The organism is Larkinella punicea (assembly GCF_003334855.1).
GTDB lineage: Bacteria > Bacteroidota > Bacteroidia > Cytophagales > Spirosomataceae > Larkinella > Larkinella punicea.
The window spans coordinates 1-57,671 of sequence record NZ_QOWE01000005.1 but is presented as its reverse complement, the minus strand read 5'-3'; the positions used below and the strand labels follow the sequence as shown (position 1 = coordinate 57,671).

Below are 57,671 nucleotides of genomic sequence, written 5' to 3'. Positions count from 1 at the left end.
ACGGTAAACTGCAGACCGGCCCCTAATACACCTACGACGGATGTATACGTAGCAAAGTCATCGGTTGGCGTTGATGTAACCGCATTTCCACTATTCGTGAGCGCGTGTAAACCAAGCCCGTGTACACCCGTCCAGGGTAACCCAAGTGATTGAAAGCCGGTAACAATGGCCCCATTGTATTTGCCCGTACCGGCGTTGTTCAGAAGCGTTTCACAATTCGTGCAGGTTGTGGCCTCCACAAAAGCCCCATAGAGCCGGATTGCACCGACGTTGGCCGTCGCCAGCGAGTTGATGCGGATACGAACCTCGTTGAAATCCAGGGTTGTTGTAAAGCCCAGCTTTTGTTTCGGAATCGTATTGCTCCCTGCCAGAAGCGACAAGCCCACCACATTCGTTGGGTCGCCGGGTGATTTGGCTTCCTGGAGGGTTCCAAACAAATAGGTTTCAATGGTAATGGTGCTCAGGGCATTCAACGCCAGCAAGGCATTGACCTGATTTTTGGCAATGACGAAACCAGCCCGATCACCGGCCTTGTATTTCTTTTTCGTGTCGATAACGCTGACCGAAATTTCGGAGGCAACACCAGCCGTGGGGGTCAGAACGGCATAATTGGCATTGTTTCCATCGATTAGATTGGCCCGGTCGGTCAGCGAACAGGCGGCACAGGTTACCGAGCCGTAGTAAGTAGCATCCGTGCCCAGACCGCTGATGTAGTCGTTGCAGGCGGTGGTAGACACCGGCGTTGAGCAACTGGTCGGGAAGGCCACTGCGGCAAAAATCCGCAGGTTGCTGAACACTTCAGCACTCAGCAAACTGGTGTTCAGGCGAACTTCGTCAAATTCCTGGTTCGTTGTGAACGTCGCATACATTTTCTCCACACTGCCCAGCGCGGAGCCGGATACCAGCGCATTGAGCGGTTGTGCTGCCGAGACGGGATTGCCGTTCAGGTAGGTTCGGATGGTCACGCTGCTCTGAACCGACACATCGACCAGCGCACTACGCGACAGGATAAAACCGACCACATTTTCGCCGGTATAGGTACCATTGGTTCTTTTCACCGAAATTCCCTGGGCAATCTGAGCCGCAATGGTTGTGTTGATATTGGCAAAGGTTTCGAGGCTGTTATCGGTTATTTTTTGCAATTCGTTGTAGGTGCCCGTTCCCAGGCAAAGCGGACCTGCGCAAACCGTTGCACTGATCACCCCGCCCACCTGCACCGCCGTTCCGGAAATGGGGGCATAGCACGACTGCGCATACGCGGGAGGTATACTGACTAGCATACCCATTACGGCCAGCAAGCTCATCAGACGGTGCCGCTGTCGGGAAAGCTGGTTTTTAATTCGCCCAATTAAACAGTAATGTGGAGTCATAGCGAACTGGTTTTAAATGGATGGACTGTTGTTTAAATTTTAAGAAAATGCGCGCCGTCTACCGCTAGCTTTATAAAAGTTGCGGCCTGGTTATGTTACTTATTACACATACCTTTCCCCGGCAGAAATTCGTGTTTTTGAATTTCATAAAAGAAGGTCCTGTAAGAAGTACGCGTTACATAAAATTATGAGCACAGCTTCCTGCCTGATTGATCCTGGAGGAAATCAATTCTGGTTATCATACTGAAAACCGGATCAGAATAGCGCATGGAGCCTGGAGGTAGCCCGCGCTTGTATTCTTGACAGTAGGGTGATTGAAGATTAAATGCGAGTTACAGAATTAAGCATGCGAAAGTAATGGTCGCTTAATCCGGCCGTTTCCAACTCTGACATTTAAGTGGGTAACTCTTTTTTTTTTGCAATCACAACAGCATTTGGAGGTAAATGCTTGATAGATTGATTGTTAATTGGCTACACCTGGAGGGGGTAGAGCAAATTAACAATCGGGAATACCTGGCTATGGAGGTTTGGGCCAGGATTAGTTGCTCGTCTTAATTGAATTGTCTTTTTTCATAGGTTGCTTCACTAAAAGGCAAGACAGAGAATTTGTGTGCGCAACTTTAAGCTGTTTTTTTACGAATCACAAATTTTAAATACCGTTTTTGTTGTCTATTTATTATACGGCATATTGTAAAATATTTAAATTAAAATAGATTCAAAAGTTTAAATAAATGAACAGATAATTGTATTGAATGAATAGCAAAAATTTTGCCATGACATTTATCCGTAGAATTATTTTGTCTGATAATTAATTTAAAAAATTCGGTTTATCAAGATAGGTTACTGGCTCATTCACGTCATTAGCGTACTTGTAAATAATGCCTGCTAAATTAAATTCCGGAGCCCTTTGCGGATAAATTGTATTTTCTGAATTTGGCACGTTATGAATAGCCGCACTACGGGCTTATTCCACCCGTTGGCCTTCAATCCGTAGCCTAAAAGATAGCTTGAACCGGGCCTTTTTTGGGGAAACCCAGATGTAGTAGTAGATAGAACTATTTTGAGATCTAATTTGGGCTTTTTTACGATAGCCAATCTGGAAAATAGATTGTGAACCGCTCGATTTGAAGTGCTGACCCTGACCACATCCCAGCCCTCACGAGGGAACCCGAGCCGAAAAAAACTTTTTTTCGGCTCGGGTCGCAAAAAATGGCATGGGTTTATCGGGCCGGTTTTTGATTAAGAAAATGGTCGGGAAGGCGCTAACGTTTGGGGTGTACGTAAAAAGGGTTACTTTCTAACTCAGGGCTTGTTGAAAATCGTCGTCGGGAAGTCATCCAGTCTTTTTTATATAGGCGCCAATCCCAATTCCTTCAAAAACGCATTGTGCTTGTCGGTATTGATTTTGATACTGTCGTTTATGTCAGTCAATCTTTTGTTGACCGCTTTCAAGTCAATTTGGATCTCGTCATCTGAGGTACTGACATACCTGGAAATGTTCAGGTTGTAGCCGTTCCGCTCAATTTCGTCCATTGACACTTTGCGGGAATAGCGATCCCGGTCACGACGGTACTGATACGTCTCGACAATTTGGTGAATGTCGTTGGGTTCTCCGTCTTCCCCTTCCCGGAGTGTGTTTTGCCGTTTGCCTTTTTCATACTGCGTACTGGCGTTGATGAACAACACATCATCCTGTTTTTTGCATTTTTTTAGAACCAGAATGCAAACGGGAATACCGGTGGAATAGAACAAGTTGGAAGGCAGACCAATAACGGTGTCGATGTGATTGTCTTTCAAAAGCTTGGTCCGGATTCGTTCTTCCGCTCCGCCCCGGAACAGAACGCCGTGGGGCAGGATAATCGCCATCGTTCCTTCCTTTCCCAAAAAGTGAAAACCGTGTAACAAAAAGGCAAAGTCGGCGGCCGATTTGGGCGCCAGACCGTAACTCTTGAAACGAAAATCATCGCCCAACGTCTCATTGGGTTCCCAGCGCAAACTAAACGGCGGATTGGCGACAATGGCATCAAATTCGATCTTTTTGGAGGGATTCATTTCGTTGAGCAACTCCCACTGATTGAGCAACGTATCGCCGTGAAAAATCTCAAACTCCGTGTCTTTCATGCCGTGCAGCAGCATGTTCATCCGGGCGAGGTTGTAGGTGGTGATGTTCTTTTCCTGCCCGTAGATTTTACCGATACTACCGCCATTGTCCTTAATGCGCTTCCGCACATTGAGCAGCAGCGAGCCCGAACCACAGGCGAAATCCAACACCTTGTCCAGCTTTTTCTTTTTGCCCGTTGTGGGGTCCTGACTGTCGAGGGTTACGATTTCTGAGAGAATGGTCGAGATTTGTTGGGGCGTATAAAATTCACCGGCTTTTTTGCCCGAACCGGCAGCAAACTGACCGATCAGATACTCGTACGCATCGCCCAGCGTGTCGGCGTCGGCGGAGAAATCCGCAATGCCCTCCGCAATTTTTTGAATAATGGCGCAGAGCTTTTTATTTCTCTCCGTGCTGGTTTTTCCGAGCTTTTCCGAATTCAGATTGATTTCGGAAAACAAACCCTGAAAGGCGCTGGCAAACGATTCGTTTTCAATGTACCGAAATCCCGCTTCCAGTGTAACCAGCAATTCATCATTTTGCGTACGTGCCAGCTCTATAATGTTACTCCACAAGTGTTGCGGTTGAATGACATAATGCACTTTTCGGCGCATTTGCTTTTCAAATTCCGGTACATCATCTTCATTGGCTTCGTACCAAACCGACAAAGGCGTACGCTTGTCCTTGTCATCCAATTGCGGATAATCCGAGCCTAATTCTTTTTTTGCCGATTCTTCGTAGTTGTAGGACAAATACCGCAGAAAAAGAAACGAAAGCATGTAATCCCGGAAATCATCCGCGTTCATGGCTCCCCGTAATTGGTCCGCTATATCCCAAAGGGTTTTACCCAGTTGTTGCTGTTGTTTTTGTGTCATTGGTGTTCGGATGGGATGCCCCCACCGTTAGGATAGTACGCCCTTTCAGGGCTACGTTTGTATTAGTCGGATGGGATGACCCATCGCTAGAATATGACGCCCTTTCAGGGCTATCGGGTTGATGCCCCCCCGAAGGGGCATGATCACCAAACACAGGGTAATCGCCCTGTGTTACCCGTAAGCAATGGCTCTCACAAGCCCTGACAGGGCGTAATAACGAATCACACTGATAATCGTATTCTGTGTCATACTTTGTGGTTAAGCAAATATTTCCGGTAATTGAAAGTTGTGTTTCTCTAAAAACGCGTTCAATATCCTTTTGAATAATTCTTTGTTATCCAAATTCATTTCAACAGGCTGATAGACGGAGTATTTTCCGTGACTAAGTAAATTTAACGCCCGAGAAAAAAGCACTTCGTCCTCAACACCGTAGATACACTTTGAAAATTCATCATAACCAAAAAAAGTTGACGTCTTTTCTAACACGCTACGTAACATATTAAAATGATAGGTATTGATCTTTTCCGTTTCCGATGCTTTTTTTAGATCGCTCAACAAAGCAACGTGATGAAAAAAAGGCGTATCATCGGTTGCTCTCAGGACGTAACCGTCTAAACCATTTTTGTGCAAAAAGTGGCTTTTGTGAGCCATGTTCCTGAGTTCGTTATACATCACGTTGAAAAATAGGGCATGGTGCGAAGAAATGACAACGCTCACTTTGTCCTTTCCTTTTTTTAGCAATTGCGCCAAATCACTGGCCACCGCAATGGCATTGTTGTCATCGAGTGAAGAAATTGGATCATCGATATAAATGTGTTTGACCCAACTATACGACTCGTCACCATCGATGGCTAATTCACAAATAGCCAGGAAAATGCACCATATAAAAATATTTTCTTCTCCTCTGGATATCTTGATGTTTTCCTGAATTACATACGCTGGTTCTTCGGCATCGGGTCTGAATCGTGGATTTTTAACCTGCTTCCTAAAAACAATATTCCAATCATCATAATTGATTGTAAAATTGAAATCGGCATAGCGTTCGAGAAAACCGAAAATCTTTTCTTCTAATGCCAACTCCCTAAACCCCTCAAAAAATCTGGAATTTTTATTGATGATTAAATGGCGTTCCGTGTCATTTTCCAGGTCATTATTCCAGTGAAAAAGGTCTTCGGTGTAGGCATTGTAATAGAGGGTATCTGTTACCGGTTCTTTCCTGCGCTTCTTGCTGAGGTCTTTAAATTCCATTGAAAGGCGCGTCTTTCCGGTTCCGTTATAAGCATAGAGCAGGACAAAGTGATGATCATTTAAATCATCTCTTAACCGGACCGCCACATTTTTTAGGGTCTTGTACTTATATAATTTCGTTTGACCACTCATAGGCTAGTCAGTTGCTTTTGGAAATAACCGCTGCATCAAACCCTTTTTATGCAACTTCAATTGCTCTATTTTCTCTGCTTGCACTATGATTAATTCATCTAACGAAGAAAGGAAATTGGCTATTTTTTGTTGCTCATTAGGTTTAGGAATTAGGGCTTTAATTTTATAAATATTCGTTTTTGATAAACTAGGAATGCCCCCTGCTTCATTATGATTTAGCCAGTTTGTGTTTTGAAAAACATAATAAATATATTTCGGTAAACAGTCTTTAAATGAATGTGTGTAGAAAAGAGTGTCAACAGTCCAAAATTTTCCGGATAAAAACATTGGCTTGTCTATTGTTCCTTTTCTTCCAATGCATACGCTTTCCCCATCATACAAGTAATCATTCACTGAAAGCATATACCCACCAGAACCATATACCGGTATTTTACCTTTATCCAGATGTTTATAGTCTCTCCCATTGCCTATTTCAAATAACTCCTCAAAACTTTTTTCCTCCCACTCCCCATCCTCCAAAAACTCCGGAAACCGCCATTTCGGAACTGTTTCCCCTTCCTGCGGGAAAAGGTTTTGCATCAAGCCTTTTTTATGTTCTTTGAGGGCTTCTAATTGTTGGCTGTGGGCGGTAATTACTTCATCTAAGGATGTAAGGCAGTCGGCGATTTTTTGCTGTTCGATTTTTCCTTGAGGAAAGAAAATCGTCATATTTTTCAAATCGGAGTTATACAATCTACTTATAATACCCCCATCTGATGTTTGCCATTTCAATGATGAGTAACAATAAAATAAGAAACTGTTTAGCACAATTTCTTCATTATTTCCTAGCCAGACTATATTTGAATCTTGAAAAAAAGCGGGTGAACCATCATAAATCACTAGCCTACCAATTGTGCCAGATGCAGAAATTAAGATGTCGCCAATCTTGGGAAATGAATATTTACTTTTATACTCTTCGTAAAGTTCTTGGGAGATATACGAGTCCGGCTCCTGACCAAATGTGCCTATTTTGTAAAATGGAATTCCATTCTTAGGATTTGATGTAGTTTGTTCTTTAAAAATGCGCTTACACATTAAGGGTTCACCGATTGCTTCCAACTTCTTCTTCCGCCACTCCCCCTCATTCTCAAACTCAGGAAACCGCAACTCCGGTAGTATTTTATTCGTTTCGTTATTCATGGTTTTGTTGAGTGGCCTTTAATTCGTTCAGGACCAGGGTTTGCAAGGCGGCTTTGGGCAGCAAAAGCTGATACTCCACTACACCGATGGGTTTGTTGATGTCTTGCAGGGCTATTTCTACATCCAGGTGGTCTTTATCGGCGCAGAGAATGATGCCAATGGACGGGTTTTCGTCTGCAAAAAACAAAAACTGCGACAGCTTGTAGCAGTTTTCTATCTTATTGATAATAAGTAATTTATGGCAATACTTATATAGTGAATTGCAAAAAAAATACATTTGTAAATTCGATTTTTTAGAGTCGGTAGATAAACTAACCGCTACAACACGACCAATCAGACATCACTCATACGCGATCAATCCACTTATCTCCCGTCCTTCAGCGATTTTTTTCAATTGGGGCACCAAATCTTCCATCAAGGCCAGTTCTTTCACCCGCCGTGCTTTCCAGCTTAGTTCCAACGGTTCCAGCAGGTCGGTGAGTTTTTCGCCGTCAAAAATCATCCGGCTCAGGATCGTATCGACAAAGCTTTTCAGGTCTGCCGTTTGCAATCCGTGTTTGTGGGCAATGTCCGCCAGTTCTTTGTCGGTTTTTTCTATTTTAAAGGTTTCATAGCCCTTTTGCAAGCTGTAAACATCCTGTCCGCTGTTCCAGTCCAGGTTAGTAATGTAGTCCGTTAAGTCCTCCTGCTCGTCCATCAGATTGGCCGTGGAACTCAGCAAACTAATCACCTGGGCTTTGGTCATTTTCTGCTTGGCCGGTTTTTTCTGCGTGCTATCGGCAATCAGCTTCATAATGTAGTCGTAGTCGATAATGTCCGAAGCAAAAAGTACGAATTCAAAATCCAGTTGCAGAATTTCGGGCGGCACCTGATCATCTGCTTTTTGTTGTATTTCCCGCAACTGTTTGGCGGTTTCCAGGTACGAGCTTCTAAATTCCTGCAAGGTTTCCTTCGGCAAAATGGCTTCAACTTTGGTTTGCTGATCCAGGTCCAGGTCGGTGTATTGGTCTAACTGGGTTTTCAGGCGTTGGACTTCCTTAAAGTTTTTCACAAACGCTACGCGGGCGGCATCCCCTTTCAGGTTATAGACTTCCTGCGGTTCTTGCACCAAATGGTGTTCCTGCATAAACGCGCCGAGGGCTTCCACCGCTTTCTGGTATTTTTCAATCACGACGGGGGCCGGGTCCACCATCCATATTTCTCTCGCTTGCCCGCTATCCTCACCGGAAAAAAGCGCGATGGCGTGGTTTACGGCGTCCTGCTGCGAACGGAAATCCAGAATATTCCCATACGGTTTGGTGTCATTCAGCACGCGGTTGGTCCGGGAAAAGGCTTGGATCAACCCGTGGTATTTCAGGTTTTTGTCTACATACAGCGTGTTCAGGTATTTGGAATCAAACCCCGTCAGCAGCATATCCACCACGATGGTGATGTCGATTTTGTTTTTGTGCGGATAGTCTTTGTTGCTGTACTTCTGGTCTTTGATGCGCCGTTGCACGTCCTGATAATACAAATCAAATTCGTTGATGCTGTGATTGGTGCCGTACTGCCGGTTGTAGTCGGCAATGATCTCAATAAGTGCTTTTTTCTTTTCTTCGGGATTGGTTTGGTTATCCAGTTTTTCCTGTAGCAAATCATCCTGCAACTGTTTGACATCAGCCGCGTTCCGTTGACTTTGCTGGTCGCCGTCTTTGGCAATCAATTGGGCCGGCGGAGAAAACACACAGGCGATATTCAACGGCACATAGTCCGGGTTTTCTGCTAACTTCCTCTTTTGATTTTCTTTGAACAGCTTATAATAGTCAATGGCGTTGTTGATGGAAGCCGTTGCCAATACCGCATTGAAACGCCTGGAATTGGTTGCGGCATCGTGCTTGCTGAGGATGGCTTCCGCTACAGCAAGCTGGGCAACCGGTTCGCCCGGTTTGGGGGCTTGAGTCCCTCTTCCTCTGAAATAGTCGATGTGAAATCTCAGCACATTCCGGTCTTCGATGGCGTGGGTGATGGTGTACGCGTGCAGCCGTTTTTGAAATATGAACTCGGTCGTTTTGTAGGAAGCCGTTTCTCCTTCAATGACGCTGTAACTGGCGTTTTCATCAAAAATAGGTGTTCCCGTAAAGCCAAATAATTGCGCATTCGGAAAAAACTGCGTAATCGCCTTATGATTTTCGCCAAACTGCGAGCGGTGACACTCGTCAAAGATGAAAACCATCCGCTTTTGGCTCAAGGGCTGTAAGCGGTCTTTGTAGTTTTTAGTATTTGTACCATCCAGCGCCAGTCCTAATTTTTGAATGGTCGTAACGATCACCTTGTCGGCATAATCGGTCGATAATAAGCGCCTTACCAGGGTTTCGGTGTTGGTGTTTTCTTCCACACTGCCTTCCTGGAATTTGTTGAATTCTTCCCGGGTTTGTCGGTCAAGGTCCTTGCGGTCGACCACAAAAAGGCATTTTTCAATATCCGGATTGTCTTTCAGCAGGGTTGAAGCTTTGAAAGACGTCAGGGTTTTACCACTTCCCGTCGTGTGCCAGATATACCCGTTGCCCCGGTTTTGGTGAATGCAGTCTACAATGGCTTTAACCGCATAAATCTGGTACGGTCGCATGACGAGCAATTTCTGTTCGCTCTCCACCAGCACCATATACTTACTGATCATCTCGCCCAGCGTACACTTGGCCAAAAACTTTTCAGTGAAGGGTTCCAGGTGCGTTATTTTACGGTTGTCCTCATCGGCAAGCTGGTAAATGGGCAAAAACTGTTCATCGGCATTGAAAGCAAAATGCTGGTTTTTGTTATTGGCAAAATAGTAGGTGTTAGACCGGTTGCTGACGATAAACAACTGCATAAAACACAGCAGAGAATTACCGTAACCATTGCCGGGTTCGGTTTTGTAGTCCACGATTTGCTGCATGGCTTTTCGTGGCGAAATGTCGAGTTTCTTCAATTCGATCTGCACCATCGGCAAGCCATTGAGCAGCAAAATGACGTCGAACCGCTGATGGCTGTTTTCCGTATTGATGCGCAACTGACGAATCACTTCAAAATCATTTTTGCACCAGTCTTTGTTATTGACCAGCGTGTAATGAAGGGGCGTTCCGTCCTCCCGTTGAAAATATTGCCGTTCCCGGAGCAGTTTCGAAGCCGCAAATACATCCGTCGTGATGATTTCTTCCCGCAGGCGCAAGAATTCGTTCTCAGTCAGCTTGACCCGATTGAGTGCTTCAAATTTGTTTTTGAAATTCAGTTCAAGCGTTTTCCGATCAACGATGTCAGACCGATAGACGTATTTGAGTTCCGTCAGTTGCTTGATCAGATTCTCTTCTAGTTGGTTTTCCGTACGCATTCAAATTTCGATCACGAATTCCGTCAAATTTACGCTTTTATGGTGGTTAGTCAGGTAGGACGTCGACTAAATAAGGCTCTTCGTCTTTTGTCTGGATGCGGTTACTTCCCAATACAAAACTTACTGAAAATCGTCGCCAGCAAGTCATCTGTCGTGATCTCACCCGTCAACTCACCGAGGTGGTGGAGGGCGTCGCGGAGTTCGATAGCGATCCAGTCCTGGGTCGTTCCGGCATCCAGGCCGTCGAGGACGCGGATCAGGGCTGCGTCGGTTTGGGTCAGGTGTTCGTAGTGGCGCAGATTCGTGACAACGGTGCTGCCGGGAATGGCGTTGGTTTTCACAAAACCGACCAATCGCTGGGCCATTTCGCCCAGATTTTTGCCGGTATTGGCCTGAATCGGCACCAGTTCCGGCCCGAACGAATCCCGCCACTGGCTGATTTCAGTGTCCGCCAACTTATCCATCTTGTTGGCGACGAGCAGATACGGCACCGTCCGGTTTTTCAACTCCGCTTCAATTTCGGCAATTTCGGACAGCGTGGTTTCGGCCGCGTCGAAGAGGTAAATGATGATGGCGGCTTTGTCCAACTGCTGCCGGGTGCGTTCCACGCCAATGGCCTCGATGGTGTCGGTGGCTTCGCGGAGTCCGGCGGTGTCGATCAGCCGGAAGCGAATGCCGTCGAGAAATAACTCATCCTCGATTACATCCCGTGTGGTGCCGGGAATGTCGGAAACGATGGCTTTTTCCTCGTTCAGCAGCGCATTCAGCAGGGTCGATTTGCCGGCATTCGGCTTGCCGGCAATCACCGTCGCCACGCCGTTTTTGATGGCATTACCGACCGAAAACGAGTCGATCAGTGGCTTCAGCACGCGCTGAATGGCATACACGAGCTTCCGCAGGTCGTCGCGTTGGGCAAATTCTACATCTTCTTCGCCAAAATCCAGTTCCAACTCGATCAGGGCCGCAAATTCAATCAATTGCTGGCGAAGTGCCTTGAGTTGTTTCGAAAAACCGCCCCGGAGTTGGGTCAGGGCGGCCCGGTGGGTGGCTTCGGAGTCGGCGGCAATGAGGTCGGCGACGGCTTCGGCCTGCACCAGATCAAACTGACCGTTCAGAAAAGCCCGCTGCGTAAATTCGCCCGGCTGAGCCATCCGAACGCCTTCTTTCAGCAACAGCCGCAGAATTTGCCGGATCACATACTCCGAACCGTGGCATGAAATTTCGACCACATCTTCCTTCGTAAACGAGGACGGACTGCGAAAAATAGTGACCAGCACCTCGTCGATGATCGCATTTTGCTGATCCCGGATGGTGCCGAAATGAACGGTATGGGAAGGTTGCTGGTTGAGATCTTTGCCGCGAAAAATCCGGCTGGTCAGCGCAATGGCGTTGTCGCCCGATACCCGAATAACGGCAATGGCACCTATGCCCGGCGCCGTCGCCAGAGCCGCAATCGGTTCCTGTTGTAAAATAGTCATTTATAATCTCTGATAACCTCTGATGTTCTCTGATAATCTCTGATTAACAATGAGTTATTTCTCAGAGGAAATCAGGATTTATCAGAGACTGGAATTCAATAATTTGGGAAAAATGGGCAGTGATGTCGCCAGCCCGACCAGCCGTTTCTCCAGCGGCACCGCCGGAAGATTCAGCAAATCGGCCAGTTCGTCGCCGAGGAAGAAACGCATTTGGGCTGCCGGGAGGTTCCGCAGGGCGGTGGGCGCCAGATTTTCGAGGGCCTGAAGCAGCGACCGCGTCAGGCCGGTTCCCTGCTCCGAATTCCGAAATTGCCGCCGGGCAATCGTACGTTCGAGGTGAAAGGCTTCGCGCAGGTTCCGGGGTAACAGCTCGTCCGCAACGCCCAGCAGCGAACCGGCCACATTGATCTGGTGCAGGTAGGCGTCTTCTTCTTCGGGCGTCATCGGAATACCGGCTTTTCGCAATCCCCGAATCACAATGTACGAAAACGCCAGATTGGTAGCCGCCATGTCTTCCTGATTGATCGGGTAGCCCCAGGCGAGGTCCCACTGCCCACTGTGCAGCGTAAACCAGCGGATCGACGCGTGCAGCAGACGGATTTTCAGGGTTCGGCGAAGGGCCTTCCCTATCTCCCAGTCGCGCGGCTTCATGATTCCGAACACCCATTCGCCGGTTTCTTCCAGCCGCTTCCGGGTGTCGTTGTGAATCCGCTGCGAGAGCCATAGCACCCGCGCGCCGTCGGCTCCGGCATAGCAATAGGGCAGGGAATAACACCCCAGGGTCAAACCCACGGCGACTTCGTTTTTTTTGAAAAACCGCATGGCAACGTCCATCTTCCGGCGGTCGGCCCAGTCGGGGAGGTGGGCCTGGGTCGTCATAAAGCCCTGAACAGCCGGGGGCTGGTCAAGGCCGTCGAAGTCGGCGGTATTACTGAGCCAGCGCATCAGCAAACCGACGCTTTCGCGGCCCTGTTGAGCTGCCACCGAACTGATAACGGCATCGGCATCCGGATCACCCTGTTGCCGGTATTGATCCAGTAATGCGTCCGGAAAAATGCGTTGAAGACTGACGGTTTTTAGCATAAGTACCCACGGAATTTAGTCCGTGTTTTCCCTGGAACAACAAACAAAACACGGACTAAGGTCCATCGGTACTACAAAGTATCCCTGCCTAACGTATCGACCGGTGCGGGCAGCGATTGTGGTGCGGGTGGTGTTGACGGAGCCGGTTGATTCGGATACGCCGGTTGGCCCGGCACGCCGTATCGGTATTGCGATTCCACGATTTCAACGCCGGTTACAAAGTATTTGGTTTCGCCGTTCCAGGGAAGTTTGACCAGCTTTTCTTCATAATGCAACGTCACGCGCTGACCGGTTTTGACGGCCTGGTTGATTTGCTGGGCCACGGAATCGTCTTTCACCGAAAAATCGAAGTATTGTGGAGTCAGCGAACCGGTTTCACCCGAAAAACCGCCGACGTTCAAAACGCCTTCCCAGGTCTTGAAAACATACCCCCGGCGGCTGTATTTGGAAATGGTTCCGGCCCGTTCGCCGTCGCTGTAACTCCAGGCGGTCAGGTAATAAAATACACCGAATATAAGCAGAAGAAAAACCAGGGGAATCAGAATGCGTCTCATTGAATAATGCTTAGGTTTGGTACGTTATGCATACAAATGAATAGTTTTTGGGCGGCAATTGCAATCCGGTTATTTGGATCGAATGGCAATGACGGGGTCCATCCGGGCGGCCACCAGGGCCGGCAAAATACCGGAAAGCGTACCAATGATGCTCGATACGCCCAGCCCCAGCATGATGTTGGCCGGCGACAGGATAATCACCAGACTGCCCAGCTTCATAAATGACAACAAATAAACGAGCAAAATGCCGACGCTGCCGCCAATTAAACTTAAAAAAACGGCTTCAAACATGAATTGAAACAAAATAAAGTAGTTTTTAGCCCCCAGCGATTTCTGGATGCCGATGAGATTGGTGCGTTCTTTGACCGACACGAACATGATGTTGGCGATGCCGAACCCACCCACCAGGATCGAAAAACTGCCGATGACCCACCCGGCCACCGTCAGAACGGCAAACAGACTGGAAATGGCTTTGGCGGCTGCGTCGGGTCGGTTGAGCGAAAAGTTATCTTCCTGCAACGGTTTCAGTCCGCGCCGGGCGCGCATCAGACCCCGGATTTCGCTTTCCAGTTCGAGGAGTCCTTCGTCCTGATCGAACCCTTTCACGGCAATGTCAATGCTCGGATTGATGGAATGGTACATCTTGGCAAACGCGCCAATCGGAATGATGCACTTGTTGTCGGGATTGCCGCCAAAGTTGACCAGGCTTTCACCTTTCCGTTCCTGAACGCCAATGACGACATATTTCAATCCGTTCAATTTGAATTCTTTCCCGACGGGAATTTGATTCGGAAACAGGGTTTCGGCAACGTCGGCACCCACAATGGCCACGTTGCGGGCGGCATCGATTTCCTGCTGGGAAAAATACCGTCCCTGCTCAACCGGCACCTCCGAAATCTTGTTGTAATCCATCGTTGTTCCCTGAATCAGCGCCTGGATGCTGTTGTTGCCGTTTTTAACCGTCACCTGGCCTTTGAAGTCCATCGCCACCACGGCCTGGGCGTTTTCCAGCCGGTCGGACAGAAATTTGAATTCGTTGATCGATGGCTCGGGGCGTTGGAAATACTTCCACCACTGAAAATTGCCGTCGAAGACCCAGGGCCATTTCTGAACGTATAGCACCTTGTCGCCAATGCCCGACAGGCTATCCTTGATGTTCCGTTCGAGCGAATCAACAATGGTGAAAACCGCAATGATGGCGAAAATGCCGATGGTCACGCCCAGCAGCGAGAGCGTGGTCCTGAGGAGGTTCGAGCGCAGGGCCTGCCACGCGAACCGGAAGCTTTCGTACGTCTGACGGATGAATTTCAAGGGATTGACGGTTTATAGAAGATTAAAGGTATCAGACCATTCGGACTCTACCAAACGATTTGAATGCGAAGGTCGTTTCGGCGGATGTTTGGTTAGTTTTTGTAGTTTAGTGGTTTACGAATTCCCGAATTATGAAAAATAAAATTCTATCTATCAATAATACCATAATTCTGGCTTTGGTTGTTCTGGGCGCCTGCCGAACGGGTTCAAAGACGCCGGGCGTTCGTCAGAGTTCCGGTGTATATCAGTACGATAACGAAAAAAAAACAACCGTTCAGCGTAAATCAGGACCGTATTATTCGGACCGACAGGCGGTTACCGGCAGGAATGGAATGGTCGCATCGGCACACCCGGTAGCCTCGCGGGTGGGTGTCGACATCCTGAAAGCGGGTGGCAATGCGGTCGACGCGGCTGTCGCGGTCCAGTTTGCGCTGGCGGTTGTTTATCCCGGAGCGGGCAACATTGGCGGGGGCGGTTTTATGGTTTTTCGGGATAAAGCTGGTCAGGCTTACACGCTTGATTTTCGTGAAAAAGGCCCCGAAAAAGCCCACAAAGACATGTATCTGGATTCGGCCCACAATGTCATTCCCCGGCTTAGTATCACAGGCCATCTGGCCAGCGGAGTGCCGGGCTCGGTTGCGGGCATGGTGGAAGCACACCGGCGGTTTGGCAAGCTGACGTGGGCGCAGGTGCTGCAACCCGCCATCGATCTGGCCGAAAAAGGCGTGGCCCTCACCGAGCGCGAAGCCCTGGGCCTGAACCGCACGAAAAAGTCATTCTTGCAGGTGAACCCGGATAAGCGGTATTTCATGAAAGCCGACACGACGGACTGGAAAACCGGTGAAGTGCTGGTTCAGAAGGATCTGGCCCAAACGCTGCGCCGGATTCAACAGGAGGGGCGTGCCGGTTTTTATGAAGGCGAAACCGCCCGGTTGCTGGTGGCCGAAATGCAGCGGGGGGGCGGCATCATTACGGAAAAGGATCTGAAACGTTACCAGGCCGTCTGGCGCGATCCGCTGGTGGGCACATTCCGAAACTACAAAATCATTACCATGCCGCCGACCTCCAGCGGGGGCGTGGCGCTGTTGCAGTTGTTGAGATTGGTGGAGCCGTATCCGCTGCGTCTCTGGGGCTGGAACAGCGACTCGACGGTGCAGGTGATGATCGAGGCTGAGCGTCGGGTGTATGCCGACCGGGCCAAGTTTCTGGGCGATCCGGATTTTGTGAAAGTTCCGGTGAATCAACTCATCGATCAGGACTATTTGAAAACGCGATGGTCCGATTTTACCTTTGCCAGAGCAACGGATAGCAAAAACGTGAAAGGGGGCGTGCTGCCGGGCTACGAAAGTCTGGAAACCACCCACTTTTCGGTCGTCGATCAGGAAGGCAACGCGGTTTCGATCACGACCACCCTCAACGGGGGCTACGGCAGCCGCGTGGTGGTGGGCGGAGCCGGTTTTCTGATGAACAACGAAATGGACGATTTCAGCGTGAAACCGGGCGTTCCCAATATGTTCGGACTGATTGGGAATCAGGCGAATGCCATTGCGCCGGGCAAGCGGATGCTGTCGTCAATGACGCCGACAATTGTGGAACAGGACGGGAAATTGTACATGGTCGTTGGCACACCGGGCGGCTCGACCATCATCACCTCGGTGTATCAAACGATCCTGAATGTGCTGGAACACGGCATGACGATGCAGCAATCCGTCAACGCCTTGAAGTTTCACCACCAGTGGTTGCCTGATCATACCATTTTTGAAAATGGCGCTTTTTCGGAGGAAACGATTCAGAAACTTCAGGCGAGGGGGTATAAGCTCGAACAACTGACCAATTCGCTGGGCCGGATGGATTGCATTCTGCTCCGGCCCGACGGCACGCTCGAAGGCGCTTCGGACCCCCGGGCGGATAATACGTCGGTGGGGTATTAAAAAAATAAACCTTGTGAGCCGAAAAGCGGTTTTCACCAAATCACCTGTTAGTAAGCGACTGATTGACAATTATGAAAACGAAATTCCTTTCTCTCATTCTTCTGTGCCTTTTCACTACCAATTTGTGGGCGCAGGCTACCAAAAATGCCGCAGCAATGGCCGACGTTCGCAAGCGGCTGACGCAGATTTACGAAAAAGACCAGAAAGAGCGCGCGGCCTATGACGCTATTGAACGGCAATATGGCTGGGGCGCGAAAGAATCGCAGGACGCCCGGCAGAAAATCAAGGACATGGACAAAGAACACCTGACCGAAGTGGAAAAAATCATCGCGCAGGTAGGCGGCTATCCCGGCAAGAGCGTGGTGGGCCAACCGCTGGATCAGGTTGCGTTTTTGATCATCCAGCACAGCATTGACCGCTCGGTTCACGAAAAATATTTGCCGATGGTAACGGAAGCGGCCCAAAAGAATGAACTGGATAAAGCCGGGGTGGCTTTCCTGACCGATCAGGTGAAGGTGCAAAAGAAAGAAAAGCAAGTCTACGGCACCCAGATTCACATCAACAACCAGGGGCAGAAAGATGTCTATCCCATTGAAGATGAGGCCAATGTCGATCAACGCCGGAAGCAGATGGATCTGGAACCGATGGCGGCTTACCTGGCTCGAATGGGGGTGAAAAAGCAATAAAGTAGAATGTAAAATATCAAATGATGAATACTAAATGTAAAAGTGTTGAGTCAGCGTTTCCAGACTTTTACATTTAGTATTCATCATTTGATATTTTACATTACAGTTGAAACACTAGAATTTTCCGTGGTTTTTGGCCATTTCCAGTAGCTCGGTCAGGCCGGGGGTGGCGACTTCGTCGGGGGATTCAAATTTGATGTGCCGCAGCAGCTTTCCGGTTCCTTTCAATAGACCGTTCGGGTCGGGCAGTTGGGTTCCGTAATGGAAACCCAGATTGACGCTCGAAGTGAGTGGCGCAATGTAGCAGATTTCTTCCGACATCCGGGGACCGGTTCCGTAGGTAATCGTTTTGTAGCCGGTATGAACGGACTCGTGGGCTTCGGGTAGCACGCTCCGAACCAACTCCCGAATCTTCAGCGCAAGGTCGCGCACTTCCGGTTTATAGTCGGCTAAAAAGTCTTCTACTGGTTTTTTCATGGGAGGGTTTAGTTGGCCAAAACTATAGTTTGTCCATGAAAAGTGCAATAATCGCGCCGATAATAATTATATACTACTAAAAAACCGCTCTGATGCCCTTTAAACGCCGTATTAGCCAGTCATTGATGCGGTTAGCAATCTAAAAGTGATTTTGTGGTTTTACCAAAAAAAACGGGAGGAAAACCAATCGGCTGGCGTTAGGTTGAAGCATTGATTTTGCCACGGACCTCGCCGAAATCAATGCGTTTTTCGTTGGCCCAGCCGCGCAGAATCAGCGTATCGCCATCTTGCAGGAACGTCCGGGTGGAGCCATCGGGCAGGGTCAGCGGGCGGGTTCCGTTCCAGCTTAGTTCCAGCAACGAACCGTAACTACCGGGTGTTGAGCCAGATATAGTTCCGGTCGCCAGCAAATCGCCGACGTTCAGATTACACCCGTTGACGGTATGGTGGGCAATGAGTTGGGCCACATCCCAGTAAAGATGCCGCGCGTTCGTTTGGCTGATGACGATCTCATCCGGGCTATCGGGCGTCTGCAAAGCCACCTCCAGCGTAAGGTCGAAGTGCCTTCGTCCGCCCGATTGCAGGTAAGGCAGGGGCGTCGGCTCCTGCTTTGGGCCGTCGATGCGAACGGAATCAAGTGCTTCCAGCGGCACAACCCAGGGAGACATCGAGGAGGCAAAATTTTTCCCCAGAAACGGCCCCAGCGGCTGGTATTCCCAGCGTTGAATGTCGCGGGCCGACCAGTCGTTGAACAACACCAGTCCAAAGACATAGTCTTCAGCGTCGTTGACCGAAACCGGCTCGCCCAGAGTCGACGGTTTTCCAATCACGATTCCGAGTTCCAGTTCAAAATCCAGCGCGTTGGAAGGACCGAAAACCGGCTGTTGATCCAGGCCTAAAAACGGGCCTTTGGGACGCTTGATGGGCGTTCCGGAAACCACAATGGACGACGCCCGCCCGTGGTAGGCCACCGGCAAATGTTTCCAGTTCGGCAGCAAGGGCTCAGCCTGCGGACGAAACATCCGGCCCACATTACTGGCGTGTTCTTCGCTGGCGTAAAAATCCGTGTAATCACCAATGTGAATCGGCAGGTGGAGCGTTGTGGCTTTGGCATCGATCAACACGAAGTCGGCAAACGCATCGAGCGGTTTTTCCGGATCGTTCAGCAAGTCGATCAGGCGCCGGCGAATGGTCCGGCAAAGGGGTTTGCCCAACGCCATGAAATCATTCAGAACCGGTTTTTTGAATACCGCGAGGTCGAATGAAAGGTCATCGAAAAAACCGAGCCGACCGACCATTTCCAGATCAAGAATCTGGTTGTCAAGCCGGACGCCCACGCGGGGGCTGGAGTCGTCGGTGCTGAATATGCCGTAGGGAAGGGTCATGGGAGAACTGTTTCACCCCTAAATCCCCTAAAGGCCGGGCGGCCGGTGCCGGATTAGCCGTGTCCAAGTCCGGCACCGGCCGCCCGGCCTTTAGGGGATTTAGGGGTATTATTCACTGATATTGCTATAAATCGAATCCATAATCCGGACGAAATGCTGGTAATCTTCTTCGCTCAGGTCGCCCCAGCCTTTCCGGCGAATATCGACAACCGTGGGCAGCACTTCATCATACTTGGCCTGGCCTTCAGGCGTCAGAAAAATCAGAAATTTCCGGCGGTCTTCCTCGGCCATGCGCCGTTCGGTTAATCCTTTTTTGCAGAGCAGGTCGATCATCCGGGTGACGGTCGGCGCGTCCTTAGTCGTCAGATCGGCCAGCACATTCTGGCTGATGCCGGGGTTGCGGTAGAGGTGGTCGATGAGCACCCATTGATCGACCGTCAAGTCAAAACCGGTTTCGTTGAACTGCTTCTGGAGCGCATTCCGAATTTTCTTGATGGTCGTGTCAATCTTAAAAAAATAAGCCCGGTGATCGGAGGGATGCGTCATTCGTCTGATAGCGGTTTTCAATGGTTCATTCGCCGGAGCGACAGGCCGTATCATCCCGCGAAAAAGCATGACAAAACCCAACCACAAAAGTAGTCCAAACTAAGTGACTAACAATTCTTCCAGTTTCTCTTCAATTTCCGGAATGGATTGATACAGTTGCTCGTACGATTCAATGACAAAATACCGGTCCTGAAACCGGTCGATGACGTAGGGCGTTTGCAGCAGTTTTCCGACCTCATACGGAATGCGGCTCGGTCGTGGATCCGATAAGCTGTAGGCGGTTTCGCCCGTCGAGGACAGAATCCCCCCGCCGTAAATCCGCAATTCCGATTCCTGAATCAATCCAAACTCAACCGTATACCAGTACAGCCGCGAAATCATCTCAATGGCTTCGGGATGATCGACGTGGGCGAGCGCAATCCGGCTCAGAGCCGCCAGAAAATCGCAGAACGCCTGGTTCGACAGCATCGGCACGTGCCCGAACGTGTCGTGAAACAGATCCGGTTCCTGCAAATAATCCAGTTGTTCGCGCCGACGTAACCAGGTGGTTGCCGGGAAGTTGCGGGCCGACATCAGCTCGAAAAACGCGCGGTTGGAAATCAAACCCGGCACCGCCGAAACCCGCCAGTTGGTGAGTCGTTGCAACCGGGGGTTCAAATCGCGTTCAAAGTGCGGAATATGATCGGCCACAAAACCGACCTGATCGATGCCGTCCAGATAAGCCTGACTGGCTTTGCCCGGCAAAAGCATCATCTGCCGTTCGAAGAGCAACCGCCAGACGACCTGGTCGTCAGCGGTGTAGGTGTCGTATGCCTGATCCATTATTAATGATAGAATGAGTGAATGATAGAATGAGTGAATAGCTCCGCAGGGAGCAGAAAATGGCGAAGCTATTCACTCATTCTATCATTCACTCATTCAAAATTGTTAAAGCGTTCCCCGCAATTCCTGCTCGTGTTCGATGGCTTCGAAGAGGGCTTTGAAGTTGCCCTTTCCGAACGATTTGGCGCCTTTCCGCTGGATAATTTCGAAAAACAGGGTCGGGCGGGGGCCTACCGGTTTCGTGAATATCTGGAGTAGATAACCTTCGTCGTCGCGGTCGACCAGGATGCCGAGCGACCGTAACGCATTGATTTCCTCATCGATCTGACCCACCCGGTCGAGTAGGTCGTCGTAATAAGTAGCCGGTACTTTCAGAAACGCCACGCTGCGGTCGCGCAATGCCGTCACGGTTTTTACGATGTCGTCCGTGGCCACGGCAATGTGTTGAATACCCGGGCCGCCGTAGAAATCCAGGTATTCTTCCACCTGCGACTTCTTCTTGCCTTCGGCGGGTTCGTTGATCGGGAATTTGATGCGACCGTTGCCATTGCTCATCACCTTGCTCATCAGGGCCGTGTAATCGGTCGAGATGTCCTTGTCATCGAAGGATACCAACTGGTTGAATCCCATTACGTTGGCGTAGAAATTGACCCAGGTGTTCATCTCGTTCCAGCCCACATTGCCCACCATGTGATCCACGTAGTTCAGGCCCACTTCGTCCGGGTGATGTTCCGGTTCCCAGGATTTGTAACCAGGCAGAAAAACCCCGCCATACTGACTCCGTTCGACAAAAATATGGACCGTGTCGCCGTAGGTGTGAATCCCCGACCGAACCACAAAACCGTCCGCATCTTCCTCGCGCGTGGGAGCCATAAACGGAATGGCGCCCCGGTGCGTGGTTTCTTCGTAGGCTTTTGTCGCGTCATCGACCCACAAGGCCACCACCCGAACGCCATCGCCGTGTTTATCAATGTGTTGACCGATGTCCGTGCCGCCGTGCAGGGGCGAGGTCAGCACCAGCCGGATTTTGCCCTGAACGACAACGTACGATTCACGGTCGCGCCAGCCGGTTTCCAACCCGGCATGGGCCAGCGGCTGAAAGCCAAAAGCCGTTTGGAAATAATGCGCCGACTGGAGGGCGTTGGCGACGTATAATTCAATATAATCGGTACCATTGAGGGGCAGAAAGTCTTTTGCCGCATTGGTAGCCGGTTTTGTTTGTATCAATTCTGCGGTTTCCATTGGTTGTTGATGATTTAGTCAATCCAGGATTTATAATACTTCCCATCGTCAAGTTGCAGGGCCGCGTCCGTCAGCATGAGCGGCCGGAACGTATCGACCATCACGGCATATTCGTGCGTTTCTTTTTTACCGATGCTTCGTTCCATCGCGCCGGGATGCGGGCCGTGCGGAATGCCGCCCGGGTGCAGCGTGATGTGGCCCGGCGCGATGTCGTTGCGACTCATAAAATCGCCGTCGACGTAATAGATCACCTCGTCGGAGTCGATGTTGGAGTGGTTATACGGGGCCGGAACCGCTTTCGGATGATAGTCGTAGAGCCTGGGGCAAAACGAGCAAACCACAAAGGCGTCGGTCTGAAACGTTTGGTGAACCGGCGGTGGCTGGTGAACGCGTCCGGTGATGGGTTCAAAATTGAAAATCGAAAAACCGTACGGATAATTGTAGCCATCCCAACCCACCACGTCGAACGGATGCGTGGCGTAGACCAGCGAATGCAGCGCGCCCTGTTTCTTGATTTTGATCAGAAAGTTGCCGGTTTCATCGTGGGTTTCGAGGTTTTGCGGCCGTTTGATGTCGCGTTCACAAAACGGCGAATGTTCGAGCAACTGACCAAACTGGTTGCGATACCGTTTGGGTGTATAAATCGGCGAATGCGATTCGAGATACAGCAGACGCGGTTGTGTGTCAGGATCAAACTCGATCTGGTAAATCATGCCGCGTGGAATGATCAGGTAATCCCCGTATTCGAACGGGATGGTGCCCAGCAGGGTGCGGAGCCGTCCGGAACCCCGGTGAACAAAGATCAATTCATCCGCATCGGCATTCTTATAAAAGGAATCCGTCATCGAACGGGTTGGGGCCGCCAGTCCTACGATCACATCGTTGTTGACCAACAAGGGAATACGGCTTTCTATAAAATCCGCGTTGGTGGGTCCCAGGTTGAAACCGAGCAACTTGCGCGAAAGAATGTTCTTCTCAACGGCCACAACCGGCGTTTTTTCCACACTTTCCAGCACCGCTTTAACCATCGTGGGCCGGTGGAGGTGGTAGAGCAGCGACGACATGCCCTCGAAACCGATGGTGCCGAATAACTGCTCGTAATAAAGCCCGGCAGCATCGTCGCGGCCCGGCGGTTTTTCGAACTGGGTGTGCCGCTTGGGCGGAATCTGACCCAACGTGTGATAGAAAGGCATGGGCGTTGATGAAATCTACTGAATAATACTTGTTTTACTAACTATTGTTTTGCTTACAATTATAACGCTATTATTGAAATATATTGAACAATTTCATGAAATAATTTTCTTATAAATTGATTTTATGGATTTACAGTCCATAAAGTGCATTTAATACGAACCTGTGTAGGGAGCAATCAGCATTTCCTTATTTTTGCCCGCGATTACCCCCAACCCCCTAAAGGGGGCTCTAAAAATCCGGATTTAAATAGCCCCCTTTTAGGGGTCGGACCGTCGCACGGTTGGGGGCTTAACATTCAACTCCATAAACCTGATGCAACCCACGCTCCTGATTTTGGCCGCCGGTATTGGCAGCCGCTACGGTGGAATCAAACAACTGGATCAATTCGGTCCGAACGGTGAGACGATCATCGACTATTCCTTGTATGATGCCATTCGGGCCGGTTTTGGCAAAGTCGTATTCATCATTCGCGAAGAATTGCGGAAGGATTTTGAAGAGATCTTTCTGCCGAAACTAGCCGGTAAAATCGAGGTGGATTTTGCGATCCAGGCTCTGGACTCCTACGTGCCGGAAGAATTGGGCACCATCCAGCGGACCAAACCGTGGGGAACGGGTCACGCCATGCTCTGCGCCTGGAAGCAAACCGACACGCCGTTTGCGGTCATCAATGCCGACGATTTCTACGGGCAGGAAGCGTTTCGGATTCTGGCCGACTTTCTGGTGAACAACACCGACGATAAAATGCACGCCCTCGTGGGCTATGAAGTTCAGAACACACTGTCGGATTATGGCTCTGTTTCGCGGGGTGTTTGCGACCTCAATGCCGATGAAACCCTGTCGTCGGTAATCGAACGGACCAAAATCTACCGGCAAAGTGAGGGAGACGACGCGGGTCAGATTGTGTTTGAAGAAGCGGACGGCCTGACGGTGCTGGCACCCGACACGCCGGTTTCGATGAATTTCTGGGGTTTCAAGCCGGCGGTTTTTCCTTTGGTTGAAGAACAGTTTGCCGATTATGCCCACGCGAATTACAACGCACCCAAAGCCGAGTTTTACATCCCGACCATTATGACCAATCTCATCCAGCGGAACCAAGGTCAGTGTCAAGTATTTCGCAGTCAGTCGGAATGGTTTGGCGTTACCTACCCGGATGACAAACCGCTGGTACAGGCGTCATTCAAACGGCTGCACGAAGAAGGAAAGTACCCCGAAAGATTATGGTAGTTTTTGAAGAAAAGGTACCGGATAAAGATTTCTAACTTTATTTTACCACCAAAATTGGTAGAATTGGCTTTGTTTATGATAAAATAAGATAATTTTCGGCCTGAAACTGAAAAAATGGAAAAAGCTCCGGACCACGCGTTTGGGGCTTTTTTCATTACCACAGGAATGAATTGTACTATTTTATAAAAGCTGGTATTTATCCGGGAAAATGGACATTTCACTATTTAAAGTATTAGTAGTAAACAACCGTAAAGTATTAGATTTTTCTAAGTTTAACCTTCAAATTATAAACAACTTTTCGATTATTAACAATTAGGTAATTGACTTGTATTCAATGTTGTATAAATTTGTATCAACAAAGGAGTTGACAAGGGTTCAGTAGGGTAAGCATTTAGTTTATTGTACTATATCAAGTCTGAATACAACCTAGTTCGAATACAACCTGTAGAAAATTATGAAAACGAATTTTGTCAATAATAGCGTAACGTTGGGCTTGGCGATGCTGGCCGCAACGACTTTGGTAGCCATTGCTCCTTCATCAGCAGAGGCTCGTGTTTTGGACGGCCCGAAAGCCGAAACAAAAGCAACGCCGGTTTCGATCCGGGAAGTTGGTAACCTGAAATTCAAAGTATCGGTAAACCAGCCGGTCGATTCTAAAATCGTCGTGTCGATTGCTGATGACTCCAACAACAAGCTGTACAGCGGCACGTTGACCAAAAAAGAACAACTGGGTCGGGTTTTCGATTTCTCGCAATTGGCGGACGGTAAATATGTCATCGAAGTAGCCTATGGCAAAGAGAAAGTTTCTCAGTCATTCGCTATTCAAACGCAAGTGAGCCGTGTGGTTCTGGCGCGGAACTAAGCCCTCGGGCCTGTCCGCTTCCACTCACTAATTCTCGTCCACCTTTGTCATTTCAAAAAAGGGACCGGTCAGGTTTTCAAAACCTGACCGGTCCCTTTTTTGATGATGAGTTATGAATGATGAACGATGAATGGGCTGACGCATGACATTCATCGTTCATCATTCATAACTCATCATTATTTCTCCCAGATCACCGTCTCCTCCCGTTCAAACCAGGGTTGGAGGTGGGGTTCATACCGGGATTCGATCATTTTGCGCTTTATTTTCAGGGAAGGCGTCATCAGGTCGTTGTCAACCGTCCACGGCTCTTTCACGATCACGGCTTTTTTGACGCGCTGATAGGTGTGCAGGTTGGGATTCAGCGTGTTAAGCGTCTCCTCCAGACTTTGTGAAACCTGTGTCTTATCCGCTTTGAGACCCGTTTCCGACAACACAATCAGCGCGATCGGTTGCGGTAATTGCTGAACGGCAACGCAGATTTGGTCCACGAAATTGTTCTCCGCAAAACCGGTTTCAATCTGCGCCGGTGCCACGTATTCGCCCTTGGTGGTTTTGTAAATCTCCTTCACCCGGCCCGTAATGGCTAAAAAACCGTCGTCGTCCAGTGTGCCCACGTCGCCGGTATGGAGCCAGCCATCGGCATCGAGGGTCGCTGCGGTCATCTCCGGCTCCCGGAAATAGCCGCGCATTGTCCAGTCGGAGCGGGTCATGAGCTCGCCCGTGATGGGGTCGAATTTTACCTGAATACCGTTGTAGAGCATTCCCACGGTGCCGTCTTTGATCGCAGCAGGTGGCATCACCGACACCACGCCCAGGTTTTCGGTCATGCCGTAGGCTTCCTGAATCGTGATGCCCAATTCCCGGAACCACCGGATGATGGCAACCGGCGTGGGGGCCGCGCCGGTCAGAATCAGCCGGACGTCATTAAGGCCGAGGGCCATGCGGAGTTTGCGTTTGATCAAACCGGAAATCACCGGAATTTTGAGCAGCCGATCGAGTTTTTGCTGTGGAAGCGTAGCGAGGATTGTCTGCTGAAATTTCAGCCAGATGCGGGGAACACCCAGGAAGTGCGTCGGGCGCGCAGCCGCCAGATTGTTGGCAAACGTCGCCATCGATTCCACAAAATAAACCGTACCGCCCGTGATGAGGCTGAGGGCTTCGACGAGGTTCCGCTCGGCTACGTGACAAAGGGGCAAATACGAAAAGAAACGGGAATCCGGTACGTCGACGCACATCAGCGGTTTGGTCGCGTCGATGGCACTGATCATCGCTTGATATGGCATCATGACGCCTTTGGGGCTGCCCGTTGTTCCGGAGGTGTAAATGATCGTAAATAAATCCTCGGAATGCGGCTGCGGATTGTCCGTCATGGGCTCATAACGGGTCAGAATTGTATTCCACTGGACGTGGTCCGGATCGGTGGTGTAACCCGGTAAATCGATGCAGTGGACGGTTTCGGGGACACCCGGTTTCATGGCCGGCCATTGATCCAGTTTTCCGACAAACAAGACCGCGCAACCGCTGTGTTCCAGCACTTGATGCAATTGGCTGGCCGTCAGGGTCGGGTAGAAAGGAACGGAAACGTGGCCGCTGAGCAGAATCGCCAGATCGGCAATAATCCAGTGCGCGCAATTTTTAGATACGAGACCAATGTTACTCTTCGGGGGTAAGCCCAGCGAATTCAGGTACGTCGCCAGCGTCCGTGCCTGTTTTCCAACATCGCGCCAGGTGTAGTCGCGGTATCGGTCGCCTTCGGGTTGCCGCAGGTAGACTTTTTTGGGTTGTTGTTTTTCCCAATAATAAAAATAGTCAAGCAGCGTCTGCCCTTTCTGGAAATCAGAGCGTAACGTGTTCATATCAGTATAGATTGGCTGGGTAGTAAAGGTGTAAAATAGTATTTGTTTTTGAAATAATTGTAGTTAATGTGGAAATTCTTAGCGAAAAAGCAGCAGAATTTCCCGAAATGGGTTTTGAAAGATCAGAAAAACGGGGTAAAGGCTCGAATGAAGACGCCAATGCAGAATAAGTAAAAATTTTCGGCGGAATTTGTTACTAAACTTAGCCCTAACCGTCTCAATAAAAGGAACATCCGGAAGTCAGACATTTCTTCGGTGTTCGCCGAAATTCCGACTTTTATGACGACAATCTTACCCGCTCTGAATCGCCTTTGTGTTATCCTCCTTTTTTCGCTTTTCTTCCTGAACGGCAACGCCCAATCCCCGACGAACCTGACGACGAATATTACGTTAACTGCACCGACCGAAACGGATTTTGGCCCCTCGGCTTTTTTTTCAAGTACGGTCCAGATTATTGCGGCTTTCAATACGGCGCGACGGGCCGAAGAAACCCAGTTGGGGTTGCCCGCCAATAGCCTGGGGAACTTGACGTTACCAGCTAATTATGCCACTTTTTCGCCCAATGATCGGGCGTTGTATCTCATCAATCAGGAACGGATCGCCCGGAGCGGGGTTACGTATCCCGGAACAACGGCGGTTCTGGGCTTACCGATGGAAGCAACCGAAAGCGCGCTGATCAATACGGCTCAGACGCACGCTGCTTTTATGGTGGCTAACAACGTGTTCTCCCACACCGGCGCTGGCGGGTCAGGCCCTTTCGATCGGGTGGAGGCCACGTATCCGGCAAGCTGCCTGTCAGGAATGGGCTATTCCGAAAATATTTATGTTGCCTGTACCAGTAGCCCCTCTACGCCCACTTTTTTGGTAGAACAAGCCATTTTCAACTGGCTCTATCGCGACACGGCCGCCGGGTGGGGACACCGCAAAGCCGTTCTGATTCAAAACACGGATATTTACACCTCTCCACCCCTTCAGGGTTACGTTAACGACCACGGAAGTGCTTCCAGCGAAGGTTTTCTGGGTATTGGAATTGCATCGACACCCGTTGGATCCTATTCGGCATCTTGCTCGGGTAGCTTTGCCGGGCACGTCGTGGTGATGAACATTGCCGACCCGACAGCCGATGCAAGCTGTACATTCAACACGACGGATGCCCTTCCCGTCCATCTGCTCTATTTTTCAGGGGCTTCCCGTCAGGGAAAAGCCGTGATGGGCTGGTCGACCGGTTGGGAGCAGGGGAGCCTGGGGTTCGATGTCCTGAAAAGCCGGGATGCCCAATCGTTTGAGAAAATCGGGTTTGTTCGCGGAAACGGGACGAGTTCGGAAACCAACACGTATGGTTGGACGGATGAGGACGTGATACCGGGCCAGACGTATTACTACCGCTTGCGGCAGATCGACGCCAATGGTCGCACGGAACTCTCGAAACTCGTAGCCGTCAACATTGAATCGACAGACCGGGATGTTTACCTCTTTCCCAATCCCAGTGCCGACGGGCGGTTTACGCTGGTGGCTTCGGGGTCGGATGAACTCCGTATTCAACTAGTCAACACGGTAGGGATCGAACTACCGGTTCGGGCAGTGGCAGGGGACGCTTCCACATCGGTCATACCGCGTCAGGTGCTGGCACCCGGACTGTATTGGGTGAAGGTGCGGGATGCAAAGGGCCGGGTGCAGAACGTATTGCGGCTGCTGGTGGGCCACTAAAAACCGGGTCTTTCGAAATCACAACGGCAAACTATTGGGTTGTTTGCGTTCGTTCCGTATTTTTCGCAACGGTGCAGGTGACCCGGGTTGGCAACTAACGCCCTTTTGATGCGACAACTTACCAGTGCCCTTCTGTTGATTTCCGGTTTAGCGTTCGGTCAGGCACCGAAAAACCTGAAGGCGGATGTGAAATTACCAAAGGAGCCGACGTACACCAGTGCGCCCAACGGTTTTCCGGTTTTCGACACACCGGCTCAGGTTGTGAATGCCTTCAACTATGCCCGTCGGCAGGAGGAAAAGCAGATGAAACTGCCCGCCAATAGCCTGGGAACGCTGTCTTTACCGGAAAATTACACCAAACTATCCCCGGCAGAACGGGCGTTGTGGCTAACGAATGGGGAGCGAAAAGCGCGGGCGGATGTGAAGTATGGTACCGAAAAAGCACTCGGTCTGCCGCTCGAAGCCCTGGAAACCCACCTGAACGCCGTGGCCCAGGCCCACGCTGCGGACATGACCACGCACAACTTTTTTGGGCACACCAGCCGGGATGGCCGGACGGCCCTGCAACGCATCAACGCCCAGACGGTGTTTAGCGGGAAATGCTACGAGTTTATGTCGCGGGCCGAGAATATCTACATGTTTTGCTACTATTCCAGCGATAAACCGGTTCTGGAGCTACCGGCTTTCATCGTGGAGCAAGCCATTTTCTCCTGGCTCTACCAGGATGCCGTCGTGGCCTGGGGGCATCGGGAAACGTTGCTGATTCAGGACAAAGATGCGTCCGGCGGAAAAGGGTTTCAGAACAACCGGGGGGCCGTCGGCAGCGAAGGTTTTCTGGGCGTCGGACTGGCGACGCGGGCGGACTATGGCCCCTGCTCCAAAATGCCGGGCTACCAGCGGGTTGGCCACGTTGTGGTTATGAATCTGGTTGATCCAGCCGCCGATTGTCCGTATTTTCTTCCGTAAATTTTCTTCCCAAATCGCCGGTTCACCGGTTTATTTATTTTACGTTTCCGGGAAATGTACTTAGGTATATTTCCCGGAAATCGCTTTTCTGTGCGGTTTTAAGCCACTAATGGGGCGGGGTATGGTAAAAGCAGGCTTGTAAAAAAGTCTTGTCGTCAAATTTCAAAGCAGGGCAAGTAGAACGTTTGGATGCGCTTCTTTTATGGCATAGTAAACTTTATCTACAAAAAATACTAAATGAAACACTTCTCCGCCTATACTGCCGAGGAGTTAGCCGCTGACGAATTATTCATTCGGTGGGTTCAACATCCTGATGACGCTGAGGTTTCGGCGTACTGGGAGGGTTGGCTGGCTCACCATCCTTACAAAACGGAAGTTGTCGATTTCGCCCGCGAACTGGTTCGCATGGCTTCAAGCCCGGCGTCGCGGCCGATGGAAGGAGAGGAGGTGATGTCGTTGTGGGGGCGAATCCGGTCATCGATTCAGGAAATGCCGGAGTTGCAACCCCTGCAGCCCGAAATCCAAAGTTGGGTAACAAACTGGTATATTTTCCGCTGGGTGAGTGCCGCGGCCGGCATCGTGCTGTTTATCGGCTGGGTTCTCTGGACGCAGTGGTCACATGCGATGGAAACCGTCCGGACACCGGTTGGCGTGGCCAAAACGGTGAAGCTGCCCGATGGAACGCTGGTAAAACTGATCGGCAACAGCCAGATTCGGTACGCCCGCGTCTGGTCGGAAGAAGTGCCGAGGGCGGTTTGGCTCGAAGGAGAAGCCTTTTTCACCGTTGCCCAACGCTACGGTTCCGGTGAAGACAGCAAGTTTCGGGTTCACACGACCACCCTAACCGTGGAAGCGCAGGGAACCCTCTTCACGGTTTCTCAACGAAAGAAAGGAACGCGGGTTGATCTTTCGGCCGGCAAAATAAAGCTGATGCGCAACGACGATCCGCAGATTATCGAAATGAAACCCGGTGAGTCCGTTGAAATTCCGGCCCCGACACCGGTGACGGTTCAGAACAAAACATCTTATATCCTTAGCGATACCGATCTGCAATCGTCGTCGGTCATCTATTCAATCTAATTCAATCTCTATTGTTTCTATACGTTTAATTAACCAATCTCTATTATGAAATGCATGATTACTTCATTCCTCTCTGCTAAAGCAGGGCAGGTTGCTGCTGCAACACGCCTGGGAGCTTGCGGGTTGGCGGGTCTGCTGGCCGGTAGCCTGCCCGTCGAGGCCGCCATCGGCCCACACCGACACCCCGCAGACATACACGCTGCCAACCTGAAGGGCCTGCCAATGGCCAATCTGAAGCCCGGTGAAATTACGGACCCTGCTCTTCAGGAACGGACAGTTTCGGGCCAGATTCTGACGGCGGAAGACAATACCCCTCTGCCGGGGGTAAACATTGCCGTGAAAGGATCGACGCGCGGAACCACCAGCGATGCTGAAGGAAAATTCCGGATTGCTGTTCCGGATAATAATTCCGTGCTGGTCTTTTCATCGGTTGGATTTCTTTCTCAGGAAGTTACTGTCGGTGCCCAATCGACGATCAATCTAAAACTGGCGGTTGATCAGCGCACGCTGAACGAAGTGGTTGTAGTCGGATACGGTACGCAGAAGAAGAGCCAGTTAACCGGGGCGATCTCCTCGGTTGGCGCCAAAGAAATTGCCGAACTGCCCATCACCAACGCCCGCCAGGCACTCCAGGGCCGGGCTGCTGGGGTCGATGTGGTGCAGAGCAGCAGCAAGCCCGGGACGGGGCCTGTGGTCCGAATTCGGGGTCGCCGGTCGATCAACGCTTCCAATGATCCGCTGTATGTTGTTGACGGGATTCCGTTGGCAGGTGGGATCGACGACATTAACCCGTACGACATTGCCTCGATGGAAGTGTTGAAGGATGCGTCGGCGACAGCCATTTACGGATCGCGCGGTTCTAATGGGGTCGTGCTCATTACGACCAAACGCGGAAAACCGGGTAAAACCGTTGTGAGCTACGACGGCTACTACGGGTTGTCGGATCGGTTGGGGAATATCGATGTTTTCAACGGGGCTGAGTTTGCCGAATACAAGCGCGAATCGCGCCGGGCGGCCAACCAGTATACCACCGACGAAAAGCTTTTTGAACCCATCGAGATGGACGGTATATTAAACAACCGGTCTACCGATTATCAGTCGTATCTGATGCAGCAGGGGCACATTCAAAGCCACCAGATTGGCGTGCAGGGAGGGAATGAAAAAACCCAGTTCTCGATTTCCGGTAACTACTTCAAGGATGTAGGTGTCGTGAAAAACCAGGATTTTACCCGGTATACATTTCGGGTTAATCTGGATCACCAGGTCAGCAAAAAGATCAAGGTTGGTATTTCGACCCTGGGCGTTTACAGCACCCGGAACGGTGAAAACTTCAACCCACTGGGTGGTGCCTACGCCGAAAACCCGCTGGGAAAACCGTATGACGACAATGGCAACCTGATTTTCCTGCCCACTTCCGATGGCTTGCGGACGAACCCTATTGCTGAGGTAATTCCGGGCGCGCAGATCGACCTGACGAAGCGGATGCGGATTTTTAACAGCATCTTCGGCGAATGGAATATCATCGATGGCTTGAAATACCGCGTTAATTTCGGTCCTGACCTGACCAACCGTCGCATTGGCCGGTTTGTCGGTAGCCAGACCAACGCCCGCCGGGGTGCTGACCCAACTGCTTTCTCCTTCAATGAATACCAGTTTAACTGGACGCTGGAAAACATCCTGACCTACAGCAAAAGGTTCAATGACATCCACAACCTGAACGTTACGGCCCTCCACTCTATTCAGAAGGATGATTATGAAACCAACACGATCTCGGTGACGGGTGTGCCTGCCGAAACGCAGGAGTTCTATAACCTGGGTCAGGCTTCGCTGATCAATTCCGTGGGGTCAGAAGTTCGCCGGTGGGTGTTGAATTCCTATATGGCCCGGGTGAATTACGACTACAAAGAAAAATACCTGTTGACATTGACCGCCCGTTACGATGGTTCATCGCGGTTTGGTGATAATACGAAATACGGTTTTTTCCCATCGGCAGCCATCGGCTGGAACCTGAGCAATGAGGAGTTTCTGAAGTCGGTTCGCTGGATCGACCAGTTGAAACTTCGGGCCAGCTACGGCTCGATCGGTAGCACGGCCATCGATCCCTATCAAACCCAGGCGCAGTTGGCCCGTACGGCCTATGCGTTCGGTTCTGGCGGGGCTTTCGGATACCGTCCATTCACGATCGGAAATCCGGATTTGAAATGGGAGTCGACCACCAATAGCAACATTGGATTGGATTTCAGCCTGTTCAGCGGCCGGATTTCCGGGGCGCTGGAATACTACCGCGCCGATACCCGTGACTTGCTGCTGTTCGACCAGTTGCCGTTGACAAGCGGTTTCGACCGCGTACTGCGGAACGTGGGAAAAACCCGGAATCAGGGTATTGAATTGACGTTATCGACGGTCAACGTGGATGCTCCGGGTGGATTCCGCTGGACGACGGACTTCCAGTTTACCCGCAACCGGGAATCGATTCTGGAACTGTTCAATGGCAAAGTCGACGATGTCGGAAACTCCCGGTTCATCGGCCAGCCGCTGACGGCCTATTTTGACTACAAGAAAATTGGCATCTGGCAGACCAACGAAGCCGACGAAGCGAAAAGGTACCAGAGTGCCGTTGGTCAGATCAAGATTCAGGATACGAACAACGACGGAAAAATCGATCCGGCCGACCGCGTTATTCTGGGCTCGCAAGTGCCTAAATTCAGCCTGGGGCTTACCAACCGTTTCGAATACAAAGGGTTCGATCTGTCGTTCTTCGTATTTGCCCGCGTGGGGTATATGTTCCGCAGTATTTTCCACCAGGACTTCCTGACGCTGGCGGGTCGCTATAATACCCTTGACGTTGACTACTGGACCCCGAATAATCCGACCAATGAGTTTCCACAGCCTAACATGAACCAGGAGTTTCCGCCGTTCCGTTCGACGCTGTTGTATTTTGACGGTTCGTTCGTGAAAATCCGGAACATCAACTTCGGGTACAACGTCCCGGCTAAACTGACGGAAAAACTGGGTATCGGTTCCCTGCGCGTGTTTGCCAGTGTTCAGCAACCCTTTATTTTCTCCGAATACCGGACCAAATACAAAGGGATCGACAGCGAAACGGACGGCGATGTTAACGCCAGCCAGTCGCCGGCTGTTCGGCAAACTACCTTTGGTATAAACCTGAAATTTTAACCTGGCTTAAACGGATCAAAAAAGATTTTCAAGATGAAAACATATAAATTATTCATTCACTCATTCACTCATTCGCTATTGATCGTGAGTGCGCTGTTGCTCAGCACAACGGGCTGTAAAGATTTGCTGGAAGAAGTGCCGGTTTCGCAGGTCGGAAGCCAGTATGCCACCACGCCAAACGGGTTCGAATCGGTGGTGAAAGCAGCCTATTCGTCGTTGCGGGAATACTACGGTCGGGAAGATGCCATGACCCTGACGGTTTTTGGTACCGATACCTACACGATGGGAGCCGATGGTAGTTTTAAATTTGTCAACCAGTATACGTCGCAGATCGACGGCCGGTTGGGGCCAACCAACAACATCTGGAATGCTTTTTACAAAGGTATCAATACCATCAATGTGGCGCTGGACGCGGCTGATGGTATTGCCGGGCTGGACGCAACCATTAAAAAACGCCGGGTTGCGGAACTGAAATTCCTGCGGGCGCACCATTATTTTATTCTGGTGCAGATGTTTGGGCCGGTTTCGCTGCTGACAAAAGGCAATCTGGTTCCGACGAAGGAATTTACCCGCGCTCCGGTGAAGGAGGTATATACCCAAATTATCGCGGATCTGGAATCTTCTTTGACCGATTTGGCAACTCCCACCGGCGATTATGGCCGGGTAACCAAGGGTGCCGCTGAGCACTTGCTGGCTAAAGTGTATCTGACGAAAGGGACCGACAAGGACGCGCTGGCCGCCGATGATTTTGCCAAAGCCGCTACCTATGCCCAGAACGTGATCAAAAACTATACGTACAGCCTGCTGCCCGACTTTTCGGCCGTGTTTGCGCAGGGGGGAGGAGAAATCAACAGCGAGGTGATCTTTGCTACCCAATATACCTCTGACCCCATTACGAACATTGGTTCTGGCTACAACAGTACGACAACCAGTACCGTGACCATCAACGGAAACCAGACGCACTTATATTTCGGGATGGAATATGATGTTCAGGCGGGTATGCAGCGCGACGTATTGAATGGACGCCCTTTCAAGCGGTTCATGCCGACGAACTATATGTTGAATGTCGTGTTTGCCGAGAAAGACCGGGTGAAAGATTCGCGGTACAAAAAGACGTTTAAGGACACCTGGCTGGCCAACAACCCCAGCAAAACGACACCGATTTTCGACAATTCGAAAACGTCCCTGAAGTTCAACGCGGGTGATACGGCCATCTTTATTCCGGGCTATGAAATGCCCCTGGCCGAGCGGGCCAAACGTCCCTACCAGGTGCTGGTACCGAGCCTGTACAAGCCCAACCTGTTCCCGGTTTTGCAGAAATTCCTGGATCCCCTGCGTCCCGACCGGACCTACGAACCCGGTAGCCGCGATTTCATCATGTTTCGGTTGGCAGACACTTACCTGATAGCGGCTGAAGCGCTCATCAAACAGGGGAAAGCCGCTGATGCTGTGCCGTTCATCAATGCCGTTCGCCGGCGGGCGGCCTGGCCGGGTAAGGAAAAAGACATGGAAATTACGGTGGCCGATGCCACGATGGCTTTCATCATGGAAGAACGCGAGCGTGAAATGGCCGGCGAAATGCACCGCTGGTTCGACCTGAAACGTTGGGGTAACCTGGTTGAACGCGTGAAAGCGTATAACCCTGATGGCGCACCGAACGTCAAGGATTTCCACGTTTTACGTCCAATTCCACAGGATCAGATCGACCGGACAGCAGACGGTGTGACAAAATACCCGCAAAATCCGGGGTACTAATCCGTATGACTAAGGAATGACAGACAGGCCCCGAACCGGAATTCCGGTTCGGGGCCTGTTGTTTAGGGGAGGGCTGAGTAGATTTTACGGCGAAATTCCTTCCTTCCTTTAGAATTCTTTACAACAAAAATCGCAACTCCCATTCAGGGTTGCCGACTATACTACCCTATTATGCAGGCTATTGTAAACAGACGCCAGTTTCTTACCACCGCCGGTTTGTCGGCGCTCGTTCTGGCAACCAGAACCGATCTGCTGGCCGATGCCGCTAAAAAATCGGGACTGAAAATCGGGTACTCCGGGATTACCTGGGGCGGCAAAGATGAACAGGCCATCAAAGACCTTTCTTCCCTGGGCTACAAAGGGATTCAGCTCCGGGCCAACACTTTTGCACCGTATAAGACCAAACCGTCGGAACTGAAAGCCCTGCTCGACCAGCACCAGTTGAAACTGGCGATGTTTTCGAGCGGCAATGTGGAGGTCGACCCGGCGAAGTTCGACAGCACTGTGGATCTGCACGTGGCCCATGCCAGCTTTGTAAAAGCACTGGGCGGGTCGGCATTCCAGATGACCAACAGCCTTCGGAAAAGCGGGCAGGCTCCGACTACCGAGGAACTCAAGAAACTCGCCAAAGTGATGAACGAGATTGGCAAACAAACCGCCGACATGGGTGTTCAGGCCACGTATCACAACCACATGAAACAGTGGGGCGAAACACCCGAAGAAGTGGATATTCTGGTGCAGGAAATGAATCCGAAGTATGTCAAACTGCTGCTCGATATTGCCCACTACAAACAGGGCGGGGGCGACCCGGCCAAGGCCGTTGTGCAGTACAAGGATGTTCTGCACACGCTGCACCTGAAAGACACCAAAAGCCCGGTACCTGAAAAACCAGATGATCCGAAAGCCTACAAATTCGTTGAACTGGGGCAGGGCAATGTCGACGTTCCGGCGGTTTTTGCGGCTTTGGAGAAAATCAAGTTCAAAGGCTGGGGCGTGGTTGAACTTGATGGCGTTCCAGACCCGAACAAAACGCCCTTGCAATGCGCTCAAATCAACAAAGATTACATTACCAAAACGTTAAACTTCCCACTTTAACCCTCTGCTAAACTCTGTTTTTCTCTGCTTAACTCTGCGAAATAACTTTTAAACTGTTTCGCGGAGATAAGCAGAGAAAAACAGAGTTTAGCGGAGAAGAAACTTATGAAAGCATTACTGATAACAGCGGTTTTATGGGTAGGACTAATAGCTGCTGAAAAACCGCAGGCACCCAACACCCTGACGGCCAAGGAGAAAAAAGAAGGCTGGCAACTGCTTTTCGACGGCAAAACCACCAAAGGCTGGCGGGGTGCCTACAAAGATAAATTCCCGGAAAAAGGCTGGTTGGTTCAGGACGGTTTGCTGACCATCTCGAAAACAGACGGTTCGGAATCGACGCACTACGGAGACATTGTGACGGAGGGTGAATATGGTGACTTCGATCTGATGTTTGAGTTCAAACTGACGGAAGGAGCCAACAGCGGCCTGAAGTATTTCGTGGTGGAAGAAAACCCCAAGCCGAAAGGATCAGCCTATGGGCTGGAATTTCAGGTGCTGGACGATGACAAACACCCGGATGCCAAAATGGGTCGCGACGGTAACCGAACTGTGGGATCGCTCTACGACCTGATTCCGGCCAAAGACAAGAAAGCCAATCCGATTGGTGAATGGAACCAGGGTCGGGTGGTTTCGAAAGGCAGCCACGTTGAGCACTGGCTGAATGGCAAAAAAGTCGTAGAATACGAACGGGGTGGTGAAGAGTTTCGGAAGCTGGTTGCGCAAAGCAAGTACAAAGCCCCTTCGTATAACGCCCACGGACGTTTTGGGGAAGCTCCCAAAGGCCACATTCTGCTCCAGGATCACGGCGACCGCGTTTCGTTCCGGAATATGAAGATTAAACCGTTGTAAGTCTCAATTCCTTCGTTATTCGTTGTTCGTTATTTAATATTCGATATTTAACAGAAGTCGAAAATGTAATATTGAATATCGAATAACGAACACGGAAGAATGAAGAGATTAAACCGTAAACCAAAAACTAGTAGACTTCTCACAAATAAGTCTTTCAGTAATAGTCTTTTGTCAGTAACCAGACGTATTCTATTTATCATTTAAACGACCAGCCGCATGGAAAATCGTCGCGACTTTATAAAGAAATCTGCACTGGCGGGGCTCGGAATGAGCTTCTCTGCCGCTAGTTATGCCCGAATCCTGGGTTCCGCCGACCGCGTTCGGGTCGGAATTGTTGGGTTCTCAGACCGGTTCCGGGGTGCTTTGGCTCCCAGTTTTGCCAACCATGCCAAAGAACTCAACTTCGAGTTTGTGGCCGTCTCCGACATCTGGAGCCGTCGGCGGGATGAAGCCCAGGCCTACCTGAAAGGAAAAGGGTACATTACCGATAACTTTGTGAAGTGTCGGAATAACGAAGAACTCTACGACCGCAAAGACATTGATGCCGTGATTGTCAGTACGGCGGACTTCCAGCACGCACTGCACTGCGTGGAAGCCGTAGAAGCCGGTAAGGATGCGTATGTGGAAAAACCGTTCGCCGAATCACTTGACGACGCCCGGAAAGCCCTGAAAGCGGTTGAAAAAAACAAGAAAATCGTTCAAATCGGCTCGCAACGCCGGAGTGCGCCGAACTACTTTGCCGCCAATGATTTCATTCGTTCGGGGAAATTCGGGGACATCTCGATGGTTGAAATGACCTGGAATGTCAACCAGCCCGGTCGCTGGCGCCGTGCGAAACTTGTTTCTGAAATCCGGCAGGAAGACACCGACTGGAAACGCTACCAGATGAACCGTCCGCAGACGGCCTGGGATCCGCGTAAGTATCTGGAATTCCGTTTGTTTTATCCGTATTCGTCCGGTATTCCGGGTCAGTGGATGTCGCACCAGATCGATACCGTACACTGGTTCAGTGGCTATGATCACCCGCGCAGTGTGGTGGCCAACGGCGGTATTTACCTCTGGAAAGATGGCCGTACCAACGCCGATACGTTCACGGCGGTTTTTGATTACGGCCCGGATGATGACAAAACCAAAGGCTTCCAGGTGACCTACCACTCCCGCATGACCAACGAAGCGGGTGGAACCAAGGAGTTGTATTACTCGAACGGCGGTATGATCAACCTCGATACCAACAAGATTACGCCGGAAGGTGGTCTGGAAGAAAAATATGCGAAAGAAATGGGCATGAAAGCCAATTTGCTGACCGAACAGACGCTGGCAACGACGGGTGAAAAAATGGAAACATCGGCCAATACCGGTGCGGATCCGATGACGTCGCGGCACATGCGGAACTGGATGGAGTGCGTTCGCAGCCGGAAAGAACCCAATGCCCCCGCCAAAGCCGGTTTCAATCACTCAGTCGCTAACATCATGGCAACCATCGCCTTACATACCGGCGAGCGCGTAACGTTCGACAGTACGAAACAGGAAGTGCTGGCGAGCGGTAAAGTTGTAAAAGTCTAATTTAATGGATGGGAACGCCGATTGGGCGGATCGAACGGATTTTCGCCGATTAAATCTAATAATCCGTTTTTTGATCCGTTCGATCCGCCCAATCGCACCGGCGACCCGGCCGCGTTCCTATTAGAGCATACATATGAAAAAACTGACCCTCTGTTTTTGTCTGCTGGCTTCCGCTGCGATGGCCCAGAAACAGGCTGTGCAACTGACGAATAACCAGGCGCAGAAACGCGTGGATGTTACGGTTGATGGCAAACCGTTTACTTCCTACATCTACCCGGGCCCGGATATCCTGAAAAAACCGGTGCTGTATCCGATCCGGACGGCAGGCGGTAATTTCATCACGCGCGGCTGGCCGATGGACCCCCGGCCCGGCGAGCGCGTCGACCACCCGCACCACGTGGGCATGTGGCTCAATTACGGCGATGTGAATGGCCACGATTTCTGGAACAATTCCAACGATGTAAAAGGACACGGCGGCCCGTTTGGCACCATCGTTCACACCGGGATTAAATCGCTGAAAAGTGGGAAGGACGTGGGCGAACTGGTCGTTACCGCCGATTGGCTCGATAAAGACGGCAAGCCCCTGTTGCAGGAAACGACGACGTTTGTTTTTCGCGGTACGCCAAAAGAACGCATCATCGACCGGACAACGACGCTAAAAGCCCTGGGCAAAGACGTGACGTTTAAAGACAACAAAGAAGGCATGGTAGCGATCCGGCTCGCCCGGCAACTGGAACACCCGTCGAACAAGCCGGAAGTGTTCACGGATGCAAGCGGTGTGGCAACCAAAGTATCCCAGATGGATAATACGGGTGTCACCGGAAAATACAAAAGCAGCGAAGGGGTAGAAGGCGAAAAAGTCTGGGGAACGCGCGCCAAGTGGATGAACCTGACGGGTGTGATCAACGGCGAAAATGTTTCCGTCGCACTCCTGGACAATCCGAAAAACATCGGCTACCCGACCTACTGGCATTCGCGTGGATACGGTTTGTATGCCGCTAATCCATTGGCTCCCAGTGTAATGAGCGAAGGTAAAGACAAGCCGATGAATTATGTGCTGCCTGCGGGCAAGTCCGTAACCTTCCGGTATGAAGTACTGATTACAAGCGGCTCGGTTTCCGACGATGCACTGAGCCAGAAAGTCAATCAATTTGCGAATTAGTTAAATTTTTAAGCAACAAGGCATAGTAATTGCCTGCGGGCGTTTGTTGTGACCAATTGAGGGTTTATACGATACTGCAAATTTGCCTATCTCCATGATCGGTTACTTTTAACCATCAAGTAAGTGCTAAAAGTCAATTTGTGCCATCTGAGTGATCAGATGGCTTTTTTTTTGATTCAGTGTCTGGTATTAACCCAAATCACATTAAAGACACCAGCATGGAACCATTGCAACAGCTCATCGACTCTTACATGAACACGTACCGGGCCATTATGTGGCGGATGAAAGACCGTGCTGTCGACAGCCGGGGATTGAGCGAAACCGTTCGGTTAACCGAGAATACGATTCGCCTACGGCGCCAGAAACCGGGTCTATGGCGGGTTAGTGAAGTTCGGTTGCTGGCCGAATATTTCGGTTTGCCCGACAATGCCTGTGTGCGCCTGGAGCAGGAGTTAGCGCCCTTCATGAGTCAGGCATTGCAGATGCCGCCTTCCAAACGCCGTCTTCTGGAGCAGGCTACGCAATTGCACCTTCGGCGGATGTCGGCCAATAAACGGCTGGACTGGCCGGTTGAAGACATCGAAAAGCTGCGGAAGGGATTACAGCAATTTGAGGCCAACGCCTGTGTTGGCTGAGAAGGGATGCGTTGAAATTGGCGACCGGTTTCTAATTCAGGGAGAGACCGGTCGGCGCTTTGTACGAAAACCGGTTTAATTTCGCGCTCATCCACGACCGAAAAACCGGGCTGTTGAAGCCCATTTTGCTCAGTTCATCGTCAATCTGCCGCAACAGGAAATTCAGTTGATGAACCATCAGCCACTGTCGTTTAATTTGTTGTTTGAGGGAGGCCGGAGAACGGGTGGCTGATGTTTCCTCCATTAACCGCCGGACTGTGGCGCGTAAATGGTATTGAATGACGACTAACCGGCCGGTCAGAATGTGGTCGGCAGGGTGTTTTTCCAGAAAAGTGATGCCGTCGGAGATAAGCTGGTTTCGGCGTTGAAGGTGTTGTGTTACGGTGATCCAGGCCTGATCTGCTTTGATCGACTCGTAGGATGCGGTTTTCATGATAATAGGTTATTTACAAGTTTTCAGTACGGTTAAGTCAAAAATAGTGAAATAATCCAAATAATATAGTGGTGGTGAAGAAGAAGTGAAGAATTTTAGTTGGCGGTAGTTTTTTGAAAACCGGGTCTTTCTTGTCGGTGATTTTGCGGATATTTGTAACCCATTCACTTTGCCGAATCCCACTATGAATCCTTCCATCCGGGCTCTCATTGTTTGCACCAACCACACGGATTATAAAACCAAACTGGAGAAAACGGGCCTTTGGTTAAGTGAACTGACTCACTTTTATGATGAATTATCAGACAAAGAAATTCCGTATGACATCGTGAGCCCGAAGGGGGGAAGAGTGCCCATTGATGCGCGGAGTTTGAAGCGGAAAGACAACACGAACGACAAATGGTACCACAATCCGGTAATGAAAGCGAAGCTGGAGAATGCACTCAAACCGGAGGAAGTGAATGCCGCGCATTACCAACTGATTTACTTTACCGGGGGGCACGGAACGCTTTGGGACTTTCCGGAGAACGACCTTCTTCAACAAATCACCCGGCAGATCTACGAAGGGGGTGGAATGGTCGCGGCTGTGTGCCACGGCGTGAGCGGGCTGTTGAATGTGCGCTTGTCGGATGGTAGTCTGCTGATTCAGGACCGGCAGATTACGGGCTTTGCCAACGTGGAGGAGCGGCTCCTGGGGCTGATCCATGAAGTACCTTTTTTGCTGGAAGACGAACTTCGGAAACGGAACACGCTTTACCGGAAAAGTCTAATTCCATTTTTACCCTTTATCGAAGTAGACGACCGGCTGGTGACGGGTCAAAACCCGCTGTCGGCCCGAAAAGTCGGCAAGAAAGTAATGGAAGAAATGGTTGAAAAATAAGAGAACTGGCAGGAGTGGTCCGGATTCTTTTCCGTTAAATCAGGGTGTTATTCAATAATCCGCTCTCCAAAACCTTCTGATAATACGGAAGTTTCCGGGTCTGCTTGATGGCGGGTAGCTGGGTTTCATGGTAGATATCCGTTCCGACGAAAGAGACCAGACGTTGATCGATCATCCATTCTGCCAGATTTCGGGCTTCCCGCGATGGCTGACCCGAGAGGGATAGAAGGTTTAACTGAAACTTAACACCCTGATAGTGAAGATCCCGCATCGTTTCTGGATTTTTTTGCAGGTAAATGTATTGTTCAGGATGAGCCATAACCGGCACCAGGTTCCGCTGTTGGAGAGCCGTAATCACCTTGTCCAGTTCGTAGGGCCGTTTGACCAGGCTGGTATCGAAAAGCAGATAGCGTTCGGTCGTACTTTGGCCAAACGTCAACAACTCGGCTTTGGAGTAAAGCATCCTGAGTAAATTGATGTCTACAAAATACTCGGCGGCTACTTCCACCTCGATGTTAATCTTTAATTTTTGCAATTCGTATTTCAGAATCGACGCGGCTGCAAAAATGCTGTCGGTGGTATTCTGGTAGAAACCGTCCATGATGTGGAGGGTTGCAACAACCTTCCGAAAACCCAGCGCAGAGAGTTCACGAAGCAGACTGATGCTGTGTTCGACCGAATCGGTTCCGTCCTGACTGCCCGGAAGCAGTTGGGCATGAACATCGACACGAAGCTCGGAAGCCGAAGCCGATGCGTCGGGCTTAGCGGTTTTTGTACGGGCACGAGTCAGAAATCCGAATGGCATTGGGGTATGTAACTAGAAAGTTAGGCGATTCATCTGCCGGACAATACTTTGGCACGGCACCCTCAATCTGCTTCTTTAATGGACATGAATCGTGCCAAAACTAACAATCTGGGTAGTACTCGTTTATTAAACGGATACAAAAAAACCGCTCGGGTGAGCGGTTCGGTACGAATCGGTAGGTGCCGGAAATTTAAGACACAGATTGCGGAAATAACTCACGAAAACGAGCCAACTGTTGGTCTTTATCAGACACGTTGGGGTTTTCGATGCCCCAGTCGATATTCAGATCAGGATCGTTCCAGATGATTCCCGATTCGCAGGCTTTGTTGTAGACATTGGTGCATTTGTAACTAAAAATGCTGTCTTCGAGGGCCACAAAACCGTGAGCAAAACCCTCCGGGATGTAGGCCATGTTGCTGGTTTCCGAATCCAGGATAAATGCTTCGTATTTTCCGAAGGTTGGCGAGCCTTCGCGCAAGTCCACGGCAATGTCCATCACTTTCCCGGTAATGACCCGGACCAGTTTGCCTTGTGCAAAGGGTTCGTTCTGAAAATGCAACCCCCGCAAGACTCCTTTGGTTGAAAAGGATTGATTATCCTGCACAAAATGAGCGGGAATGCCTAATTCGTGGAAAACCGGTTGATTGTATGTCTCCAGAAAACTACCACGGGAGTCTTTAAATGTCTTCGGGCGTAATTCGACCAACCCTTCAATCGACGTTTTGATGACCTGCATGAAATACTAATTGAGCATAAAGAACCGGTTTGTCCGGCATCAGCGGACAAATTTAGGAAACTCTGTCTACTTCCAGTAATTTTGAGTCTCACCTTTTTTACGGGCACCCAACTAATTTAACTTTAGCAGACGATCAACCTATGACGGCTAATGAGTTGTATACGACTATTTTAACTAAAAAATCTTATTTGTGCGTGGGTTTGGACACCGACATTCGCCGGATACCGACGCATCTTCAACGCGAACCGGATCCGGTGGCGGCCTTTAACCGACAGATCATTGAAGCCACGGCGGAGTATGCCGTGGCCTACAAACCCAATATTGCTTTCTACGAAGCCCAGGGGCCCCGCGGCTGGGAAAGCCTGCAAAAAACCCTCGAATTTATCCCTAAAAACTGTTTTACCATTGCCGATGCCAAACGCGGTGACATTGGCAACACCTCCGGTTTATACGCCCGTACGTTTTTCGACCCGGCTTCGTCGGGGCTGGATTTTGATGCCGTTACGGTGGCACCCTACATGGGCCGGGATTCCGTCGAACCGTTCCTCGAATTTGAAAATAAATGGGTGATTCTGCTGGCACTGACTTCCAACGCCGGTAGTTCGGATTTCCAGCAATTGCCCGTTGGGGGTGAAAAACTCTACGAAAAAGTGATCCGGACGTCGCAGACCTGGGCCGGGGCCGACCGGATGATGTACGTGGTTGGGGCCACCCGTGCCGACGAACTGGCGCACATCCGGACGCTCATCCCCGATCATTTTCTGCTTGTTCCGGGTGTGGGAGCGCAGGGCGGTAGTCTGGCTGAGGTGTCGCGTTATGGCATGAATCAGCAGTGCGGTTTGTTGGTCAATGCCTCCCGCAGCATTCTGTACGCGTCTGGCGGCACCGATTTTGCGCAAAAAGCAGCCGATGAAGCCCGGGCGTTGCAACAGGAAATGGCGGGGTACCTTTGAGTGAAGAGTTATGAATTAAGAGTGATGAGTGGGCGATTCGGAAAGAATGTTGGTGAGAAGTGTGACTTTTTGCCTTTTTCTCCTTCCAATGCTAAACAGTCGTGCTGTTTTTAACTCTTAACTCATAATTCTTAACTCTTTATGTCCGAAGAGTTTATTTATTTTCTCTGGCAATTTCACTATTTCCGTACTACCAATCTGCGGACGGAGGAGGGGGAGAGCCTGCGGGTGATTCATCCGGGGTATCGCAATCCGGATGCCGGGCCGGATTTTACGCACGCCCGCCTTTTTGTGGGGGAGGTCGAGTGGGTTGGAACGGTGGAAGCGCACGTGCGGGCTGGGGACTGGCTGCTCCACCGCCACCAGCACGACCGGGCCTACGACAACGTAATTCTGCATATTGTCTGGGAAAAAGAGTCTCTTGAGTTAAAGCGGTCGGACGGTTCGGTCATTCCGACCTTGTGCCTGAGCGAGCGGACGGATTTGACGCTCCTGCAACGGTATCAGACCCTGCTGGCCGAATCGGGACCCTTACCCTGTGCTGCTCAGATAGCCCGCGTAGAACCCCTGCGCCGGACGGCCATGCTGGATAAAGCCCTGCTGCAACGCCTGGAACGAAAAGCCGCCGGGGTGATGGCCCTGTTTCAGAGCACCGATCTGGACTGGGAGGAAACGACGTATCAGCTTCTGGCCGCAGCTTTTGGTTTTCAGGTAAATACCGAACCTTTTGGCCAGTTGAGCCGTCAGGTTCCGCTGAAGACCTTGCAAAAACACCGTAATACGCTTCTGCAACTGGAAGCAATGTTGTTTGGGACGGCCGGTTTACTGAACAGCGAAAAACCAGATGCCTATGAAGCAGAATTGCAGCGGGAATACCGTTTTCTGGCGGCCAAATACCAGATTGCCGCCAAAAGGTTACCCGCCTACGCCTGGAAATGGGCCAAGCTTCGTCCGGCCAACTTTCCAACGCTACGGCTGGCCCAGTTTGCCCAACTTCTGACTTTCCAAAACAGCCTGTTTTCAGTCTTGATCGAAACGGACGACAGCCGGGTTTTGCTGCGGCATTTGCAGGTTACGCCCTCCACCTACTGGCAAACGCATTATCGGTTTGGGAAAACATCCGATAGCGTTCTGGCTACGCTGGGGCAGAAAGCCGCTGAGAGTCTGGTTATTAACGCCGTTGTTCCGTTGCTGGTAGCCTATTCCCACCACAAGGATCAGCCCGAATACCGGGAGCGCGCCATCCGCTTGCTGGAACAACTTCCGGCGGAAGACAACCGCGTAACCCGGGTCTGGCAGGATTTAAACATTTCGGTTCGTACGGCATTCGATTCGCAGGCATCCATTGAACTGTACAAGAATTTTTGTCAGCCTAAAAAGTGTCTGTCGTGCCAGATTGGGGTGAGTTTGTTGCGGGAAGTAAGATAATTATAGGACTTTCGCCCCTAAAGGGGACTTGGTCACCGAATCACCCGGATGCAAAAAGTCCGGCAGCGGCCGACCGTCCTTTAGGGGATTTAGGGGCGAAAGTCCTAAATTCAAACTAATGATGCCCAATGTTAAAGTGAAGAGGCTAAGCGCTCTTAAAACACTTTTACATTGGGCATTCGACATTTTACATTCTGCGGTTACAAAACCTTAAAAGCCACCGGGGCCGCCGGTCAATGGATCTGTATCGCGCCGGTAGGTCGTGTTGCCTGAATTGGATCGGGTGTCATTATCTGTGTTCCAGGTGCGGTTTTCCTGAGTAGCCTGATCGTTCCGCCAGGCTACAGCATCAGCATTTTCTTCGGTTCCGCTGCCGGTTACACCCGAATAGCTGCTACCGCCTGGATACGTGCCGGTGGTCTGGCCATAGTCACCATCACGAACGGTGTCCCGCATCCGGTCGCGGATGCCATCCCGGTCGGTATCATCATCGTTGTCGGACTCCATTTTGGCGCGTTCATTGATGAACGATTCCGCAATTTCGGTCAGTTTCCGGTCTGTATTTTTTTCCTCCTCCAGACTTTCACTCAGGAGTTGAGCGGCATCGTGATATCCCAGCAAACGAGCCAGGGAATGCAGTGAGCCGTAGGCGGCAATTTCGTGGTGTTCAACTTTTTGTCCGGCAATGATCAAGCCGGCGTCGCGGGTCAATGAACCCGATTCGGTGTCGGCAATAACCAGATCGCCATCATCGATGAGCCCATCGATGGCATTGCAGTTTTTTTCGTCCGCATCGATCCCCAGTTGCTGGAAGATTTGCTCGATCCGGCGAATTTGATTTTCCGTTTCGGCAAGATGCATTTGAAAACCGTCGCGTACCACATCGGTGGTGGCCGCTTCGGCCATGTTTGGCAGGGCATCAGCAATTTGCTTTTCGGCATAATACATGCCTTTCAATTCGCTGATGAATAATTCACGCAGTGATGTGTCCGTGTCCCTCGTGCCAAAAAAATTCGCTAACTGTTCCGTGAAAGAAGCCATACAGGTAATCGATTAACAGGTTTAACATTGAGTTTATATGCTGTACTCAAATGCTATACCAGTAATTAATTGCCTGAAAAGTAATGAGTTAGTAGAAAGGTGCTGTGGACGTATTACCCCGTTCCGCGGATGGGATTCCTCGTAGAACCGGAAAGTCCGTAAGAAACCGCTACGAATTATTGATAAGACTAACGCCCGAACCCAGAAACACCAGGCCCACGATAAACGGCGCCAGAGATTCCCATTTCGTGATGCTCATGCCCAACACCGGTTTGGCATCCGACAGGAAAGCCACGCAGGCAAACAAGACGACGATGATGCCCAGAATGGTCAGTGTTGCGCCGAAAAAGCGCCGGAAGTTGTTCTTATCCATAGTATTTTGTGCGTTTGTGGTGGTTTCGTGTCGGATCTATTGCGGGCTTTCCGGGGAAGAGGAATCGTGGGATACGGACTGGTCAGCCTGAATGGGCAGCTCTTTGACGGGTTCCAGGCCCATTTTTCGGCCCTCTTCGATCATAAAAGGAATGGCGGCCTCCAGCGTGTTGACGACGGTTCCTTCCAGAATGGCTTCCCGAATGGCTACCTTGATCAGTCCGACTTCTTTCGACGGTTTCAGGCCAAAGGCTTCCATAATGAGTTCTCCGGTGATAACCGGCTGAAAATTGCGCAGTTTGTCCCGTTCGTCCAGCTCGCGGAGTTTGCGTTCCACCTTGTCGAAATTGGCGAGGTGTTTCTTGACGCGGTCGTAGTTTTTCGACGTAATATCGGCCCGGCAAAGGTTCATCAGCGCTTCCAGATCGTCGCCCGCTTCGATCAGCAGCCGCCGGAGTGCCGAGTCGGTAATCTGTTCTTTTACCAGGGCAATGGGCCGCAGGTGCAGCCGAACGAGCTTTTTAACAAACCGCATTTTTTCGTTCAGCGGTAACTTCATCTGGCGAAAAATGCCCGGAACCTGTTTGGCACCCAGATCCTCGTGGCCGTGAAACGTCCAGCCCACTTTCGGATCGAAGCGTTTGGTGGCCGGTTTGGCAATGTCGTGGAGCAAAGCCGCCCAGCGCAGCCAGAGATCGTCGGAGCGTTCGGCCACGTTGTCCAGCACTTGCAGCGTGTGGTAAAAATTGTCCTTATGCCCCTTGCCCTCAATGGTTTCAACGCCTTTCAACGCCAGTAGTTCGGGGAAAATGAGATCCAGCAATCCGGCGTGATACAGCAGTTTAAAACCGTACGACGGCTTGGCCGACAGAATAATCTTGTTCAGTTCGTCCGTAATCCGTTCCCGCGAAACAATCGCCAGCCGGTCTTTCATTTCAATAATGGCATCGAACGTATCCGGCTCGATGTCGAAACCCAGTTGCGATGCAAACCGGATGGCTCGCATCATGCGAAGGGGATCGTCGGAAAACGTGATTTTTGGTTCGAGCGGGGTGCGAATGGTTTTCCGGCGTAAATCGTCCAGACCGCCAAACGGGTCAAGCAACTGGCCGAAGTCGCTCTCGTTCAGGCTAATGCCCATCGCGTTGATGGTAAAATCCCGGCGGTTCTGGTCGTCTTCGAGGGTGCCGTTTTCAACCAGCGGTTTTCGCGAATCGGAGCGGTAGGATTCTTTTCGGGCGCCCACAAACTCCACTTCCCAGCCCAGCGAACGACTGCCCGGAACGGTTTCGGTAGCTTCGGTATACGTAGTTTGATCGGCGTGGGCAGGTAGCATGGCCGTTCCGAAATTCTTAAAGACAATCACCGGCACCTTCAACTCCCGGCCCACGGCTTCGGCCAGGTCAATTCCACTGCCGATGCACACAATATCGATGTCTTTCGACGGACGCTTTAGAATCAGATCCCGCACAAAACCGCCGATGACGTACGCACGAACGTCCAGCGCAGCCGCCTGACGGGCGATGACTTCAAAAATGGGATTGCTATGTAGGGTCTCCGTAAAGTTCATAGAACACAGGAATAACGAATCGTTCCGATCCTGGTCGGCAGTGGCGGTACGGCTCATTATTTTCGTAAAAAGGCTACTTCCCCTTTTGGACCTAACTCCATAATACGCGGCAGTTGAATTTTGGCAGGCAGTTCGCCCCACGAAATGGGCGGTTTTGCCAGACCGACCGGCCATTCAGCATCTTCAAACGGCAAGGTCAACAGCCCCCGGCCAAACGCGCCGATGAGCTGGCGCACCGATTCGCTGAGGGTTTTCCGCACCGGCACCTGCAACCGGAAGGCGTCGGGCAGGTTGATGCCGTTGTACAATAAAACCGTCAGGGGCATTTCGGCGAACTCGATCAGGTCCCAGGCCACATCCGGCACGGGCCGGACATAGAGGTTGAGCTGACCACTGTCGGAAATGAGAATGGTGGGAAGCGGGGCCGGAACCAGGTCTTTGCGGACATCCAGCAGATGTTCGACGGCTTCCGCATGGCCGGGATCGCAGGCCAGTGAAACCCCGGTTTCGTCGGCCAGCCGGATGAGTCGTCCCTGCCGAAGTTCGGCAACAATATCGCGTGGCGTTGGTGTCATAGTTGTAACAAGCCGCAAAAGTACGGCAAGTTTTTGGAAAGGTGTTTGAATTATAAGCAAACCGTCTTAGATTTCATTCAAATGTCAGTTTTTACAGCCCCTTATTCCTGACCCATGAATTTAGTAGTCGTTTCGCTTACTGCCCCTAAATCCCCTGAAGGGGACTTTTTGCATCTGGAAAAATTCGCTTCCAAGCCCCCTTCAGGGTCGGGGTCGCGCATGACTTTAGGGGTAAAAAAGACGTTTATTTTTGGAATTATCTACCTGCTCCTGTCCGTTTTAGGATACGCCCAGAAACCCGCTGCGGCTTCGAAAGAAACCGTTGCCTTATCCAAACTCTACATCATTCCCGACAAACGCTACATCATGCGGGGGGATGGGAAACCGTTTTTCTGGCTGGGAGACACGGCCTGGGAATTGTTTCACCGGCTGACGAAGGAAGAAGCCGATCTGTACCTGAAAAACCGGGCGGCCAAGGGATTTACCGTGATTCAGGCGGTGGTGCTGGCCGAACTCGACGGACTGACGCAGCCCAACCAGTACGGCCAATTGCCGCTGGTGGGCAACGACCCTACGAAGCCGAATGAAGCGTATTTCCAGCATGTCGACTGGGTGGTCAACCGGGCCACGGAGTTGGGGCTGGTCGTCGGGCTGCTGCCGACCTGGGGAGATAAATTCAATAAGAAGTGGGGAAAAGGTCCCGAAATTTTCAACACCGCCAATGCCCGAACCTACGGTGAATTCATTGGCAAACGCTACCGGGGCAAACCGGTCATCTGGATTTTGGGCGGTGACCGCAATCCGGAGGGCGAACAACGGCTGGCCATCGTCCGGGCGATGGCGGAAGGCATCAAGAAGGGCGACGGCGGCACCAAGCTCATGACCTATCACCCGCAGGGCGATAGCAATTCGTCGGGATTTTTTCACAGTGACAAATGGTTGAACATCAACCTGTTTCAGTCGGGGCACAGCGCCAGGAACAAGAAGAATTACGTGATGCAGCGGCAGAATTACGCGATGTTTCCACCCAAGCCGACGCTCGATGGCGAACCGCGTTACGAAGACCATCCGATTGCACACAAACCGGAGCAAGGCTATTTTGACGATTTTGATGTGCGGCAGGCGGCCTGGTGGGCGGTTTTGTCGGGCGGTTGTGGGCATACGTACGGCAACCACAACATCTGGCAGTTTTTCGACAACGACCGGAATCTGCCGGTTTCGGCTGCCCGAACGCACTGGAAACGGGCACTCGATCATGCCGGGGCGTTTCAGATGGGAATTCTACGCCGGTTGTACGAGTCGCATCCGTGGACGCGGCTGATGCCCGACGAGCGGCTGATTCAGAACACCAACCCCGACGACGGCAATCATCAGGTGGCCGCCATTTCGGAAGACGATAACTTCCTGTTTGCCTACACGCCCAACGGCAGTCCGCTGAAAATTGACCTTGCCCGGCTTACCGCTGCGCCGAACGTGCTGGCCTACTGGTATAATCCCCGCGATGGAAAGAGCCAGAAAATCGGTGTATTTCCGAATACCGGGCCGCAGGAATTCAAGGCTCCGATTGTCGGCCCAACCACGGACTGGGTGCTGGTGCTGGACGATGCGAAGGCACCTTTTGCAGGCTTTGGCTTAAAAAAGTAAGGAGAAGGCGGGTTACATTGTATGGCCAAAAACCGCCATTTTTTCCGCGCCAATGTCCTGCCCCAACGCCCGGATGATGTGGGAGATCAGCCGGTTTTGACCGCAACAGTCTCCGGTAAAATCCGTACGGTATTTTTTAGCGATGTAGCGGTCGTGCGGGCAGCCGCCGTTGCAGATTCCGTAGTGTTTACAGGCCGACAGCCGCTGGAGATTGTCCCGTTCCTGTCGGCGCAACTCCCGCATTTGGGGCGATTTAAACAGCGTATCGAAATCGGATTCCAGGATGTTGCCGAGGTTATACATCGGATCGCCGACGTATTTATCGCAGTGGTAAACGTCACCTTCGGGTTCAATGTGGTAATAACCGCCGAGGCAATTGCCGGCCAAGGTGCAGACCTGCGGATTGCCCCGCATCACCGAACGCACAATGCCGTCGATCTCGCGCACCCGAATGTCGGGGTTGTCGAGGGCGTACCAGTGGTCGAAAATCCGGATCATAAACTCTTCGTAGTCTTCCAGCGACAGGTAATCGGTCGTTGCGCGTTCGCCGGAGTTCTGGCCGATGAGGTTGTCGGGAACGGCGGGCAGGAACGAGAAGTTGTCGACTTTTAGATCCCGGGTGATGAAATCAAAGATTTCGGGAGCCGGTAAACGCTTGGTGTTGTCGTTCAGCACCAGCAGAACGCCGTGGCCGATTCCGTATTCTTTCAGCAAATCGATGCTTTTGATCACTTGCTGAAAACTCCCTTTTCCCGAAGCAAAAGACCGGTTGCGGTTGTGAATTTCCTCGGGGCCATCCACGCTGACGCCCACCTGGAAGTGGTTTTTTCTGAAAAATTCACACCATTCCTCCGTGAGCAGCGTGCCGTTGATCTGGACGCTGTTGAGGACGTATTGCCCTTCCTGAATAAAGGACTGCTGCAAACTGAGCGCCCGGCGAAAAAAATCGATGCCCAGCAGCAGCGGTTCGCCCCCGTGCCAGATAAAATTGATGACCTTGTAGCGTTTGGCGCGAAAGGCCTTCGCGACGATGTTGGCCAGAATTTCGAAGGAAATAACCGTTCCGCGCGAGCGCCAGTCGTGGCAGTAGGAGCAGCGCAGGTTGCACTTTCGGGTCGATTTGATGATCAGGCTGAGGGAGTTGTCCATGATAGAGGTTGTTGTAAGGCGGTTCGGAAAGGGAGTGGGAAACCGAAGAATCCCTTCTGGTCAGGATTCTCCGGCGGGGGATGGCAAGCGGTCTCAGGACATGCCTTTGAGCCGGTCTACGAGTTTGATCTCTTCGTCCGAAAAGCCGATGGCATCAGCGAAATCCTTGAACGAATTCAGCGGGCTGGTTTCAAACCGGGGAATATCGACGATGATCCGGAACCAGAAACGAACCCAGATCCGGAACCAGATGCGCAGGTTGAGGTTCTGCACCAGCGCGTCCTGGAGCGCCAGCCCCGCTTCATCGGTTTTGATCTGGTTCCGTAATTCCAGGGGAACCATCTCGCCTTTCCGAATCGGAATCTCGGCGTCCGGGGACGATATTTCGAGCCCTTTTCGTTCTTCGTACATCGCTTTCGCTACTTCCTGAATCAGCCTTTTCCCGATTTCCTGCTGGCTTTTCGGGTCTTTGGCCAATTTTTCCAATGCGTCGATCTGCTCTTTCAGCGGTCTCTTCTCCATGGTGTTTAGATTTAGTTTTACATCGATATAAATAACTGACCAACAGTATTTTATTGGCCGATGTAAAGTTTGTTAATTCAGGAGAATTACGCTTTTACGGATGTTCCTAACCTTTCAACGCATGTTCCAAAAACTTGAACGGATGTTCCGAAAGCGGTTTGAGTTCATGGGTTTCCTGATACCGCCGGGGGCAAACGCCGAAGACCTCCGTAAACCGTTTGGTGAAGTAGCTCAGGCTGTTGAAGCCAACGGCGAAGGCAATCTCTGAAATGGTCAGATCCGTTTGATCGAGGAGCAGATCGCGGGCTTTCGTCAGCCGGACATACCGGATAAAGGCGGTGGCCGACATGCCGGTTTTGGCGGTGAGCCGGCGGTAGAGGTTGGTGCGGCTCATTGCGGCCGATTCGAGCAGATCCGTCACGCTTAAGTCGGGATTGTCGATGTTTTGTTCGATCTGACCCCACAGCTTCAGCACGGTATGGTCTCGGACGGCAACAGATTGAAACGGATTCATGGCTTTCTGGATGAACGGTGTGAATGTGGATAAATCGGACGTTGGCAAACCCGGTTTATCCCTGATGTTCTAGCCAGTCTACTTTGGGAGGTGTACTTGCGGGGGTAAATAAATACAATAATTTCCTGGAAAGAGATCGGGTTTTAGTATTCGGTTTGGCAAACACCAGTCGGAATAATCCCTTATTTCAACATCCACAAAACCGTGCTGCTCACCCAGTAAATGTCCTCAAAACCGTTCTGGACGCCATTTAGCCGCTGGCGGAGCGTTTCGGAGGTAAAGGGCTGAGCTGGTTTGGGCGTGGTGCGTTTGCTGGAAAAAAAGAACCATTTCCCATCGGGAGAAACGAAGGGGCAGTAGTCGATTTGCTTCGAATTAAACGGTTCGGGAAGCATTTTGGCGGCTTGCCACTGGCCGGCCGGGTCGCGAAAACTGATATACAAATCGCCCCGCCCCAGGCTTCCCGGTCGTCCGTACGCCGTGTAGATAATAAACCGTTCTCGGGGATCGACGAAGGCATTGAACTCGAAATTTTTCGAGTTAACGGTTGCCGGCAACCGTTCCGGGTTCTGGTATTGCCCGTTTTGCCAGCGGCTGACGTACAGGTCTTCTTCGCCCAGGCCATTGGCGTAATTGGCCGTAAAGTAGAGATTACCGTTTTGGGCGATGCTGGGGTAATACTCGTCTTTGTCGGTATTGATCGGCCCGTCCAGCCGAATGGGTTCCTGCCAGATTCCGTTTTTTCGATCTGAAAACCAGATGTCGTAATCTTTTGGGGGATCTCCCGGTTTTTTGGGCCGGTTGGACGAGAAAAAAATGCGGGTACCATCATGAGCCAGAAACGGTTCGATGTCATTGAATTGACCCGAAAAAGAGACCACTTCGGGCTTGCTCCAGACGCCTTTCACGTTTCTGGAAAAGAGAATGACGCTGATTTCACCGGCCTGCCCCTGGATCGTGAAATACACCTCATCCTGTTTCGCCGAAATTGCCATATCGCGTTCCAGATACGGCCCGGAAATGAAACCGGGAGCGAAAACTTTGGGCGTTTCGCCGGGCTGATCGGCGGTGAAAAGCGCCTTCGACTGCGCTAAAACCAGACTGCTGACTGTGTAAAAAAAGAGGAAGGAGAGGAGATGGCGATGCATGGGAAATGGGAGAATGTAAAATGGGAGTAACCGGAAAATTGCCTTTTTGAGAAGGGTAGTCTATACTTGCAAAGAAAGATTCGAACACGGACAGGGTACGGGTATGAACGCAGGCATTGGTAAATATCTGATCGGAATTGGGGTGGTGATAGTCCTGATCGGGCTGATCGTCTATTTCTTTGGCGACAAACTGGGCTGGCTCGGTCGGTTGCCGGGCGACATTCGCATCGAAGGCAAAAACGGCGGTTTTTATTTCCCGATTGTCACCTGCATCGTCGTCAGCGTTCTGCTGAACCTCATTTTTGTTTTGATCCGGAAGTTTTTCGGGTAGCGTTGGTATCGTCCGGGCTGGCCGATCGGCTCGACGGGCGGGTGTCCGGATCGTCGGGAATGCGGGTTACTTTATTGATATAGAACACCTCACGCGGAGGAGCGAGGGAGCGATCGGTCGAAATTTTCTGAAATCCGCAGGCCAGAAAATGGCCGTCATACCAGGCTTCCAGTTGTTCGTTTTCGGAATAAACCACTTTTTCGTTTTCCCGCAGTTTCTTCAGCGAATACTTCTCCTGTTCCCGCACCACCTTGCCGCCCTGAATCACCTCCGCGTGGATTTCGCCGTCGTGCGGATAGGCCAGAACGGTTGTGTTGCCCTGTCGGGAAACCTGCACCATCTGATTCAAATCATAGCTGCTCAGATCGGGAATAGGCAAAGAATTGTCCCACAGCAGTTTGCCTTTTTTGTCAAAACCGCACAGAAACGCGTGCGTATAGCGGTAGCCTTCCTGATAGCGATCAAAGGAGCGCCCGGCGCCCAGATACGGATAGGAACTGCCCCGGTATTGGGGGTAGTAGACTTCCGCAATCAGCATCAGCCCTTCGTCAGTCGGCACCAGGTCATGCACCAGCAGTCGATACCGGAACTTGGTGTCTTTGCCCTGGTCTTTCCGACGCGCCAGCCGCTCGATCATCTTCTGCTGGCGTTTGGGTTTCATGTAGTTGAAGAAATTCTGAAGCTCCGAAAAGTCGATATAACGCGTGTCTTCGGTCGGGGTAATCACCGTGCTTTCGCCCACGGGCGACGCGGCATTGCGGATTCGCGTGATGTAAACCCCCTGCGAATAGGGCGTGCAGTCGTTGGAATAGTTGCCGACGAGCAGCGATTCCTCGTCGTTGAGGGGAAGCAGTTTGCCCGAAATCAGGCTGTGTTTGTTGCCGTCCAGATTCACCGTCCGGATCAGTTTGCCCTCGTACGAATACGTCCGAACCGTAAACTCGCAGTTTCGCTGGTGCGTGGCATCGGTCATGACGTGTACCAGTCGCCGTTGTTCATCGACTTCGATGTTGTTGAGCTGAATGTGGTTGGTATACAAACCGGGTAACACTTTGGAAGTCAGGTCGAAAAACGAGAATGACACCACCACCGGCCGGGAGCGGTAATAGCCGCCGAGGTAGGCGATGTTATCCAGCACCTTGAAATGAAAAATATCCATAGGCGTCACCAGATCGCCCCGGTAGGTTTCCATCGTTCCGTCGGTGAGATTGACTCGCAGGATGGCAATTTTCTCGTTGGCGGTTTCTTTCAGTAGCCAGTAGAGATAATGTTCCGTGCGGGCCGACCGAACCGGTTCGTAGAAGGCATCAATTTTATAATCCGTCGACCAGAGCAGTTTGAGGTCGGTATCGTAGCGTTTGAAAGAAAACTTGGTGGGGGCTGACGAGTAGTAATCGCCATGCCGGACGTTCACCAGAACGCCCTGATCCCCGAGCGTCGTCACGTCGAAAAACTCCTCCGAATTCTGACTAATGGGCAATTCCAGGCGGATGGAAGGCTCAAATTGGGCCATCGCGGGAATACATGCCACCAGCATCCAGCACCACAGCCCTATCGTGAGACGATTGATCATCAGCATTTTGATTAAGTACTGATTAAAGGTACGTATTCCGCCCCTTTTGTCAAATCAAACAGCGGCTTTTTGCGTGAATGGAAATTCTCAATTCCGTACTATTAAATAGGCAGAAAGTGACTTGTTGTACGCCCGTCCGTCAAATCTGGGAAACTTCTATTCAAACCCTCAGACTATGGTTTCGGCGAAAAAAAAGCTGTTTGATCAACTTGCGGCCATCCGGCGGTTATCCCCGGAAGCGTTGCATGAGTTGGAAATACGGCTTGTTTTCCAGCGCTTGCCGGAAGGTACGCACTTGCTCCGGGCCGGCGAAACCGAAGAGCGGATTTACTACATCGCCCGGGGCTTGGTGCGGGGCTATTGCCATGACGAAGAAAAGGAAGTAACGACCTGGCTCGCGGAAGAAGGCTATTATGTGTATTCGAGTTCCGGTTTTCTACTCAACAAACCATCCAATGAATCCATCGAAGTCCTGGAGCGAGCCGAACTGTTTTACATTACCCGACAGGATCTGGACTATTTGCACCACCGTTTTCAAGAGTTTAATCACCTCAGTCGACGGATTCTTCAGCACCGTATTATCATCCAGGAAGACCGGTTGCGTTTGCTGCGGCAGAGCAAGGCTGAAAAACGGGTTGAGCAGTTTCGGAAACAATTCCCGGAGTTGTGGAAACGGGTTCAGAACCAATATATTGCGTCCTATCTGAGGATTGATCCGGCCACCTTAAGTCGGCTGCTACGGAAACGATAAGCTGGAAGTCTTTAAAATGTAACTGATTGTTTTTAGGCTGTTAACTTAAGCGCTACGCAAGAATAATTTCCTAAAACGATCTTTATTTTTTGATGTTTGTCAGACGGTTTTTGACAAATGTCAAGTGGTTTTCGGGGATCAAGAGCAAAAGTTGTGGAGCATCTTGGTTTAAGCATATAACTGCGTTAATCGATAAAGGAAAAACTCGACGTTTCTTACCCCTCTGAACTGAGCCCGGAAGGCTTTGATCTTGGCATTGAAGGATTCAGCCGACGCGTTGGTGCTGCGATTGTCAAAGTAGTTCAAGATCGTATCATAATGGTTCTGAATCGAACGGGCTACCGTGTTGAAAGCCTTGAAT

At 50.9% G+C, this 57,671-nt stretch carries 50 protein-coding genes (1 of these 50 running past the window's edge); 20 read left to right on the top strand and 30 right to left on the bottom strand.

Annotation, left to right across the window (positions count from 1 at the left end):
* From DUE52_RS07130 to DUE52_RS07085, 10 genes are all read right to left on the bottom strand, one after another.
* Nucleotides 1-1,370: the 5' portion of a hypothetical protein gene (locus DUE52_RS07130; RefSeq protein WP_133299780.1), read on the bottom strand. The gene continues 2,182 nt to the left of window position 1, outside the view; the window shows 1,370 of its 3,552 coding nt (coding positions 1-1,370); it begins with the start codon at nucleotides 1,368-1,370; its stop codon lies beyond the left edge, outside the window.
* Nucleotides 1,371-2,717: 1,347 nt separating this feature from the next.
* Nucleotides 2,718-4,346 (bottom strand): type I restriction-modification system subunit M, encoded by a 1,629-nt coding sequence (locus DUE52_RS07125; protein WP_114405296.1) that lies wholly within the window; start codon nucleotides 4,344-4,346, stop codon nucleotides 2,718-2,720.
* A 258-nt stretch (nucleotides 4,347-4,604) separates the two neighbouring features.
* A complete protein-coding gene (locus DUE52_RS07120) occupies nucleotides 4,605-5,726 on the bottom strand; it encodes an AAA family ATPase (protein WP_114405295.1) in 1,122 nt (373 codons plus the stop codon).
* Between the two features lie 3 nt (nucleotides 5,727-5,729).
* Entirely contained in the window at nucleotides 5,730-6,905 is a 1,176-nt protein-coding gene (locus tag DUE52_RS07115) for a restriction endonuclease subunit S (RefSeq protein WP_114405294.1), read from the bottom strand.
* Nucleotides 6,898-7,092, bottom strand: a complete 195-nt coding sequence (locus DUE52_RS07110) for a PDDEXK nuclease domain-containing protein (protein WP_229312092.1) — start codon at nucleotides 7,090-7,092, stop codon at nucleotides 6,898-6,900. Before DUE52_RS07110 ends, DUE52_RS07115 begins: the two co-directional genes overlap by 8 nt.
* A gap of 153 nt (nucleotides 7,093-7,245) precedes the next feature.
* Entirely contained in the window at nucleotides 7,246-10,248 is a 3,003-nt protein-coding gene (locus DUE52_RS07105) for a type I restriction endonuclease subunit R (RefSeq protein WP_114405293.1), read from the bottom strand.
* A 101-nt stretch (nucleotides 10,249-10,349) separates the two neighbouring features.
* The gene (gene mnmE / locus DUE52_RS07100; protein ID WP_114405292.1) at nucleotides 10,350-11,726 is read right to left on the bottom strand and encodes a tRNA uridine-5-carboxymethylaminomethyl(34) synthesis GTPase MnmE; all 1,377 of its coding nucleotides are present in this window, start codon (nucleotides 11,724-11,726) and stop codon (nucleotides 10,350-10,352) included.
* 81 nt (nucleotides 11,727-11,807) lie between these two features.
* Nucleotides 11,808-12,809 (bottom strand): oxygenase MpaB family protein, encoded by a 1,002-nt coding sequence (locus DUE52_RS07095; protein ID WP_114405291.1) that lies wholly within the window; start codon nucleotides 12,807-12,809, stop codon nucleotides 11,808-11,810.
* 71 nt (nucleotides 12,810-12,880) lie between these two features.
* Nucleotides 12,881-13,363 (bottom strand): DUF8785 domain-containing protein, encoded by a 483-nt coding sequence (locus DUE52_RS07090; RefSeq protein WP_114405290.1) that lies wholly within the window; start codon nucleotides 13,361-13,363, stop codon nucleotides 12,881-12,883.
* 69 nt (nucleotides 13,364-13,432) lie between these two features.
* Nucleotides 13,433-14,674, bottom strand: coding sequence for an ABC transporter permease (locus DUE52_RS07085; protein ID WP_114405289.1), 1,242 nt, complete (start codon nucleotides 14,672-14,674; stop codon nucleotides 13,433-13,435).
* A gap of 131 nt (nucleotides 14,675-14,805) precedes the next feature.
* On the opposite strand from DUE52_RS07085, the gene ggt reads away from it, so the two are divergent.
* Together ggt and DUE52_RS07075 are read left to right on the top strand one after the other, a co-directional pair.
* Nucleotides 14,806-16,605 carry a gamma-glutamyltransferase gene (gene ggt / locus DUE52_RS07080; RefSeq protein WP_114405288.1) on the top strand — a complete coding sequence of 600 codons (1,800 nt, stop codon included), beginning with the start codon at nucleotides 14,806-14,808 and terminating at the stop codon, nucleotides 16,603-16,605.
* Nucleotides 16,606-16,676: 71 nt separating this feature from the next.
* The gene (locus tag DUE52_RS07075) at nucleotides 16,677-17,291 is read left to right on the top strand and encodes a DUF6624 domain-containing protein (protein WP_114405287.1); all 615 of its coding nucleotides are present in this window, start codon (nucleotides 16,677-16,679) and stop codon (nucleotides 17,289-17,291) included.
* Nucleotides 17,292-17,405: 114 nt separating this feature from the next.
* Here the strand turns inward: DUE52_RS07075 and DUE52_RS07070 are convergent, their stop codons facing one another.
* The 6 genes from DUE52_RS07070 to DUE52_RS07045 form a co-directional block, all read right to left on the bottom strand.
* Nucleotides 17,406-17,768 carry a DUF1801 domain-containing protein gene (locus tag DUE52_RS07070; protein WP_114405286.1) on the bottom strand — a complete coding sequence of 121 codons (363 nt, stop codon included), beginning with the start codon at nucleotides 17,766-17,768 and terminating at the stop codon, nucleotides 17,406-17,408.
* Between the two features lie 197 nt (nucleotides 17,769-17,965).
* Nucleotides 17,966-19,153 carry a fumarylacetoacetase gene (gene fahA / locus DUE52_RS07065; protein ID WP_114405285.1) on the bottom strand — a complete coding sequence of 396 codons (1,188 nt, stop codon included), beginning with the start codon at nucleotides 19,151-19,153 and terminating at the stop codon, nucleotides 17,966-17,968.
* A gap of 108 nt (nucleotides 19,154-19,261) precedes the next feature.
* Complete coding sequence (locus tag DUE52_RS07060; protein WP_114405284.1) at nucleotides 19,262-19,699, bottom strand: MarR family winged helix-turn-helix transcriptional regulator; 438 nt, start codon at nucleotides 19,697-19,699, stop codon at nucleotides 19,262-19,264.
* Between the two features lie 99 nt (nucleotides 19,700-19,798).
* On the bottom strand, nucleotides 19,799-20,521 hold the full coding sequence (gene phhA, locus DUE52_RS07055) for a phenylalanine 4-monooxygenase (protein WP_114405283.1): 723 nt from the start codon (nucleotides 20,519-20,521) through the stop codon (nucleotides 19,799-19,801).
* Nucleotides 20,522-20,626: 105 nt separating this feature from the next.
* The gene (gene hppD, locus DUE52_RS07050) at nucleotides 20,627-21,763 is read right to left on the bottom strand and encodes a 4-hydroxyphenylpyruvate dioxygenase (RefSeq protein ID WP_114405282.1); all 1,137 of its coding nucleotides are present in this window, start codon (nucleotides 21,761-21,763) and stop codon (nucleotides 20,627-20,629) included.
* 14 nt (nucleotides 21,764-21,777) lie between these two features.
* Entirely contained in the window at nucleotides 21,778-22,956 is a 1,179-nt protein-coding gene (locus DUE52_RS07045) for a homogentisate 1,2-dioxygenase (protein WP_114405281.1), read from the bottom strand.
* 313 nt (nucleotides 22,957-23,269) lie between these two features.
* Between DUE52_RS07045 and DUE52_RS07040 the strand changes: the two genes are divergently transcribed.
* Both DUE52_RS07040 and DUE52_RS07035 read left to right on the top strand, forming a co-directional pair.
* Nucleotides 23,270-24,181 carry a nucleotidyltransferase family protein gene (locus tag DUE52_RS07040; RefSeq protein WP_114405280.1) on the top strand — a complete coding sequence of 304 codons (912 nt, stop codon included), beginning with the start codon at nucleotides 23,270-23,272 and terminating at the stop codon, nucleotides 24,179-24,181.
* Nucleotides 24,182-24,635: 454 nt separating this feature from the next.
* Nucleotides 24,636-25,043 carry a T9SS type A sorting domain-containing protein gene (locus tag DUE52_RS07035; RefSeq protein WP_114405279.1) on the top strand — a complete coding sequence of 136 codons (408 nt, stop codon included), beginning with the start codon at nucleotides 24,636-24,638 and terminating at the stop codon, nucleotides 25,041-25,043.
* A 176-nt stretch (nucleotides 25,044-25,219) separates the two neighbouring features.
* Here DUE52_RS07035 and DUE52_RS07030 read toward each other — a convergent pair whose 3' ends face one another.
* Nucleotides 25,220-26,899, bottom strand: coding sequence for an AMP-binding protein (locus DUE52_RS07030; RefSeq protein ID WP_114405278.1), 1,680 nt, complete (start codon nucleotides 26,897-26,899; stop codon nucleotides 25,220-25,222).
* Between the two features lie 279 nt (nucleotides 26,900-27,178).
* Between DUE52_RS07030 and DUE52_RS07025 the strand changes: the two genes are divergently transcribed.
* The 10 genes from DUE52_RS07025 to DUE52_RS06980 all read left to right on the top strand — a co-directional run bounded on the left by DUE52_RS07025 (nucleotide 27,179) and on the right by DUE52_RS06980 (nucleotide 40,888).
* Nucleotides 27,179-28,606, top strand: a complete 1,428-nt coding sequence (locus DUE52_RS07025) for a hypothetical protein (protein WP_133299779.1) — start codon at nucleotides 27,179-27,181, stop codon at nucleotides 28,604-28,606.
* A 108-nt stretch (nucleotides 28,607-28,714) separates the two neighbouring features.
* Nucleotides 28,715-29,572, top strand: a complete 858-nt coding sequence (locus DUE52_RS07020; RefSeq protein ID WP_114405276.1) for a CAP domain-containing protein — start codon at nucleotides 28,715-28,717, stop codon at nucleotides 29,570-29,572.
* A 237-nt stretch (nucleotides 29,573-29,809) separates the two neighbouring features.
* Nucleotides 29,810-30,652, top strand: a complete 843-nt coding sequence (locus DUE52_RS07015; RefSeq protein WP_114405275.1) for a FecR family protein — start codon at nucleotides 29,810-29,812, stop codon at nucleotides 30,650-30,652.
* Nucleotides 30,653-30,874: 222 nt separating this feature from the next.
* Nucleotides 30,875-33,829, top strand: coding sequence for a SusC/RagA family TonB-linked outer membrane protein (locus tag DUE52_RS07010; RefSeq protein ID WP_114405525.1), 2,955 nt, complete (start codon nucleotides 30,875-30,877; stop codon nucleotides 33,827-33,829).
* Between the two features lie 33 nt (nucleotides 33,830-33,862).
* Nucleotides 33,863-35,584: a RagB/SusD family nutrient uptake outer membrane protein gene (locus DUE52_RS07005; RefSeq protein ID WP_114405274.1), complete on the top strand. Its 1,722-nt coding sequence runs from the start codon at nucleotides 33,863-33,865 to the stop codon at nucleotides 35,582-35,584.
* A 171-nt stretch (nucleotides 35,585-35,755) separates the two neighbouring features.
* On the top strand, nucleotides 35,756-36,679 hold the full coding sequence (locus DUE52_RS07000) for a sugar phosphate isomerase/epimerase family protein (RefSeq protein ID WP_114405273.1): 924 nt from the start codon (nucleotides 35,756-35,758) through the stop codon (nucleotides 36,677-36,679).
* A gap of 105 nt (nucleotides 36,680-36,784) precedes the next feature.
* Nucleotides 36,785-37,528, top strand: coding sequence for a 3-keto-disaccharide hydrolase (locus DUE52_RS06995; protein ID WP_114405272.1), 744 nt, complete (start codon nucleotides 36,785-36,787; stop codon nucleotides 37,526-37,528).
* A 216-nt stretch (nucleotides 37,529-37,744) separates the two neighbouring features.
* Entirely contained in the window at nucleotides 37,745-39,091 is a 1,347-nt protein-coding gene (locus DUE52_RS06990; protein ID WP_114405271.1) for a Gfo/Idh/MocA family protein, read from the top strand.
* 133 nt (nucleotides 39,092-39,224) lie between these two features.
* On the top strand, nucleotides 39,225-40,253 hold the full coding sequence (locus DUE52_RS06985; protein ID WP_114405270.1) for a DUF6807 domain-containing protein: 1,029 nt from the start codon (nucleotides 39,225-39,227) through the stop codon (nucleotides 40,251-40,253).
* Nucleotides 40,254-40,471: 218 nt separating this feature from the next.
* Entirely contained in the window at nucleotides 40,472-40,888 is a 417-nt protein-coding gene (locus DUE52_RS06980; RefSeq protein ID WP_114405269.1) for a hypothetical protein, read from the top strand.
* A gap of 31 nt (nucleotides 40,889-40,919) precedes the next feature.
* On the opposite strand, the gene DUE52_RS06975 is transcribed toward DUE52_RS06980, so the two are convergent.
* Nucleotides 40,920-41,321 carry a hypothetical protein gene (locus DUE52_RS06975; RefSeq protein ID WP_114405268.1) on the bottom strand — a complete coding sequence of 134 codons (402 nt, stop codon included), beginning with the start codon at nucleotides 41,319-41,321 and terminating at the stop codon, nucleotides 40,920-40,922.
* 184 nt (nucleotides 41,322-41,505) lie between these two features.
* Here DUE52_RS06975 and DUE52_RS06970 point away from each other — a divergent pair, with 184 nt between their 5' ends.
* A complete protein-coding gene (locus tag DUE52_RS06970) occupies nucleotides 41,506-42,198 on the top strand; it encodes a type 1 glutamine amidotransferase domain-containing protein (RefSeq protein ID WP_170315684.1) in 693 nt (230 codons plus the stop codon).
* A gap of 34 nt (nucleotides 42,199-42,232) precedes the next feature.
* On the opposite strand, the gene DUE52_RS06965 is transcribed toward DUE52_RS06970, so the two are convergent.
* Both DUE52_RS06965 and rfbC read right to left on the bottom strand, forming a co-directional pair.
* The gene (locus DUE52_RS06965; RefSeq protein ID WP_114405267.1) at nucleotides 42,233-43,003 is read right to left on the bottom strand and encodes a tyrosine-protein phosphatase; all 771 of its coding nucleotides are present in this window, start codon (nucleotides 43,001-43,003) and stop codon (nucleotides 42,233-42,235) included.
* A 190-nt stretch (nucleotides 43,004-43,193) separates the two neighbouring features.
* Nucleotides 43,194-43,739 (bottom strand): dTDP-4-dehydrorhamnose 3,5-epimerase, encoded by a 546-nt coding sequence (rfbC, locus tag DUE52_RS06960; protein WP_114405266.1) that lies wholly within the window; start codon nucleotides 43,737-43,739, stop codon nucleotides 43,194-43,196.
* 140 nt (nucleotides 43,740-43,879) lie between these two features.
* Between rfbC and pyrF the strand changes: the two genes are divergently transcribed.
* A complete protein-coding gene (gene pyrF, locus DUE52_RS06955) occupies nucleotides 43,880-44,692 on the top strand; it encodes an orotidine-5'-phosphate decarboxylase (protein ID WP_114405265.1) in 813 nt (270 codons plus the stop codon).
* A gap of 141 nt (nucleotides 44,693-44,833) precedes the next feature.
* Nucleotides 44,834-46,120, top strand: a complete 1,287-nt coding sequence (locus DUE52_RS06950) for a DUF2851 family protein (RefSeq protein WP_114405264.1) — start codon at nucleotides 44,834-44,836, stop codon at nucleotides 46,118-46,120.
* A 210-nt stretch (nucleotides 46,121-46,330) separates the two neighbouring features.
* Here the strand turns inward: DUE52_RS06950 and DUE52_RS06945 are convergent, their stop codons facing one another.
* The 4 genes from DUE52_RS06945 to DUE52_RS06930 form a co-directional block, all read right to left on the bottom strand.
* Nucleotides 46,331-47,161, bottom strand: coding sequence for a YciE/YciF ferroxidase family protein (locus tag DUE52_RS06945; RefSeq protein WP_114405263.1), 831 nt, complete (start codon nucleotides 47,159-47,161; stop codon nucleotides 46,331-46,333).
* A 169-nt stretch (nucleotides 47,162-47,330) separates the two neighbouring features.
* A complete protein-coding gene (locus DUE52_RS06940) occupies nucleotides 47,331-47,534 on the bottom strand; it encodes a hypothetical protein (RefSeq protein WP_114405262.1) in 204 nt (67 codons plus the stop codon).
* A 36-nt stretch (nucleotides 47,535-47,570) separates the two neighbouring features.
* Nucleotides 47,571-49,103, bottom strand: a complete 1,533-nt coding sequence (locus tag DUE52_RS06935) for a CCA tRNA nucleotidyltransferase (protein WP_114405523.1) — start codon at nucleotides 49,101-49,103, stop codon at nucleotides 47,571-47,573.
* Between the two features lie 56 nt (nucleotides 49,104-49,159).
* Complete coding sequence (locus DUE52_RS06930) at nucleotides 49,160-49,678, bottom strand: L-threonylcarbamoyladenylate synthase (protein WP_114405261.1); 519 nt, start codon at nucleotides 49,676-49,678, stop codon at nucleotides 49,160-49,162.
* 114 nt (nucleotides 49,679-49,792) lie between these two features.
* Between DUE52_RS06930 and DUE52_RS06925 the strand changes: the two genes are divergently transcribed.
* Nucleotides 49,793-51,322 (top strand): glycoside hydrolase family 140 protein, encoded by a 1,530-nt coding sequence (locus DUE52_RS06925; protein ID WP_222930259.1) that lies wholly within the window; start codon nucleotides 49,793-49,795, stop codon nucleotides 51,320-51,322.
* A 12-nt stretch (nucleotides 51,323-51,334) separates the two neighbouring features.
* Here the strand turns inward: DUE52_RS06925 and DUE52_RS06920 are convergent, their stop codons facing one another.
* The 4 genes from DUE52_RS06920 to DUE52_RS06905 all read right to left on the bottom strand — a co-directional run bounded on the left by DUE52_RS06920 (nucleotide 51,335) and on the right by DUE52_RS06905 (nucleotide 54,655).
* Nucleotides 51,335-52,471 carry a radical SAM/SPASM domain-containing protein gene (locus tag DUE52_RS06920; RefSeq protein ID WP_114405260.1) on the bottom strand — a complete coding sequence of 379 codons (1,137 nt, stop codon included), beginning with the start codon at nucleotides 52,469-52,471 and terminating at the stop codon, nucleotides 51,335-51,337.
* A gap of 93 nt (nucleotides 52,472-52,564) precedes the next feature.
* Nucleotides 52,565-52,993, bottom strand: a complete 429-nt coding sequence (locus tag DUE52_RS06915; RefSeq protein ID WP_114405259.1) for a hypothetical protein — start codon at nucleotides 52,991-52,993, stop codon at nucleotides 52,565-52,567.
* A 106-nt stretch (nucleotides 52,994-53,099) separates the two neighbouring features.
* On the bottom strand, nucleotides 53,100-53,507 hold the full coding sequence (locus DUE52_RS06910; RefSeq protein WP_133299778.1) for a helix-turn-helix transcriptional regulator: 408 nt from the start codon (nucleotides 53,505-53,507) through the stop codon (nucleotides 53,100-53,102).
* Between the two features lie 182 nt (nucleotides 53,508-53,689).
* Nucleotides 53,690-54,655 (bottom strand): TolB family protein, encoded by a 966-nt coding sequence (locus DUE52_RS06905; protein ID WP_114405257.1) that lies wholly within the window; start codon nucleotides 54,653-54,655, stop codon nucleotides 53,690-53,692.
* Nucleotides 54,656-54,758: 103 nt separating this feature from the next.
* Here DUE52_RS06905 and DUE52_RS06900 point away from each other — a divergent pair, with 103 nt between their 5' ends.
* Nucleotides 54,759-54,986, top strand: coding sequence for a DUF2905 domain-containing protein (locus DUE52_RS06900; protein ID WP_114405256.1), 228 nt, complete (start codon nucleotides 54,759-54,761; stop codon nucleotides 54,984-54,986).
* Here DUE52_RS06900 and DUE52_RS06895 read toward each other — a convergent pair.
* A complete protein-coding gene (locus DUE52_RS06895) occupies nucleotides 54,952-56,559 on the bottom strand; it encodes a hypothetical protein (protein WP_229312091.1) in 1,608 nt (535 codons plus the stop codon). The genes DUE52_RS06900 and DUE52_RS06895 overlap by 35 nt on opposite strands.
* A 175-nt stretch (nucleotides 56,560-56,734) precedes the next feature.
* Between DUE52_RS06895 and DUE52_RS06890 the strand changes: the two genes are divergently transcribed.
* Entirely contained in the window at nucleotides 56,735-57,310 is a 576-nt protein-coding gene (locus DUE52_RS06890; RefSeq protein ID WP_114405254.1) for a Crp/Fnr family transcriptional regulator, read from the top strand.
* 168 nt (nucleotides 57,311-57,478) lie between these two features.
* On the opposite strand, the gene DUE52_RS06885 is transcribed toward DUE52_RS06890, so the two are convergent.
* Nucleotides 57,479-57,671: transposase (locus tag DUE52_RS06885; RefSeq protein ID WP_165840880.1), on the bottom strand; the 193-nt coding region annotated here is incomplete at its 5' end.

Coding starts and splice junctions, on each gene's coding strand:
- DUE52_RS07125 (WP_114405296.1), bottom strand. CDS start 4,346: ATGACACAAAAACAACAGCAACAACTGGGTAAAACCCTTTGGGATATA.
- DUE52_RS07120 (WP_114405295.1), bottom strand. CDS start 5,726: ATGAGTGGTCAAACGAAATTATATAAGTACAAGACCCTAAAAAATGTG.
- DUE52_RS07115 (WP_114405294.1), bottom strand. CDS start 6,905: ATGAATAACGAAACGAATAAAATACTACCGGAGTTGCGGTTTCCTGAG.
- DUE52_RS07105 (WP_114405293.1), bottom strand. CDS start 10,248: ATGCGTACGGAAAACCAACTAGAAGAGAATCTGATCAAGCAACTGACG.
- mnmE (WP_114405292.1), bottom strand. CDS start 11,726: ATGACTATTTTACAACAGGAACCGATTGCGGCTCTGGCGACGGCGCCG.
- DUE52_RS07095 (WP_114405291.1), bottom strand. CDS start 12,809: ATGCTAAAAACCGTCAGTCTTCAACGCATTTTTCCGGACGCATTACTG.
- DUE52_RS07090 (WP_114405290.1), bottom strand. CDS start 13,363: ATGAGACGCATTCTGATTCCCCTGGTTTTTCTTCTGCTTATATTCGGT.
- ggt (WP_114405288.1), top strand. CDS start 14,806: ATGAAAAATAAAATTCTATCTATCAATAATACCATAATTCTGGCTTTG.
- DUE52_RS07075 (WP_114405287.1), top strand. CDS start 16,677: ATGAAAACGAAATTCCTTTCTCTCATTCTTCTGTGCCTTTTCACTACC.
- DUE52_RS07070 (WP_114405286.1), bottom strand. CDS start 17,768: ATGAAAAAACCAGTAGAAGACTTTTTAGCCGACTATAAACCGGAAGTG.
- fahA (WP_114405285.1), bottom strand. CDS start 19,153: ATGACCCTTCCCTACGGCATATTCAGCACCGACGACTCCAGCCCCCGC.
- DUE52_RS07060 (WP_114405284.1), bottom strand. CDS start 19,699: ATGACGCATCCCTCCGATCACCGGGCTTATTTTTTTAAGATTGACACG.
- phhA (WP_114405283.1), bottom strand. CDS start 20,521: ATGGATCAGGCATACGACACCTACACCGCTGACGACCAGGTCGTCTGG.
- hppD (WP_114405282.1), bottom strand. CDS start 21,763: ATGGAAACCGCAGAATTGATACAAACAAAACCGGCTACCAATGCGGCA.
- DUE52_RS07045 (WP_114405281.1), bottom strand. CDS start 22,956: ATGCCTTTCTATCACACGTTGGGTCAGATTCCGCCCAAGCGGCACACC.
- DUE52_RS07040 (WP_114405280.1), top strand. CDS start 23,270: ATGCAACCCACGCTCCTGATTTTGGCCGCCGGTATTGGCAGCCGCTAC.
- DUE52_RS07035 (WP_114405279.1), top strand. CDS start 24,636: ATGAAAACGAATTTTGTCAATAATAGCGTAACGTTGGGCTTGGCGATG.
- DUE52_RS07030 (WP_114405278.1), bottom strand. CDS start 26,899: ATGAACACGTTACGCTCTGATTTCCAGAAAGGGCAGACGCTGCTTGAC.
- DUE52_RS07025 (WP_133299779.1), top strand. CDS start 27,179: ATGACGACAATCTTACCCGCTCTGAATCGCCTTTGTGTTATCCTCCTT.
- DUE52_RS07020 (WP_114405276.1), top strand. CDS start 28,715: ATGCGACAACTTACCAGTGCCCTTCTGTTGATTTCCGGTTTAGCGTTC.
- DUE52_RS07015 (WP_114405275.1), top strand. CDS start 29,810: ATGAAACACTTCTCCGCCTATACTGCCGAGGAGTTAGCCGCTGACGAA.
- DUE52_RS07010 (WP_114405525.1), top strand. CDS start 30,875: ATGGCCAATCTGAAGCCCGGTGAAATTACGGACCCTGCTCTTCAGGAA.
- DUE52_RS07005 (WP_114405274.1), top strand. CDS start 33,863: ATGAAAACATATAAATTATTCATTCACTCATTCACTCATTCGCTATTG.
- DUE52_RS07000 (WP_114405273.1), top strand. CDS start 35,756: ATGCAGGCTATTGTAAACAGACGCCAGTTTCTTACCACCGCCGGTTTG.
- DUE52_RS06995 (WP_114405272.1), top strand. CDS start 36,785: ATGAAAGCATTACTGATAACAGCGGTTTTATGGGTAGGACTAATAGCT.
- DUE52_RS06990 (WP_114405271.1), top strand. CDS start 37,745: ATGGAAAATCGTCGCGACTTTATAAAGAAATCTGCACTGGCGGGGCTC.
- DUE52_RS06985 (WP_114405270.1), top strand. CDS start 39,225: ATGAAAAAACTGACCCTCTGTTTTTGTCTGCTGGCTTCCGCTGCGATG.
- DUE52_RS06980 (WP_114405269.1), top strand. CDS start 40,472: ATGGAACCATTGCAACAGCTCATCGACTCTTACATGAACACGTACCGG.
- DUE52_RS06975 (WP_114405268.1), bottom strand. CDS start 41,321: ATGAAAACCGCATCCTACGAGTCGATCAAAGCAGATCAGGCCTGGATC.
- DUE52_RS06970 (WP_170315684.1), top strand. CDS start 41,506: ATGAATCCTTCCATCCGGGCTCTCATTGTTTGCACCAACCACACGGAT.
- DUE52_RS06965 (WP_114405267.1), bottom strand. CDS start 43,003: ATGCCATTCGGATTTCTGACTCGTGCCCGTACAAAAACCGCTAAGCCC.
- rfbC (WP_114405266.1), bottom strand. CDS start 43,739: ATGCAGGTCATCAAAACGTCGATTGAAGGGTTGGTCGAATTACGCCCG.
- pyrF (WP_114405265.1), top strand. CDS start 43,880: ATGACGGCTAATGAGTTGTATACGACTATTTTAACTAAAAAATCTTAT.
- DUE52_RS06950 (WP_114405264.1), top strand. CDS start 44,834: ATGTCCGAAGAGTTTATTTATTTTCTCTGGCAATTTCACTATTTCCGT.
- DUE52_RS06945 (WP_114405263.1), bottom strand. CDS start 47,161: ATGGCTTCTTTCACGGAACAGTTAGCGAATTTTTTTGGCACGAGGGAC.
- DUE52_RS06940 (WP_114405262.1), bottom strand. CDS start 47,534: ATGGATAAGAACAACTTCCGGCGCTTTTTCGGCGCAACACTGACCATT.
- DUE52_RS06935 (WP_114405523.1), bottom strand. CDS start 49,103: ATGAACTTTACGGAGACCCTACATAGCAATCCCATTTTTGAAGTCATC.
- DUE52_RS06930 (WP_114405261.1), bottom strand. CDS start 49,678: ATGACACCAACGCCACGCGATATTGTTGCCGAACTTCGGCAGGGACGA.
- DUE52_RS06925 (WP_222930259.1), top strand. CDS start 49,793: ATGAATTTAGTAGTCGTTTCGCTTACTGCCCCTAAATCCCCTGAAGGG.
- DUE52_RS06920 (WP_114405260.1), bottom strand. CDS start 52,471: ATGGACAACTCCCTCAGCCTGATCATCAAATCGACCCGAAAGTGCAAC.
- DUE52_RS06915 (WP_114405259.1), bottom strand. CDS start 52,993: ATGGAGAAGAGACCGCTGAAAGAGCAGATCGACGCATTGGAAAAATTG.
- DUE52_RS06910 (WP_133299778.1), bottom strand. CDS start 53,507: ATGAATCCGTTTCAATCTGTTGCCGTCCGAGACCATACCGTGCTGAAG.
- DUE52_RS06905 (WP_114405257.1), bottom strand. CDS start 54,655: ATGCATCGCCATCTCCTCTCCTTCCTCTTTTTTTACACAGTCAGCAGT.
- DUE52_RS06900 (WP_114405256.1), top strand. CDS start 54,759: ATGAACGCAGGCATTGGTAAATATCTGATCGGAATTGGGGTGGTGATA.
- DUE52_RS06895 (WP_229312091.1), bottom strand. CDS start 56,559: ATGATCAATCGTCTCACGATAGGGCTGTGGTGCTGGATGCTGGTGGCA.
- DUE52_RS06890 (WP_114405254.1), top strand. CDS start 56,735: ATGGTTTCGGCGAAAAAAAAGCTGTTTGATCAACTTGCGGCCATCCGG.